We start from the raw sequence: 56913 nt of genomic DNA on the forward strand, positions 1-56913 counted from the left end.
TACGTTAGTCACTGCGCCTTCCAGCACCATGCCCGGCAGCAGATCGTTCATGGTTTCCACGCCTTCAGCAAACTGTGCCGTTTTGAATTCCGGACGCGGATCGCGGCCTGGCTTTTCCAGCTCTTTAAGAATATCGCTGACCGTCGGCACGCCAAAACGATCGTCGGTAAAGTCGACCGCTTTCAGGTTGCGCAGCTCATTCGGGTTACCCATCAGCTCACGTAGCGACTGGCGGGTTGCCTCCAGAATACGCTCTACCACCGGATAGGCTTCCGGATGCACCGTTGAGGCATCCAGTGGATTATCGCCCTGATTAATGCGCAGGAAGCCAGCACACTGTTCAAAGGCTTTTGGACCGAGACGGCTGACTTTCAGCAGCTGCTGACGGCTGCGGAAGCGACCGTTTTCATCACGCCAGTTCACAATATTTTGCGCCATCATGCGCGTCAGTCCGGCTACGCGCGTCAGCAGCGCTACGGAAGCGGTATTCAGATCGACACCAACGGCGTTTACGCAGTCTTCCACTACCGCATCCAGCTTTTTCGCCAGCTGGCTTTGGCTGACGTCATGCTGATACTGGCCAACGCCGATCGATTTCGGATCGATTTTCACCAGCTCTGCCAGCGGATCCTGCAGACGACGTGCGATAGAAACCGCGCCGCGCAGGGAAACATCAAGGTCGGGGAACTCCAGCGCCGCCAGCTCAGACGCTGAGTAAACCGATGCGCCCGCTTCGCTGACGATAACTTTTTGCGCCGTGACCTGGGGAAACTGTTTTTGCACTTCCAGGAAGAAGCGCTCGGTTTCACGTGACGCGGTGCCGTTGCCAATCGCCACCAGTTCAACCTGATGACGGGTACAGAGCGCCGCAACCGCCGCCGCCGCCTTCGCTGCCTGGCCGGTGTGCGGATAGATGGTGTCGGTGGCGACCAGCTTGCCGGTGGCATCCACCACGGCAACTTTTACCCCGGTGCGCAGGCCCGGATCGAGGCCCATTGTGGCACGCATGCCAGCCGGTGCCGCCATCAGCAGATCGTGCAGGTTGCGGGCAAAGACGTTAATCGCTTCTTCTTCCGCCCGCTCGCGCACGCTGCCCATCAGCTCGGTTTCCAGATGCAGCAGCACTTTAATGCGCCACGTCCAGCTCACCACGGCCTTACGCCAGCTGTCTGCCGGCGCGTTGTTCAGACGCAGGTTCAGATGCTCGCTGATAAGCTGTTCGCCGTAACTTTCACGCGGCGGCTCATCAAACTGCGGATCGGGATTGAGCGCCAGCTGCAGCACGCCTTCGTTGCGGCCACGGAACATCGCCAGCGCACGATGCGAAGGCACCGTCGCCAGCGCTTCGTGATGATCAAAATAGTCGCGGAATTTCGCGCCTTGTTCCTCTTTGCCTTCCACCACGCGTGACACCAGATGCGCGTTCTTCCACAAATAGTCGCGCACTTTCGCCAGCAGAGCGGCATCTTCCGCGAAACGCTCCATCAGGATATAGCGTGCGCCATCCAGCGCCGCCTTCACGTCGGCTACGCCTTTATCGGCATTTACAAAGCGGGCGGCCAGCTGCTCTGGCTCATGAGAAGGATCCTGCCACAGTGTGTCCGCCAGCGGTTCCAGCCCGGCTTCAATAGCGATCTGTCCACGGGTACGGCGTTTCGGCTTATAGGGAAGGTAAAGATCTTCGAGTTCGGTTTTGCTCAGCGTACCGTGAATTGCGGCGGCGAGTTCATCGCTGAGTTTGCCCTGTTCCGCAACGGATTTCAGGATCGCCTGGCGGCGATCTTCCAGCTCTCGCAGGTAACCGAGGCGGGTCTCCAGCTGTCGCAGCTGGGTATCATCAAGCCCGCCGGTGACTTCTTTACGATAACGTGCAATAAACGGCACGGTGTTCCCTTCGTCCAGCAGGCGGATTGCGGCATCAACTTGTTCAGCCCGCGCCTGAAGTTCACCTGCAATAATGCGGTTCAGTGAATCATTCATCATCGGTTCAACTATCTTGCTAACAGAGTTTGAGAAATAGCGGACAGTTATACGGACTGGAGGGCGAAATTACCAGCGATGCGGCGCGCTTTAGGCCATATTCCGAGCGCGTTTTACCACAGGTGGTTTTTGATGTTGTACCATTAGCGCCAAAGGGCGGCGTAAGGCTGCCGGACCATTAGTTTTAGCTGACAGGATGGGTGTGTGAAGACGCAACTGATTACCCGTGAAGGTTATAACAAGCTCAGGGCGGAACACGATTATCTGTGGAAAGAAAAGCGCCCGGAGATCACCAAAATTGTCTCCTGGGCGGCCAGTCTGGGCGATCGTTCCGAAAACGCAGACTACACCTATAACAAGCGCCTGCTGCGTCAGATCGATCGACGGGTGCGCTATCTGCGTAAATGTCTTGCCGAACTGAAAATTGTTGATTATTCACCACAGCAGGAGGGCAAGGTCTTTTTTGGCGCCTGGGTGGAGGTGGAAAACGAACAGGGTGAGGTAAAGAGCTTTCGTATTGTTGGCCCGGATGAAATCTACGGGGACGCGAAAAATTATATTTCTGTTGATTCGCCGATGGCGCGCGCGTTGATTAAAAAAGAAGTGGATGACGAAGTGAGCGTGAATACGCCGGAAGGGGAAAAAATCTGGTTTATTAACCGGATTGATTATCGGCAGGAACAAAATGACAGCGACGCCGTTTAACCTGCGCTGGAAAAAGAAGCGGAGAATAATGACTTTTTTAAGAAAGCCCGGGCAACGCTTATTCTCCGGTGGCGAAAGACAACAGCAACAAAGTTCTTATAATTTTTGACCTGAGGTAGTGCCTAACCAATTTTAATGTGGAATGGTGCTGGTTGTGGTGGTGGTTGCCGTGCTGGAGCCATCGCCGCCGCCTGCGGTAGCAAGGGCCAGGCCCAGTAGCGCGCCCACAACGGCAACGCCTTCCGCATCAGAAGCGCCTTTCGCTTCGGTGGTTGCCTGAGCCCCTGCGGCCACGCCGCCTGCGGGTTCGTTAGCCATTACGTATCCGCTGATAAACAGTGCCAGCGAGCAAATCAACATTATCTTGTTCATATTTATTCCCGGCTGATAAATAAACAACGTTTGTCGGGGAGAATATAGGTTTGCCAGGGCCGCGCTGAAAAGCGTTGTTTTCTAACGAATAAGATTAACTTGATTTATTACTGGATCGATCTTTCGTGCGCTGCGAATATTCCTGGCTTAGCGTAAAGAGAAAAAAATAAATGCCAGTTTTTTCTGCTAATAGTTGGACTCAGGGCGCAGTAATCTGACACTTAATAGCCTGTTAAAGCAGCATCACAATCAAACCGGCAAGATCCATTAAGCTAACCCGCTGTTTTGCCATGACAAAAGTTTACATTCACTATTCTGAGCCAGCGATGAGCAGAGTTTATGGACGTATTTCAGAAAAGACGGATCGGGCGATGACGGGCAATTGGGCAGGGTAAAAGCAAAATAAATGCGATATAAGCTGCTGTTTAATATGCTTTGTAACAATTTCGGCTAGAATATAAACCATTAATGGCTGTCACAGTTACGCTTCTTTTTTAACAATACCAGCTCGGGCAATAGCGCCTTTGGGAGTATCGAAATGCAAGAAAACTACAAAATTCTGGTCGTCGATGATGACATGCGCCTGCGCGCACTGCTGGAGCGTTATCTGACCGAACAGGGTTTTCAGGTGCGCAGCGTCGCTAACGCCGAGCAAATGGATCGCCTGTTAACCCGCGAATCCTTTCACCTGATGGTGCTCGACTTAATGTTGCCGGGCGAAGATGGCCTGTCGATTTGTCGTCGCTTGCGTAGCCAAAGTAATCCGATGCCGATCATTATGGTGACGGCAAAAGGCGAAGAGGTCGATCGTATTGTTGGGCTGGAGATCGGCGCGGATGACTACATTCCAAAACCGTTCAACCCGCGTGAGCTGCTGGCGCGTATTCGTGCCGTGCTGCGTCGTCAGGCGAATGAACTGCCGGGCGCACCTTCTCAGGAAGAAGCGGTTATCGCCTTCGGCAAGTTCAAGCTGAATCTCGGCACCCGTGAAATGTTCCGCGAAGATGAGCCGATGCCGTTAACCAGCGGCGAATTTGCCGTGCTGAAAGCGCTGGTGAGCCATCCGCGTGAGCCGCTGTCACGCGATAAGCTGATGAACCTTGCCCGTGGTCGCGAGTACAGCGCGATGGAACGCTCCATCGACGTGCAGATTTCACGCCTGCGCCGCATGGTGGAAGAAGATCCTGCGCATCCGCGCTATATCCAGACCGTTTGGGGCCTGGGCTACGTGTTTGTTCCGGACGGCACTAAAGCATGAGGCGGCTCCGCTTTTCTCCCCGCAGTTCCTTTGCGCGCACGCTGCTGCTGATTGTCACGCTACTGTTTGTCAGCCTGGTAACCACCTATCTGGTGGTGCTTAACTTTGCCATTCTTCCCAGCCTGCAGCAGTTTAACAAGGTGCTGGCGTATGAAGTGCGCATGTTAATGACCGATCGGCTGCAGTTAGAAGATGGCACGCAACTGGAAGTGCCGCCTGCGTTTCGGCGTGAAATTTACCGCGAGCTGGGAATTTCTCTTTATACCAACGCGGCGGCGGAGGAGAGCGGATTACGCTGGGCACAGCATTACCAGTTTTTAAGCGATCAGATGGCGCGCCAGCTCGGCGGGCCAACGGATGTACGGGTCGAAGTCAATAAAAACTCGCCTGTAGTGTGGCTGAAAACCTGGCTCTCACCCGATATTTGGGTACGCGTGCCGCTGACCGAAATTCATCAGGGCGACTTCTCGCCGCTGTTCCGCTATACGCTGGCGATTATGCTATTGGCGATAGGCGGCGCCTGGCTGTTTATCCGTATTCAGAACCGTCCGCTGGTGGATCTGGAGCATGCGGCGTTACAGGTAGGGAAAGGCATCATCCCGCCGCCGCTGCGGGAATATGGCGCATCGGAGGTGCGCTCGGTGACGCGCGCCTTTAACCAGATGGCATCAGGCGTTAAACAGCTGGCGGACGATCGTACGCTGTTGATGGCGGGCGTAAGTCACGATCTGCGTACGCCGCTGACGCGTATTCGCCTGGCCACGGAGATGATGAGCGAAGAAGATGGCTATCTGGCGGAATCGATTAATAAGGATATTGAAGAGTGCAATGCGATTATCGAACAGTTCATCGATTATCTGCGTACCGGGCAGGAGATGCAGACCGAACGCGCCGATCTGAACGTTGTGCTGAACGAAGTTGTTGCGGCGGAGAGCGGCTACGAGCGTGAAATTGAAGACGCCATCATGCCTGAAGAACTCATACTGGATATCAATCCGCTTTCTATCAAGCGAGCGGCGGCGAATATGGTGGTGAACGCGGCGCGCTACGGCAACGGCTGGATCAAGGTCAGCAGCGGCTATGAGCTACAGCGAGCCTGGTTCCAGGTGGAAGATGATGGGCCGGGCATTAAGCCGGAACAGTTAAAGCATCTGCTACAGCCTTTTGTTCGCGGCGACAGCGCCCGCAGCACCAGCGGCACCGGACTGGGGCTGGCGATTGTACAGCGTATTATCGATGCGCATCAGGGGTCGCTGGAGATGGGCGTCAGTGAGCGCGGCGGCCTTCGTATTCGCGCCTGGCTGCCCTTATCTGCATCGGCGTCACCAACCGGCGGCCCGGTGAGCCCGTTGCCATTGCCTAAGAGCGAATAGCTGAAAGCCTGCGTCAGAAAAATAAAAACCCCCGCCAAACGGCGGGGGTTTTCTTTACTGCGACAGGATTAAATTTGCGGTCCGGCTGACACCAGCGCGGCGCCCGCAGGCGTATCGGTATACTTCTCAAAATTAGTGATAAAGCGCTGCGCCAGATCCAGCGCGCGACTTTCCCACTGCGCCGGATCTTGCCAGGTATTGCGCGGGTCAAGAATATGCGGATCGATGCCTGGCACCGCGACCGGCATCTGTAGATTGAATACAGGCAGCGTCTGCGTCTCCGTCTGTGCCAGCTCGCCACTAAGAATCGCGTTGATGATCGCTCGCGTATCCTTCAGTGAGATACGCTTCCCGGTGCCGTTCCAGCCGGTATTGACCAGCCAGGCTTCCGCGCCCGCATCCTGCATACGCTTCACCAGCACTTCGGCATATTTTGTTGGATGCAGCGTTAAAAACGCCGCGCCAAAGCAGGCGGAAAAGGTTGGCGTCGGCTCGGTAATACCGCGCTCAGTGCCCGCCAGCTTGGCGGTAAAGCCCGACAGGAAGTGATACTGAGTTTGATCGGAAGAGAGACGCGAAACCGGCGGCAGCACACCAAACGCATCGGCAGTGAGGAAAATAACTTTTTTCGCATGACCCGCTTTCGATACCGGTTTAACGATATTATCGATATGGTAAATCGGATAGGAGACGCGCGTATTCTCCGTTTTGCTGGCGTCATCGAAATCGACAGACCCATCGCTGCGTACCACCACGTTTTCCAGCAGCGCATCGCGCCGGATGGCATGATAAATCTCCGGCTCCGCCTGCTCTGACAGCTTAATGGTTTTTGCGTAGCAGCCGCCTTCGAAGTTAAACACGCCGTCATCATCCCAGCCATGCTCATCATCGCCAATCAACTGACGTTTCGGATCGGTGGAAAGGGTGGTTTTCCCGGTGCCGGAAAGGCCAAAGAACACCGCGACGTCACCCTGCTCGCCAACGTTAGCCGAGCAGTGCATCGAGGCCACGCCTTTCAGCGGCAGCAGATAATTCATCACCGCAAACAGGCCTTTCTTCATCTCGCCGCCGTACCATGTGCCGCCGATGAGCTGCATCTTTTCGGTGAGATTAAAGGCGACAAAGTTTTCTGAATGCAGGCCCTGTTGCTGCCAGTTGGGGTTGGTGCATTTTGCGCCGTTCATCACGATAAAATCAGGCGTGAAGCTGGCCAGGCTAGCTTCATCAGGGCGAATAAACATGTTTTTGACGAAGTGTGCCTGCCAGGCGACTTCGGTAATAAAGCGCACGCTCAGGCGGGTATCAGGATTGGCACCGCACCAGGCGTCAACCACAAACAGGCGCTTACCGGAAAGCTGCTGTGTTACACAACTCTTTAGCGCTTGCCAGGTTTCCTGCGACAAAGGCTGATTATCATTTTTGCCTTTGCCCTGGTCGTTCCACCACAAGGTATCGCGCGTCGTGTCGTCACGCACAATATATTTATCTTTCGGCGAGCGGCCGGTAAAAATGCCGGTGTCCACGGCGATCGCCCCGGACTGCGTTAGCGTGCCGCGCTCATAACCGGTGAGGCCGGGCAGGGTTTCTTCCTTAAATAAAGTTTCATAATCGGGATTATGGATGACTTCAACCGTATCAGTGATGCCATAAGCGACGAGGTCCTGTGGCGTCAGGCCATTAGGGCGCATATTACTGTTCCTTTATCGGTTTGTACTGCAACAAATGTTGGGGTGACTTGCTGCCACTTGTCGTAAAACAGCACGAAGCGATTCACGCTGCTTTACAATTGCGGCAGTCTACTACTGTGAACAAGCAGCGGAAGGAGAGAGTGACAGAAATGAGAGACGAAACGTTTTTTTATAGAAATTCATCAAAATCTGATGAAAAGTTATGACTATTGCCGAAGGATTATGAAACATCATTTTAATTTTCTGGCGAAACGTGGCGTTTGTCCGCTGGGTTAAGCGCAATCTCCAACCGATCCGCCTGGCTAAGACTCTGCTGGCCGCGCCGTTGTAGTTTGTTAATGAAAAACGCGAGCCAGACTACCTCTTTTACTGATGAGCTTAAAAATTTCACCAAACCTGCTGCTATTTTTTTGAGAAAATTAAAATATGAAAAAATTACTGCTTGTTGTTTCATCTCGCTTAGTGCAGGGCATAGGCATAGGCATATGTGGTTTGTCCCTGCTTTATGCGGGTTGGTTTCTGTTTTTCTCATACAGCGATTACCGATATTTGCTTTCTGTCTTTTCCCTGCTGGGGCTTGTTATGGGTTACTACATCTTTAAATTTGCTGTGCGTAAAATCTATGATGAAAGCCCCGAGGATTGGTGATCTATTTGGCAGGGACTATTGATGCTGTTTCTGCTCTCCACCATAAGCCTTAATCCTCAAAATCGTTGGGATAAGCATCCTTAAGTTTTTGCTGCTCTACAAATTAATCAGACTAAATTTCATGCGGTAACCTTCTTTCAGGCCAACATCGATTTGCTCGGCGATAAAACTGGCACTAAGTGGGAAGGCTAACGTTTACTGTTAACAACAAAAATATTCTCAGACAGAAGGCTTCAGCATGCGTTGCCGCACCTTCTCCCTTTTGCCAGAAAGTGAGCTGGTGAATAAACACCAGAGTGATGTCATAATTTTTAGTCGTAATTAAACAAAGGTTAATTCCAACTCAGGCGTTTAAATGCTATTTAAAACCTTTCAATAAACTCTTAAAGCAACAGATTATAATGATTAAATTAATAGTTATTGTATTCCTCACTGCATTGGCAATCGCCGCCTTTATTCTGCACTGGAGACTGAACCGTAAAAGAAAGATTGATCCTCCCTATATGCGCCGCCGCTAGTAGTTTTTCATCAACGCCTACCTGGCGCAGTGGGGTTAATCAGTAAGGCGAGTCAATAAGAAGGGAAGGTGAAGAATGGACTTTAGCACAAAATAAAGGCGACCTGCGTCGCCTTTATAAATTTGCCGGATATCTTAATGAATCTGGGCGCTGCCGCTACCGGAATCATTACGAATCGCCGCAATATCTACCGCATCGTAAATGTAGTGGCTGCCGCAATAGTCACAGTGCATATCGATTTGACCATCTTCCTGCAGGATTTGATCCACTTCTTCCTGAGGCAGCGTTTTCAGCACTTCACCGCAGCGCTCGCGCGAGCAGGTACATTTGAAGCTGACATTCTGTGGTTCATAGATGGTCACCTCTTCCTGGTTATAGAGACGCCACAGCACCTCATTCGCCGGCAGGCCGATCAGCTCTTCGGTTTTGATGGTTTCCGTCAGCGTGGCCAGATGGTTGAAATCTTCTTTATCGGTATCCTGCGCCGGCAACACCTGCAGCAGAATACCCGCAGCGCCCGCCTGGCCTTCATGCTCGCCGGTACGGATAAACAGACGCGTCGGCAGCTGCTCAGAACGCATAAAGTAATCTTCCAGGCAGGCTGCCAGCGTATCGCCTTCCAGCCCAACGACGCCCTGATAGCGTTCGCCTTTTTCCGGCGAAATGGTGATCACCAGATAGCCGTTGCCCACCATCTCTTTCAGCGAGCTGCCAGGGGCGATCTCACCCTGAACGCGCGCAACGCCGCGCATTTCCTGACGGTTATTACCGTTAATCACCGCCAGCGTTAACGCACCGTCGCCCTGGAGCTGCACGGTGATATCGCCTTCAAACTTCAGCGTGGCGGTAAGCAGACTGGTTGCCACCAGCAGTTCGCCCAGCAGCTGTTGTACCGGCTGTGGGTAATCGTGGCCGGCGACAATTTCGCGCCATGTCGCGGACAGATTAACCAGTTCGCCACGGACCGCGTGGTTTTCGAACAGGTAACGATGCATTTGGTCTTGATGAGCCATAGTTTTTCTCTCGTATTGGCGGCGCGTTATTCGTCGCCAGAAAATTTGAATTTCATCAGGTCGCGGCGCTCTTTTTTATCAGGCCGTCGATCCGGATGCGGCATAGTCAGCGCGTTCAGCTTGCGCGCCTGCGCCACCTTTTCGCGCTTTTCCACGCTTTCTGCCGTTTCGCTGTACAGCAGCTGTGCTTCAGCGGCGGGGCGACGCTGATCGGTAACGGCACAGATGACCACCGTGCGCTCATCATTGCCCTGACGTAATTTCACTTCGGCATTCAGCTCAACCAGTTTGCTGGGTTTGCTGCGCTGGCCATTATAGTGAACCTTTCCGCCTTCGATCATTTCACGCGCCAGCGCGCGGGTTTTATAAAAGCGCGCGGCCCACAGCCACTTGTCGAGTCGGACGCCTTCTGCGGTTTTCTCTTTCATCACTGCTCCCGTCGGTTTACCGCGCTTAACGCGCCAGCGCGCCGAGAAGCGTTCGGTAATCGCTCACGCTCTGATGGTGGGCGAAGGTTTTGGTCGGCATACCGGAGTCGGGGTTGCTGACACCAAGACACCAGGCTATTCCCCAGCGCTTTGCCGCATCCAACACCGGCTCGCTGTCATCAATAAACAGCGTTCGCTGGTTTTCAAAACCGGTATGCTGCTGCACGGCCTGCCACAGGCGCTGATCTTCTTTCGGAAAGCCAAATGTATGGGTCGAAAGTAATAAATCAAGGTGCTGCCCAAGGCCGGTTTGCTTTAGCTTTACTTCCAGATTCCAGGGGTGCGCGTTGGTAAGCAGGATGGTGCGCTTGCCGCTGGCGCGTAACGCCTGCAACAAGGGAAGGGTATCATCGCGTAAACGCGCCCGGCTGCGCATTTCCCAGGTCATGGTACGGATATCCAGATCCAGTTCACGGCTCCAGTAATCCAGACAATACCAGTTTAGCGTATGCTGAACCGCCTGATACTTCGCCATGATTAACTGGCTGGCTTTCTCCAGCGAGATGCCGTGCTGTTGACTGATGCTCTCAGGCACCAGCGTCAGCCAGAAATAGCTGTCAAACGCCAGATCGAGCAGCGTACCGTCCATATCCAGCAGCACGGTATCAATATCGCGCCAGTTAATGTTGATTGCCATGCCACCCTCCAAAAGAAAGGCGACAGGGTAGCACAGTTGAAAGTGGCTCAGAACAGCGGACGCATATCCGGCATCGGCGACAGCGTATGGTTAAAGCACTTATCGTAATATTGCTGAATTTCCACGATGCGTTTGCGGTTGCGGTGGATGCGATTCAGCGCCAGCAGACCGTTAACCACTACGCTCAGGCTGAGAATAACCAGCAGCAGCGAAGTGCACAGATAGCGCCACAGCGTCAGCATATCCGGCTCGCTGTGCAGAGCGATATGCTGGGTGCCGTTGGCATCCGTATGGATACTGGTGATGATCCCGGCGGCGCTGAAAGGCGTATGCAGCAGCATGCCCGCCAGGCGCTGGAGTTCGTCCCACTGATCCGGCGCATTGAAGTCAAACAGCGAAACGGTGGGTTGAGGATGGCTAACCAGCTGACGTCCCTCATCGCTGACAATCAGGAATCCGCCAGGCGGAGGACTATTGAGCGCCTCGGCGGCGCGATGGGTTTCACGATAAAAAAAGGTTGAGGTCGCGGTATTCACCAGATTTTCCAGCGCCTCGGCGCTGACCGGACGCAACAGCACGTTCATGCCATCTAACGAACCTGTGGCGGCGCGGCTGACCAGCGTATCCCAGTCCTTTGCGTTGCCGAGGTTAACCAGGGCGTTTTTCAGTCGTACGCAGTCCTGCTGCTGGCTGCATAACTCCTGGGTTTTCAGCACCAGATCAGAAAAATCATCCAACAGGATCATGCCTGACTTTTGAATCGCCGTAGCAAGCTGCGGGTTAAGCTTGCTATCGATATTATTTTGCGGATGCAGCTGCTGATTGGTCAAATTCAACAGTGCAGACGCTTTATCAATGATTTCCGATTGCGGCAGCGGCAGGGGCGTCGCCATATTCCAGTAAATGGCTGAACAGTCGAACGGCATAAAAGCGTAACTGCGGTTGCTTTGATAGCTGGCAGGCACGGAACACATCCCGGTGCCGCTGACTTTCAGGCTGTCGCCCACATGCAGCGTTGCCTGCTCCAGCGCGGCCACCGAGTTAACTTCAATGCGTTCAGAGCCGGTCAGCCACGCCATGCTGAGCTTTAGCGGCATCGCCAGAGGCACCCAGCTAATCAGCAAGGCCAGCACCAACAGAGAGCCGCAGGCCAGCACCATATTCTTCTTCCAGCGCTGGATAGGGAAGTTGCGCACCTCATCCTGTAGCGACAGAAAACGCCCCTGGCGCACCACCTGACGGTTCAGATAGATATCCACCTCGGTGGTCTGGCCAAGATCGTGAGTAACATAAGGCTGCCAGTGCGGCGGATAAACCAGATCGATAATCCCAAGCGAGATGTTGTTGACCTGCCCCTGATTGGATTCGCTAAACAGCCCCCAGCGTTTCGGCGCGCCGCGCAGGCAATGAATTTCACGCAAATCCTTTTCGCTGGGCCGACGATACATAAACCACAGGCTAACCAGAATCATCACCACGCTGGCGCTGACCAGCCACGGCATAAGAAGCAACGGAGTTAACAGGCTAATAAAAAACAGCAGCAGACCGCAGCAGATCACCGCCGCTTCTCGGGTGCCGTCGCTGCGAGACAGGCAATGCTCTTCCGGCGTCTCTTTACGTACCTGAAGCAACTCAACGTTTTCGCTCTGCTCTTGCCGGATCGAGGCGTTAGTGGCGCTGGGATGCACCGCCGTTGGCAGCATGCTCTGCTCACCGGCATAGTTCACCAGCGAGTGACCGTTAAGGGAGATTACCAGCGGAATAGAGTGGGTTTTGATTAACTCCACGAAGTTTTCTTCGGCGATATACTGTTCCCACAGCGGAGGAAGATGCACCTCAAGCGCGTCAAGATAGTAACGCCATTTCTGCGGATCGTCGGTAGAAAGCCCATAGCGGGTGATGGCGCGGGTAACAGGATAAACTTTGTTGCTCTGCGAGCTAAGCGTCAGCATCTCCGGCGCGGCGCTGGCGCCGCCCGGCTGAATAACACGCTGCTTTTTTGCCAGCAGATCGAGATAGCGCTCTACGGCATCGCGCTCTTCACCCGTCAGAAGACGATGGGGCGGATTAATAAACGGCAGCGGTTTCGCCAACGGCGGACGATGCCGCATAGCGTACCAAAAACAGATACCTGCAATAATTGAGCAGGTAAGCATTACACCCAGAATAATGATAATTGTGCTCATGCTATGCTCATTCCAGCCAAACTGCTGCCGTCACTGTGATTGCTCGCTCCGGGCTAAGTTATAGGGAGTTCACTAATTTTGGCGGGATTGGGCAGTGGTGGCAACCAACCTGATAACTAAAATAGCGCACAAAATCATAAAATTAGAACTACTATACAGAATTCCTTGCCGGAATATTAGCTGGCGAGTGTCGAGGTGAATATCGGCATTATCCTATTTCCTTGTCACTTATTGACTTTGTCATAAAGTTTTTTCCCGAATATTGCAAACGATTGTTATAAAAAAGTAAATTAAATCATCTGATGATTGGATTCCCGTAAGGCCTGTCGCACAATGTCTCTTTGCCGCTTTTTGTTCAGGACAACGACGGGCAGGCGATGATCAACCGCGCTTTATCTGGGGCCCCCATGCCAAGAAAATTAGAGAAACCTAAAATTTTAAACGTTGAGCCTGTGGCCCACTCTCGCCTGTTTACCATTGAATCGGTAGATCTGGTGTTCAGTAACGGCGCGCAGCGCGTTTATGAACGTATGCGTCCTTCAGAGCGCGAAGCGGTGATGATCGTGCCAATCATCGATAATCATCTGTTGCTGATTCAGGAGTATGTGGTCGGGCTGGAAACCTATGAGTTGGGCTTTCCAAAAGGATTGATCGATGCTGGCGAAACGGTATTCGAGGCGGCTAATCGCGAGCTCAAAGAAGAAGCGGGCTTTGGCGCGCAGCAGATGGAAGCGCTTAGCAAGCTCACTATGGCTCCCTCTTACTTTTCCAGCAAAATGAATATTGTGGTGGCGGAAGGGCTCTATCCTGAAAAGCTGGAAGGGGATGAGCCGGAACCGCTGCCGGTGATCCGCTGGCCGCTGGAAAACATGATGTCGCTGTTAGAAGAACCTGATTTTAACGAGGCTCGCAATGTTAGCGCGCTGTTCCTGGTGCGGGAGTGGCTGGCTAAGCAGCAGCGAATTGATTACTGATCGGGGCGATCGTAGCGGAAAAGTAAAAGGGGCGAAAATCGCCCCTTTTGCTGTTAAAAGAGTTCTTGCGTTTCGCCGTTATCCATCAGCGTGGTTCCCACGTCTTGTACGGAATACTCGGTGGGCTGTGTCCCTTCAATAAAGTACTCCTGACGCGTATTGCCGCCGCCGTTAGCCAGCTTGCCGGTAGTGCGATCGATAGTGACAGTCACTATGCCCGGCGGAGGCGTTAGCGGCTGCTCCGGCACGCCATCCAGCGCGGCCTTCATAAAGTTATCCCACGCGGGCTGAGCACTCTTGGCACCGCCTTCGTAACCTGAAATCTGATCGTCAATCGCGCCGGACGCGCTCGAACGGCCCAGGTCGCGGCGATGATCGTCAAAGCCAATCCAGACAGTGGTCACTACGCCAGGACCATAACCAGAGAACCAGGCATCTTTCGAACTGTTGGTTGTACCGGTTTTGCCGCCAATGTCTTTCCGCTTCAGATCGCGGCCGGCACGCCAGCCGGTGCCCATCCAGCCCGGTTCGCCAAAGATATTCGAGTTCAGCGCGCTTTTAATCAAAAAGGAGAGCGGCGTATTAATCACATGCGGCGCATACTGCTGGGTGACTTCGGGCTTATCGGCCCCTACCTTTTGCAGCACTGGCTGCGGCACGCCTGGATTGTGGTTTTCCTGAGAGATCGCCACGTTTTCTACGCTTTCTTCACCCAGCGCCACCGATTTTTTCGTCTCACCGTAAATCACCGGCAGATTACATTCCGGGCAGGCGATGCGCGGCTGGTTTTCAAACAGCGTTTCGCCATTTTCATTTTCAATCTTCTTAATGAAATAAGGGTCAACCAGGAAGCCGCCGTTTGCCATAACCGCATAGCCGCGCGCCATTTGCAGCGGCGTAAAAGAGGCCGCGCCCAGCGCCAGCGATTCGGTGTGCACGATATTCTGCGCCGGGAAACCGAAACGTTGCAGATACTCTGCAGCATAATCGACGCCCATCGCTCGCATCGCACGAACCATGACGACGTTTTTCGACTGTCCCAGTCCCTGACGCAGGCGGATCGGGCCATCATAGGTCGCCGGTGAGTTTTTTGGCCGCCAGTCAGAGCCCGCTCCCGCGTCCCAGCGCGAAATCGGCACATCGTTAAGAATCGAAGCCAGCGTCAGGCCGCGATCCATGGCGGCGGTGTAGAGGAAAGGCTTGATATTCGAACCGACCTGCCGCAGCGACTGCGTTACGCGGTTAAATTTGCTCTGGTTGAAATCAAAACCGCCAACCAGCGCACGAACGGCGCCATCGTGCGGGTCGAGAGAGATCAGCGAAGAGTTAACGTCTGGCACCTGCGCCAGCCACCAGCTGTTTTCAACTTTGCGTACCCAGATCTGCTGGCCTGGCTGCAGCACTTGCGTCACGCTGCGCGGCGTCGGGCCCTGCAACGTATCGGACTTATAAGGACGCGCCCAGCGTACGCCTTCCATCGTCAGCGAAACGCTGCTGCCGTCACGCATCAGCGCCGTGGCTTCATTGCTGTTGGCGGTGGTCACCACGGCGGGCCACAGCGGGCCGTAAACCGGCAGCGCCTTCAGGGTTTTCAGAATGCGCGTATGATCCCAGGCTAACTCACCCACGCGCCACAAAACATTAGCCGGGCCACGATAGCCGTGACGCATATCGTAATCCAGCACGTTATTGCGCACCGCTTCCTGTGCCGCCAGCTGCAGCTTACGGGTCACGGTGGTGTAAACCTTAAAACCATCGCTATAAGCGTTCTCGCCGTAGCGCTTCAGCATCTCCTGGCGCACCATCTCCGTCAGATAAGGGGCGGAGAAAGCGATTTCCGGCACGTGATAGCTGGCTTCAAGCGGCTCGCTACGCGCTTCAATATACTGCTGCTGCGTAATGTAGTTCTGATCCAGCATGCGGGACAGCACGACGTTACGGCGCGCCTGAGCACGCGCAGGAGAATAGAGCGGGTTAAACGTGGAAGGCGCTTTCGGCAGCCCGGCGATCATCGCCATTTCGCTCAGCGTTAGCTGATCGATGCTTTTGCCGAAATAGACCTGAGCGGCAGCGCCAACGCCGTATGCGCGGTAGCCCAGATAAATTTTATTTAAATAAAGCTCAAGGATTTCATCTTTACTGAGCAGTTGCTCGATGCGAATAGCCAGAAACGCTTCCTTGATTTTACGCATCAGCGTGCGCTCAGGGCTGAGGAAGAAGTTTCGCGCCAGCTGCTGAGTGATAGTACTCGCCCCCTGAGAAGCGTGACCTGAAATCAGCGCCACGCTGGCGGCACGGAAGATGCCGATCGGATCAACGCCGTGATGTTCATAGAAGCGGCTATCTTCGGTGGCGATAAAGGCTTTCACCAGCTCAGGCGGCATCTGCGACAGCGTCAGAGGAATACGGCGCTTTTCGCCATACTGCGCGATCAGCTCGCCGTCGGCGCTGTAGACCTGCATTGGCGTCTGCAGACGAATATCCTTCAGCGTGTTCACATCCGGTAGCTGCGGTTCAATGTATTTGTACAACCCGTAAACCGAGCCGACGCCCAGCAAAATGCAACACACTGCAAGAATCAATAAATACTTTACGAACTTCACCTGAGATTTCCCATTTAATGTCGTTTGGGCAGTTTATAAACAATCGCGCGGTAGTATAAATGCAAGCCAGACGCTTTGATACGTCCTTTTATTTTTACGTGGATATGGAGATCGCGCGAACATGGCTTTTCAGAAATGGCAAGTAGGGCTGGATATTCAGAATGGTCAGCTCTGTGCTTTAGGTATTCAACGTCGCCGTAACGGTTGGCAGCTGCGTCACTGGTGGCAACATGCGCTGCCGCACGATACGTTATCTTATGGCGCGCTGCAATGCTCGCCGACGCTGCTTGCCGTTTTGCGCCGCTGGCGTAAACAGCTTCCCCGTAGCCTCTCATTACGCGTCGGCTTTCCGCCGCAGGCGGTCATGCAGCGCGCTCTGGCGGCCCCCTCACTGCAACTACGCGAACCTGAGCTGGGGCGCTATGCCGCGGCGGCGGCCGAACGGCTCTTTCCGCTTTCCGTCAATGAACTGGCGCTGGATTATCGGGTCGCCGCTCAGCCGCAGTCGCGTCTTTATCTGACCGCCGCGCGTCAGAGCGTGCTGCAGCAATGGCTGTCTACGCTGGCTCTGGCCGGGCTGATCCCTGATGTCATCGAACTCACCTGTGGAGCGCTGGCGCAGGTCGGCAAAGCCATGCAGCTCTCTGATGAGGCGGCGCTGATTCATCAGCTCAGCGACCACTGGTTATGGTATTTGCCGGGAGAGCGGGAAGCAGCCTCTGGCTGGGTGCCCGGCCTGTTATCAACCGATAGCGAGCAGCTCCGACAGCACCTGCCCGACGCGCATGACCTCTGGTTCAGCGCGAACATCTCCAGCGAACTGCTGACAGGGATGCAGCCTCTTCAGCCGCTAAGCCTGCTGCAGTTTATGCAGCCGCCGCTGCCCGCTAATGGCGGAATGTTCACGCTGGCGCTGGGGTTAGCGCTGCGCCCGGAGGAGGGCTGATGATTGCGGTTAACCTGCTGAACTGGCGTCAGAAGGTCAGAAAACGCCAGCTAAGGCGCTGGCTGGGGTTAAGCGGAGCGTTGTTGGTATTGGTTCATGTTGCGCTGCTGTGCTGGTGGCGAGGGCTGGCAGAGAATACGCAGCGGTGGCAAGCCCAGTTTACGCTGTGGCAGCAGGCAGCACGGCAGGCACAGCAGCTTGATCAGCGCTATAACGAAGCGCAAAAACAGCAGCAGGCATTGCGTAATCAGGCGGAGCTGCGTGAGCGGAAGCAGCAACGGCTGGCAGAGTGGCAGGCCTTTATGCTGCAGCTAGAGAGCGATATACCGGATAACGCCTGGCTTTCTTCATTAACCCATCAGCAGGGAACATTACGGCTGGATGGGTTAAGCCTGCGGCCAGAGGCAACGCAGCTGTTACATCATCGGCTCAGGAAATCGCGCTTTTTTCAGATCTGGCTGCCGGGAGCGTTAAAGAAGAGCGCTGAGGGGCCATATGGTTTTACGCTAACCACGGGAAAAGCGGAGGACGATAGCCATGAACCATGACATTGTGCTGCGCTGGCTGTTGATGCCGGCGAAATGGCGTTGGGTGAGCCTGATGGGTCTGTTGACCAGCGTAGTGCTGTTGGCTGTTTATTTGTGGATAGCACCAGCGCGCGCCTGGCAGCTGCGTTTGCAGGATAAAACGCAGCAACAGCAGCTGCACTATCAACGGCTGCTGACGCCGCTGTGGCAACAGCCTGCGCTGCAGAAGATAGAGATGCGAAACCAGCAGATGCTGGCAGAGATGGTTCGCCAGGGGCAGCCCTTTTCCCTCTATACCCTGCTAAAACACAGCGGCGGCGAACTGGCGAACTGGCATCCTGATCGGCGAACCAGCCAGCTTGAGCTTTGGCTGGACTGGTCTCAGCTAAAGCGGCTATTTGCTTATCTGGTGAGCTGTGAACCAGCTCCCATCCTGACCTCTTTTATTGTGCAGCGTAAGGCCGAGCGCCTGTACGCCACCTTCCATCTGGCGTTTGATAATGAAACACCTCTTGATTAGCGGGCTGTTTTTCGCCTGCCTGTCGCCAGCTATTGCGCGCGATCCCTTTGCTCAGTTACAGGCTCCCTGTGCTTTGTCAGTGATGTCATTAGATCGCTGGCAGCTCCAGGGCATGGTAGGGAAGGGAAACCGTTATCGGGGATGGCTGCGTTCAACGCGGGGCGAGCGGGTGGCAATTGCCAGCGACCAGCCTTCGCCTTTCATGGCATGGCAGATTGATGCCTTTACCCCATTTCGTTTAACGCTCAGCACGCCGCACAGTTGCGTGCCGCAGCAGGTCACGTTGCACATTACAGGGAAATATCATGACAAGGATCGGAGTCGCTCTGCTGCTGCTGAGCACCGTGGTACAGGCCAGTGACGAGCCGCTTTCACTGGCCTTTCAGGATGCGCCGGTTGAGCAAGTTTTACAGGCTTTGGCGGATTATCAGCAGTTTAATCTGTTGGTTGCGCCAGGCGTGGAGGGAAACATTACGCTGCGCCTGCAGGATGTCCCCTGGCGGCAGGCGTTATCGCTGGTGGCGCGTATGGCCAGGCTGGACATTACGCGGGAAGATTCGGTGCTGCTGGTTTTCCCGCAGGGCTGGGAGCAGAAAGAAGCACAGGAAAAAGTGCAGCAGCAGCCTTTACAGGATCTGGCATTAGCCTTGCAGCATGCGGATGTCGCAGCCGTCAGCGCCAGCCTGCAGGCCGAGCGCGGCAAATTAATGACGCCTCGCGGCAGCATCACCCTTGATGCGCGTGCGAATATGCTGCTGTTACGTGATACGCCAGCGGCGTTAAAAAATGTTGAGACCTGGGTTCAGGCGCTGGATGTGGCGCGGGAGCAGGTTGAGCTGACAGCCCATATCGTTAGCATCAGCGCAGAGCATTTGCATGAGCTGGGCGTCAGCTGGCAACTCTCTGGCGAAGAGGTGATCACCCAGGCGTTGCGTAACCCTGCAATCAATATCGGCCTTGCCGCTGCTTCGCCCTCGCTGGCGGCTGGCTTAACGCTGGCGCGGGTAGATGGGCGGCTGCTTGATTTGGAGCTTAGCGCGCTGGAGCAGGAGAACCAAATTGATATTATTGCCAGTCCGCATCTCATTACCTCACATCAGCAACCGGCCAGCATCAAGCAGGGCGCTGAAATACCCTATGAAGTTTCCAGCGGCAGCGACGGCGCAACCAGCATCGAATTTAAAGAGGCGGTGTTAGGGATGGAGGTGACGCCGACGGTGCAGCCCAACGGGCGTATTCGTCTGGCGTTGCACATCAGTCAAAACGTGCCCGGACGCAACATTAACAACGGCGAAAGAGAAATTCTGACTATTAATAAGCAAGAAATTAGCACTGAGGTTACGCTGAAAGATGGTCAGACGTTAACGCTGGGCGGCATATTTCAACAGGAATCAGCGCGTAATCGTGATAAAGTCCCTTTCCTGGGCGATATACCGTTGCTGGGTGCGCTTTTTCGTCATGAAGTTCAGAATGACAAGCGCCGGGAGCTGGTAATTTTTATCACCCCGCGCCTGGTGCATGAAGAGTAACCAGCAGCGTTTTTTTTCCCGACCGGGTATCATATGCGTTTGACGCAGGAGCGGAATTAGCTTACAAGGTTTAGCGATTTTGACTTATGGCAGCACAGACTTATGGTTTGTTGCCATGATACCGTGACAGGACGCTGCCTGAAGGGCGGCGGTTTTGACTCTTAGCGAACTGTGTGACGCGCAGACTGCGCGTTCTGAGCCGGGCAATTTATTCGGTTGCCAAACGACCTTGAGTGTTGAGATAATTTTTCATCTGACTCTCGCACTATCGCTCATGAGGTTTCAGTTCATGTCCCGCCAGCGGCTCGGCCGTTGCAGACGGGGTATCATCAACGCATTGTCTTAGTAATACCGAAAAAATGGCAGAGAAACGCAATATCTTTCTGGTTGGGCCTATGGGTGCCGGCAAAAGCACTATTGGTCGTCAGTTAGCTCAGCAACTCAATATGGAATTTTATGATTCCGATCAGGAAATTGAGCGACGTACCGGAGCGGATGTGGGCTGGGTTTTTGACGTTGAAGGCGAAGCAGGTTTTCGCGAACGTGAAGAGAAAATCATTAATGAACTCACAGAAAAACAGGGCATCGTGCTGGCTACCGGCGGTGGCTCTGTAAAATCCCGCGAAACCCGTAATCGTCTCTCCGCCCGTGGCGTTGTGGTCTATCTTGAAACCACTATTGAGAAGCAACTGGCGCGTACGCAGCGCGATAAAAAGCGTCCTTTATTACAGGTCGATGCACCGCCACGTGAAGTGCTGGAAGCGCTGGCGGATGAACGCAATCCCCTGTATGAAGAGATCGCTGATGTTACCATCCGCACTGATGATCAAAGTGCGAAAGTCGTCGCTAATCAAATCATTAATTTACTGGAAAAGAATTAATCCAACGCCTTAGGGCATAGCGAAAAGGTTATACAGCGTCATGGAGAGGATCACCGTTACCCTTGGGGAGCGCAGCTACCCGATCACCATCGCTGCCGGTCTGTTCAATGATGCGGCTGCCTTTTGGCCGCTGAAAGCAGGTGACCAGGCTATGTTGGTAACCAATGAGACGCTGGCTCCGCTTTACCTCGCGCCGCTGCGACAGCGGCTGGAGGTGGCGGGCGTTAAGGTGGATCAGGTTATCCTTCCCGATGGCGAACAGTATAAAACCCTGGTGGTAATGGATCAGGTCTTTACCGCTCTGCTGCAAAAGCCCCACGGGCGTGATACCACACTGGTCGCGCTGGGCGGCGGTGTGATTGGCGATCTGACCGGTTTCGCCGCCGCCAGCTATCAGCGCGGCGTACGCTTTATTCAGGTGCCAACCACGCTGTTATCGCAGGTGGACTCTTCCGTTGGCGGTAAAACCGCCGTCAATCATCCGCTGGGCAAAAATATGATAGGCGCATTCTATCAGCCTGCTTCAGTGGTTATCGATCTCGACTGCCTGCGTAGCCTGCCGCCTCGCGAGCTGGCATCCGGCATGGCTGAAGTGATCAAATATGGCATTATCCTTGACGGTAATTTTTTTAACTGGCTTGAGCAGAACCTGGATGCGCTGATGGCGCTGGATGGGGAGGCGCTGGCCTTTTGTATTCGCCGCTGCTGCGAGCTGAAAGCGGAGGTTGTTGCCGCTGATGAACGCGAAACCGGACTACGGGCGCTGTTAAATCTGGGCCATACCTATGGCCATGCGATTGAAGCGCAGATGGGCTACGGTAACTGGCTACACGGCGAGGCCGTAGCCGCCGGGATGGTGATGGCTGCACGTACTGCTGAAAGGCTGGGGCAGTTCAGCTCTGCCGATACTGACCGTATTATCGCGTTGCTTGTCCGTGCCGGCCTGCCGGTAACAGGGCCGCAGGAAATGACCGCGCAGGACTATTTGCCGCATATGATGCGGGATAAAAAAGTGCTGGCGGGAGAGCTGCGTCTGGTTTTGCCGCTGGCGATAGGCAAAGCCGAGGTGCGTAGCGGCGTGTCGCATGATATTGTGCTTGCCGCAATTGATGATTGCCGTAAGGCCTGATAGTGATGTCTGCCGCAAACGGGATGTTGGCGGCGTTTGCCGTAAGACGGGGAGGTTGAATGGATGAGTTTAAACCGGAAGACGAGTTAAAACCTGATACCAGCGATCGCCGTCCGACACGGCCTCGCAAAACGTCTTCTGCACCTAAAACGCCGGTATCGCGCCAGCGTATGATGATGGGCATCGGTGTGCTGGTCCTTTTGCTGCTGGTAATTGGCATTGGTTCAGCTTTAAACGGGCCTGATTCTAAAAAACCATCCGCTCCGGTGGAGAACGGCGCAGCCACCTCTGGCGGCAATGAAAAGAATATCGACCTTTCCGGCTCATCAGCCATGAGCGGTCAGAACGGTAGCGCGGCTGGCAGTAATGAGGCTGCATTAGACAATGGCACAGCAAACGAGGCGCCGCAGTCGGTTTCCGTTCCGCCAGTCTCTTCTACGCCAACGCAAGCCGCGCCGATTGAGACGCCGCAAAATCAGCAGCGCGTAGAGCTGCCGGGCGATCTTAATAATGCCTTGACCAATCAACAGGGGCAGGTTGATTCTGCAGCCCAGGATGCGATGAGCACCAGTTCGCTGCCGACTGCGCCCGCCACAGTGAGCGGAAACGGCGTCGATAGCAGCAATGCTCACGTTGCGCCGATCGTACCAGGCAGCAAGCCAGCGCCGACGCGCAAGCCGGTTGCCAGCCAGCCGCCAGTTAAACAGAGTCATCAGCCAGCGGCTAAGCAGAGCAGCAAGCCTGCCACTGGCCATGCGGCACCTGCTGCGCAACAAAGCGTGCCCGGCGGCAGCTATACGTTACAGCTGAGCAGCGCCTCGCGTTCAGATACGCTGAATGCCTGGGCGAAGAAACAGAACCTGAGCAACTACCATGTCTATCAGACCACACGCAACGGACAGCCGTGGTATGTGCTGGTAAGTGGTTCTTATGCTACGCCAGCGGATGCTAAGCGTGCTGTCGCCTCGCTGCCAGCGGAAGTCCAGGCGAAAAAGCCCTGGGTTAAGCCGGTTAGCCAGGTGAAAAAAGAGGCGGGACGCTAAGCCGTTCACCTCCATATTACTGTGATAATGTGCTCTGGCAGCGAATTATCACAGCCGTTGCAACGGCTTTAAAATGGCAACCTGGTTGCCATTTTTGTCGTAAGTCAGATTCATAAGCGCAGATATGCTGTCGCTATAGCCACAGCCAGATGAACAGAAGTAACCAAAACGACGGCATGAAAAAAAATCGCGCTTTCCTGAAATGGGCTGGCGGTAAATATCCTCTTCTGGAGGATATCCGCCGCCATTTGCCGCAAGGTGACTGCTTAGTCGAGCCTTTTGTCGGCGCCGGCTCCGTGTTCCTTAACACCGATTATCCGCGCTATGTGCTGGCCGATATCAATAACGATCTGATCGGCCTGTATAACATTGTAAAAGGGCGCACCGTCGAGTTTGTCAGCGATGCGCGCCAGCTCTTTACGCCACGCAACAATGAGGCGGATGCTTACTACGCGTACCGCAGCGAATTTAATGCCAGCGACGATGCTTATCGCCGGGCGCTGCTGTTTCTTTATCTGAATCGTCACGGTTACAACGGTCTGTGCCGCTATAACCTGCGCGGTGAATTTAACGTTCCTTTTGGGCGTTACCGTAAGCCCTATTTTCCGGAAGAAGAGCTCTACGGATTTGCCGAACGCGCGCAAAAAGCGGTTTTTGTTTGTGAATCGTACGATGTTACCCTGAGTAAGGCGCAGGCAGGATCGGTGGTTTACTGCGATCCGCCTTATGCGCCGCTTTCGACAACAGCGAACTTTACCGCCTATCATACCAACAGCTTTAGCCTGCGCGAGCAGCAACATCTGGCTGAGCTGGCGGTAAAACTGGCGCAGGAAAGCGCGATTCCAGTACTGATTTCTAACCACGATACCGAGCTGACCCGGCTGTGGTATCAGGATGCGGTGCTGCACGTGGTTAAAGCGCGCCGCTCGATCAGCAGAAGCATTAGCGGTCGTACTAAAGTGGACGAGCTACTGGCCCTTTTTTGCTAGGCAGTTTCGTCCGCGACCAGCGCAATCTGTCAGTATTTTTACTGGCGCATACAGTGGGAGATACGGATGAAACAATTTTTGCTGGCCCCTTCAATCCTCTCTGCAGACTTCGCCCGTCTGGGCGAAGACACAGCGAAAGCTATGGCAGCGGGAGGAGACGTGGTGCATTTCGACGTTATGGATAACCATTATGTTCCCAACCTGACCATGGGGCCGATGGTGTTAAAAGCCCTGCGCGATTATGGTATTACCGCGCCGATCGATGTTCATCTGATGGTGAAGCCGGTCGACAGCCTGATCCCTCAGTTTGCCGAAGCGGGCGCCAGCTTTATTACCTTCCACCCTGAAGCCAGCGAACATATCGACCGCAGCCTGCAGCTCATTAAAGAGCATGGTTGCAAAGCCGGTTTAGTCTTTAATCCTGCCACTCCACTGAGCTATCTCGATTATGTGATGGATAAACTGGATATCATCCTGTTGATGTCGGTCAATCCGGGCTTCGGCGGTCAGTCTTTCATTCCCGGTACGCTGGATAAACTGCGCGAGGCGCGTAAGCGCATTGACGATAGCGGTTACGATATTCGGCTTGAAGTCGATGGCGGCGTGAAAGTGGATAATATTGCCGAAATCGCTGCCGCTGGCGCGGATATGTTTGTTGCCGGGTCGGCCATCTTTGGTCAGCCAGACTATAAAAAAGTGATTGATGATATGCGTAATGAACTGGAGAAAAGTCGTCATGGCGCCTTTCACTAATATTCGCGCATTGGCCTTCGATCTTGACGGTACGCTGGTTGATAGCGTGCCGGGGCTGGCAGCGGCAGTGGATCGGGCGCTGATTGCTTTAAACTTGCCTGCGGCCGGTGTCCCGCGCGTTACCACCTGGATAGGAAACGGCGCCGATATTATGGTGCAGCGAGCGCTAAGCTGGGCGCTGCAGCGTCAGCCCGAAGCGAACGAACTGCGCGACGGCAGAGCGCTGTTTGATCGGTTTTATACCGAAACGGCGGAGTCGGGCACGACGCTCTTTCCGCACGTGGCGCAGACGCTGGAAAAGCTGAGCGCCACTGGGCTGCCGCTGGCGCTGGTGACCAACAAGCCGACACCTTTTATTGCGCCGCTGCTAAACGCGCTTGGTATCGAAAGCTACTTTTCGTTAGTGATCGGCGGCGATGACGTGGCGGCGAAAAAGCCGCATCCGGCGCCGCTGTTTTTAGTGTTAGGCAAGTTTGGTCTGCTGCCGCAGGAGTTGCTGTTTGTTGGCGATTCACGCAATGATATCCAGGCGGCGCAGGCGGCGGGTTGTCCCTGCGTGGGGATGTCATACGGCTATAACTATGGCGAGCCGATTGCCACCAGTGAACCAAACCTTGTTCTGGACGATTTCAACGACCTTTTGCCCGCATTGGGGCGGTAATTATCAGGATTTAAAAGCATGAGCAAACCCATCGTATTTAGCGGCGCACAGCCCTCCGGCGAACTGACCATTGGTAACTACATGGGTGCGATGCGTCAGTGGGTACAGATGCAGGACGATTATCACTGCATCTACTGTATTGTCGATTTGCACGCCATCACCGTACGTCAGGACCCGACCGCGCTGCGTAAAGCAACGCTGGATACGCTGGCGCTTTACCTTGCCTGCGGCATCGATCCCGAAAAAAGCACGATCTTCGTCCAGTCACATGTGCCAGAACATACTCAACTGAGCTGGGTGCTGAACTGTTACACCTATTTCGGCGAGCTGAGCCGCATGACCCAGTTCAAAGATAAATCTGCTCGCTACGCAGAGAACATCAACGCCGGGCTGTTTGATTATCCGGTACTGATGGCAGCGGATATTCTGCTGTATCAAACCAATCAGGTGCCGGTTGGCGAAGATCAAAAGCAGCATCTGGAGCTGAGCCGTGATATTGCCCAGCGCTTTAACGCGCTGTATGGCGACGTGTTTAAGGTGCCAGAGCCGTTTATTCCCAAATCAGGCGCGCGCGTGATGTCGCTGCTTGAGCCGACGAAAAAGATGTCCAAATCGGACGATAACCGCAATAACGTTATCGGCCTGTTGGAAGATCCGAAAGCAGTAGTGAAAAAGATCAAGCGTGCGGTTACCGACTCCGACGAGCCGCCGGTGGTGCGTTACGACGTGCAGAACAAAGCGGGCGTTTCTAACCTGCTGGATATTCTCTCCGCCATTTCAGGCAAAAGCATCAGCCAGCTTGAGCAGGAATTTGAAGGCAAGATGTATGGTCATCTCAAGGGCGAGGTAGCAGAGGCGGTTTCCGGCATGCTGACCGAGCTTCAGGTGCGCTATCAGCGTTATCGCGAAGATGAAGCTTTCCTTGAGCAGGTAATGCGTGATGGTGCGGCAAAAGCGCGCGCGCACGCGCAGGAAACGCTGAAAAAAGTTTATGAGGCGGTAGGCTTCGTCGCTCAGCCTTAAGCAAAAATCCCTGCCTGCGTTATCCCACCCCGGCGGGCAGGGCATCACTAAAAAATAGCGTCTTGCAAAGGGCTCTTTGCAAGACCGCTGACAGTTTATGTCATATCAGAAAGCGTGTTTGAACTCATGTTTGACTATGAAGAGAACCAGTTCAGGCTATCGCGTAGCGCAACCACCCGTCCAACGATAATCAGGCTGGGGCTGACCACCTGTGTCGCCAGCGTTTCCAGCTGGGCCAGCTCACCGCTGACCACACGCTGGCGCGTGCTGGTACCGTTTTCAACCAGCGCGACCGACATTGATGCAGCCATGCCGTGCGCCTGCAGCTGACGCTGAATCTCACCTGCCTGTGCCAGCCCCATATAAAACACCAGCGTTTGCTGTTCTGCCGCCAGGTTAGCCCAGTCGGGCTGGTAATCCTGCTTACGGTGGCCGGTAACAAAGCGCACGCTGTGAGCGTAATCGCGATGGGTTAATGGGATCCCGCTGTAAGCGGAGCAGCCAGAGGCGGCAGTAATACCCGGCACGACGGAAAAGGGGATATTACTGTCCTTTAACGCCTCCAGCTCTTCTCCGCCGCGTCCAAAGATAAAGGGATCGCCGCCTTTCAAGCGCACTACGCGTTTACCGCGCCGTGCCTGCTCCAGCAGGATCTGATTGATCTCTTCCTGCGGCACGCAGTGATGACCAGCGCGCTTACCGACAAAAATCTTCTCCGCATCGCGACGCGCCAGCTGCAGGACATCATCGGAAACCAGTCGATCGTAAACCACAATGTCCGCCTGCTGGATTTGCTGTAACCCTTTCAGCGTCAACAGGCCAGCATCGCCCGGACCGGCACCCACCAGCACCAGTTCGCCACGTTTATCCAGCGGCTGGCTAAAGAGTTCATCGGTTAATGCAGCCGCCCGTTCTGTATCATTATTGGCCAGCGATTGCGCCAGACGATCGCTGACGAACAGCTTTTCCCAGAAGCGACGGCGCTCAGCTCCGGTTGCATATTGCTGTTTAACCCGCTGACGCAGCGATCCTGCCAGCGCGGCCAACCGGCCTAAATGCTGCGGCAGCAACGCCTCCAGCTTTTCCCGCAGCAGGCGGGCCAGCACGGGCGCACGCCCGCCAGAGGAAACGGCAATCATTAGCGGAGAACGATCGATAATTGAAGGCATAATCACACTGGCCTGCGCGGGGGCATCCACAACGTTACAAAACAGACGACGCGCTTCTGCTGCCTCGCTCACCAGCCGATTAACCTGTTCATCGCTGGTTGCAGCGATAACCAGCCAGCACTCATCCAGCAGCTCGGCGGAAAAAGGCTGGGGCAACAGCGTGACTTCGCCAGTCTGCTGCCACTCATAAAATGGCGTACTGAAATCAAGCGCGCAAACCCGAAGCTGAGCGCCGGCATCCAGCAGCAGCCGCGCTTTACGTGCGGCAACATCGCCTGCGCCAACCAGCAGGCAGGTTCTGCCGCGCAGCTGACAAAATAGCGGTAGGTAATCCATGGTGTTCTCCCGGTTTGCCGGTTTTTATCGTGATTCGCAGGTGATGCGGCGCACAGGGTGCGCCGCGGGCAGGAACAAACTTATTTTAACCACGCTTGCGCTGAGCCCAAGCTTTAGCCGCAGGCGACCTCGACCAGGCCTTCACGCACGCGCACTGGCCAGCTGCGTACAGAGCGACTCGCGTCTTCCATGCAGAGCCCATCGCGCAGACGGAAACGCTGTTTTTTCAGCGGGCTGGCGACCCATAAATCCTGTTGATGCTCAGCTATGATGCCACGCGACAGCACGCTGGCTTCGGCGAAAGGATCGATATTGCTGATAGCGTACAGTTCTTCGTCCGCACGCGGGCGGAAAATCGCAATCTGTTCACCATCAACCAGAGCGCAGACGCCGGTAGCAGGCAGGATCGCTTCTAATTTACAGACGGTTTGCCAGCGGCTCATGCCTGTTCCTCCTCTTCAACCAGTTTAATCGCGATACGCTCGTGGGGACGCGCCGGACGATGCTGTCCACGTTCTTCAACAACCTGCACCAAAGGATCGCGCTGCGGGCTATTGATAAAGTGAGCGAAACGGTTTTGCGCTTCAGGCTGTTCAAGCGTGGTTTTCCATTCGCAAATAACGCGGCTGCGTAGCTGGGCCATATCGCTTTCCAGCTGTTCATTCAGGCCTAACTTGTCATCAATAACGATACTGCGTACATAGCCGATACCGCCTTCCAGACTTTCCAGCCAGGTTGAGGTGCGTTGCAGCTTATCCGCAGTGCGGATATAGAGCATCATAAAGCGGTCGAGGTAGCGTAACAGCGTTTCTTTATCGAGATCGGCTGCCAGCAGATCGGCATGACGCGGTTTCATCCCGCCGTTACCGCACACATAGAGATTCCAGCCTTTATCGGTAGCGATAATACCGACATCTTTGCCCTGGGCTTCGGCGCATTCACGCGTACAGCCGGAAACGCCGAACTTCATTTTGTGCGGGGTACGGATGCCTTTATAGCGGTTTTCCAGCTCAATCCCGAAGCCAAGGCTGTCGCCAACGCCATAGCGGCACCAGGTGCTGCCGATACAGGTTTTCGCCATACGCAATGCTTTCGCGTAGGCGTGGCCGGTTTCGAATCCGGCGTCAATCAGCTGACGCCAAATCGCAGGCAAATCATCTTTCTGTGCGCCGAACAGGCCGATACGCTGTGAACCGGTGATTTTGGTGTAAAGGTTATACTGACGTGCAATCTGCCCAATCACCATCAGCCCTTCAGGCGTGATCTCGCCGCCCTGCGAGCGCGGGATCACCGAATAGGTACCATCTTTCTGGATATTGCCGAGGAAGTTATCGTTACTGTCCTGCAGTGGCGCGTGCTGGGGTTGCAGCACATAGTCGTTCCAGCAAGAGGCAAGCAGAGAACCAACGGTGGGCTTACAGACCTCACAGCCGTACCCTTTACCATATTTTTTCAGCAGCTCATCGAAGCTTTTAATGCCTTCCACACGAATCAGGTGATACAGCTCCTGGCGCGACCAGGCAAAGTGTTCGCACAGATGATTGTTAACTTCAATGCCCTGACGGCTCAGTTCGGCATTCAGTACCTGGGTAACCAGTGGGATGCAGCCGCCGCAGCCGGTACCGGCACGCGTTTCCGCTTTGATAGCGGCAACGGTATGGCAACCTTTCGCCACGGCCTGAATGATATCGCCTTTCGAGACATCGAAGCAGGAGCAGATCTGCGCGCTGTCCGGTAGCGATTCCACGCCCAGCGCCGGTTTCTCGCTGCCGGCATGCGCAGGCAGAATCAGGCTGTCCGGATGCTCCGGCAGCGTGATTTGGTTAAGCACCAGTTGCTGCAGCTGACCATAGTCGCTGGTATCGCCAACCAGCACCGCACCCAGCAGATACTGATTATCCGGGCTGACCACCAGACGTTTGTAGACGCCGCTTTGCTCATTCAGGTAAACGTAGCTGCGTGCGCCCGGCGTACGGCCATGCGCATCGCCGATGCCGCCTACGTCAACGCCCAGCAGCTTCAATTTGGCGCTGAGATCCGCACCGCTGAACTGGTTTTCACGGCCTAACAGGTGATCGCTGGCGACCTGCGCCATTTTATAACCTGGTGCCACCAGACCGAAAATTTTCTCGTTCCAGGATGCGCATTCGCCGATGGCGTAAATATCCGGATCGGCGGTCTGGCAACAATCGTTAATCTGGACGCCGCCGCGTGGCCCTACCGGCAGTTCACTCTGGCGCGCCAGTTTATCCTGCGCACGAATGCCGGTAGAGAACACGATAAAATCGACATCCAGGCTGGTGCCGTCGGCAAACTCCAGGGTTTTGCCTGACGCATGATGAGCAATATTTTTAGTGTTTTTGCTGGTATGCACCCGCACGCCCATCTGTTCGATTTTTTGACGCAGCTGGCCGCCGCCTTGCACATCAAGCTGTTCAGCCATCAGCACTGGCGCAAATTCGATAACGTGGGTCTCAATACCAAGGTTTTTCAGCGCGCCGGCCGCTTCCAGACCCAGCAGACCACCGCCGATGACCGCACCGCTTTTACTGCGGCGCGCGCACTCTTCAATGGCGTTGAGATCTTCAATAGTGCGGTAGACAAAGCAGTCCGGGCCATCAGAGCCCTGAATCGGCGGGATCCACGGATAAGAACCGGTCGCCAGAATCAGCTTGTCATACTGAACGGCGCGGCCGCTGCTGGAGTGAATCACCTTTTCCTGACGGTTCAGGGTGATGGCGCGTTCACCAAGCAGCACGCGGACGCCATGTTTTTCATAGTAGCCTTCGCGAACCAGCGAGAGTTCGTCAGCGGTATGATGGGAAAAGTATGCGGAGAGATGGACGCGGTCATATGCCACACGAGGTTCTTCACAGAAGACAGTGATTTCGAACTGGCCAGGCTCGGCTTTATCGATCAGTTCTTCAATGAAGCGGTGGCCAACCATGCCATTACCAATGATGGCGAGTTTGACAGTGCTCATTTTTGCCTCAAAATTGATCTAATTGGCGCCACAATAACGCGATTATTAGCAAGCTTATTGATATGCATCAATTGAGGCGCAATATACCTCCAAGGTGGTATGTAGTTGAATTATGGGATTTTTCAGGAATGTTTGTAATATCTGTAACTTAGCGAAGCGTTGTCTACGTCGTTGGTCCTAATCCATGCTAGCCTGAATGTCCCCCTCTTTTCTTCAGGAGTCCGGTATGGCTTCCACTGAGCTGCAATGGATTAATCATCTGCGTCTGCCCCAGCGTGAAGGTCTGTGGCAAATTGAAATCGCTGGCGGGAAAATTGCCGCGATCAGGCCGCAGCCAGCGTTGGCCGATCGTAGCGCTAACGCCCTTGATGCGGAAGGCGGACTGGCTCTGCCGCCTTTTGTCGAGCCGCATATCCACCTTGATACCACGCAAACCGCCGGCGAGCCCGCCTGGAATCAATCCGGCACGCTGTTTGAAGGCATTGAGCGCTGGGCCGAGCGTAAGGCGCTACTGTCGCCGGAAGATGTGAAACAACGGGCCGCCCAAACGCTGAAATGGCAAATCGCCAACGGTATTCAGCATGTGCGTACGCATGTGGACGTTTCCGATCCCAGCCTGACGGCACTGAAAGCGATGCTGGCATTAAAGCAGGAGATGGCGGCGTGGATCGATATACAGATTGTCGCCTTTCCGCAGGAAGGCATTCTTTCTTATCCTGACGGCGCGAAGCTGCTGGAAGAGGCGCTGCAACTGGGTGCCGATGTAGCAGGCGCTATTCCGCATTTTGAATTTACTCGCGAGTATGGCGTTGAATCACTGCATATCGCCTTTGCGCTGGCACAGAAATATCAGCGCCAGGTCGATGTTCACTGCGATGAAATTGATGATGAGCAGTCGCGCTTTGTAGAAACCGTGGCGGCGCTGGCGCACCGGGAAAACATGGGCGCACGCGTTACCGCCAGCCATACAACGGCGATGCACTCTTATAACGGCGCTTACACTTCGCGTCTGTTTCGGCTGCTGGCGCTCTCCGGAATTAATTTTGTCGCCAACCCGCTGGTGAATATTCATCTGCAGGGGCGCTTTGATGATTATCCCAAACGACGCGGCGTGACACGGGTAAAAGAGTTGCTGGAGGCAGGCATTAATGTCTGTTTTGGCCATGATGATGTGTTTGATCCCTGGTATCCGCTTGGCACCGCCAGCATGTTGCAGGTGCTGCATATGGGGCTGCATGTTTGTCAGCTGATGGGCTATGAGCAAATAGAACAGGGACTCAATTTAATTACCCACAACAGTGCAAAAACTCTGCAGCTAACCGATTACGGCATCCAGGTCGGCAACAGCGCCAGCCTGATTATTTTGCCAGCGGAAAACGGCTTTGATGCGGTACGGCGTCAGGTGCCGGTGCGTTACTCAATCCGGCAGGGAAGAGTGATTGCCGCCACCGAACCGGCGCGTACGCAGATCTGGCTCAATGAGGCGGAAGAGGTGAGTTTTAAACGCAATTAAGGGGGCAGGCGGAACTCGCGTTTTACCACCAGACGACGCATGAACTCAAAGCGCGGGAGGTGCAGGCAGAAGAGTAAAGCGTCCCGCGCCGGCACCTTGAATTAAAGAGCGGAACATCCGTTCCGCCCGTAAAGATCAATGATCGGCGTGACCGAACTGACGATGCTTAGTGACAAAGCCCAGCAGCAGACACATTACAAACACCACGGCGTAAAGCCCGTTAGCGGTAAACAGCGCGGCATGTGCGCCGCCTTTTGCCACAATCGGGCCGGTGACCACAAAGGTCAGCATGGTGCCAACGGTGCCGCAGGTCAGAATAAAGTTCACCAGTTTCGGCGAGGAAACGCGGGTCTGCTGCGAGCCGAGCGTGATAATGGTGGTATAGATCGCGCTGGAGAAGAAGCCAAGAGCGATAATGATCCACTTCAGCATGTCAGGCTCGCTGCTGCTGACAAACCAGTACATCAGCAGCGTCGCCAGCGCAGCCAACACCATCAGAATGCGTTGCAAATCAAAGAAGCGCAGCACAAAGCTGAACACCCACATGCCGATCATATAGGAGGTCCAGAAGTTACCTACCAGCTGTCCGGCAGCGCTAATATCCATGCCCATGGTTTTAGTGGCGTATTCCGGCACCCATGAAATAAAGCCGAGCTGGCCGAGGATATAGCAGAGCGCGGCAATGGAAAGCAGCAGGACGCCCACGCCCCATTTCTCTTTAACTACCGGCTGTGCATTATGCTGTTTCTTGCCTAATACCGGGAACTCAACGCTCAGCGTCAGCACAAAGATCGCCAGGTAGATCACGCCGATGCAGACATAAACCCAGTACCAGGGCAGATGACGCGCCAGCAATATCCCGGCGATAACCGGGAAAATCGTACCGGCCATGCTAAAAAAGGAGTCGGTAAAAAGCAGGCGCGATCCGCGCTGACGTCCTTCATAAAGATGGGTGATCAGGAAGGTGCCGATCGACATCGTAATACCGCTGACCACGCCCAGTACAAACATGCACAGCGAGAAAACACTCAGGCTATGGCTGGTCATCAGGCCCAGCACCGCTAACACCATCAACACAAAACCAAAAATCAGCTGGCGTTTCAGCAGCACGATTTCCATCAGCCAGGCGTTTAGAAATACCGCCACCAGGATGCCGGTGTTGAGGAAAGTAAAGGTGTTGCTCATTTCAGAGACCGGAAGCTGGAAATAGTTAGCGATATCGCCTAAAACCATCCCGGTGACAATTACCAGTGCGCCGGTGAGCGCATAGGAAAAGAAACTGATCCACGTCAGTCCAATGCGGTTACGATTAGTCATAGTTGGAGAAACCTTGAGCCAAAGGGCCTGGCTGAAGCAGCGCAGGGGTTGTCGCCGGAAGTGTAAAGAAATTTCAGCCGCGATCAAACCAACGATGAAATCACATTCATTGATTTCATCAATAATGTGACTTAAATCACCCTTTATTTGTGTGACGTTAACGTTTGCTTATCAGGTTTGTTTACGTAAATAAAGGTAAAACGCTGGCTCTTGCCTGACATGCTCTTTACAATCAATTTCGTTTAGTTTTTGTGGCCTCAGTAAGGAATTATCATGGTGAAACGTACTTTGACAGCGGTCGCGGCACTTTTGGCGCTGTCCACTTTTTCTGCCCCAACTTTCGCTGCGCAGGGCGATACGCACATCCTCCTGACCACGTCAGCCGGTAATATTGAACTTGAACTGAATAATCAGAAAGCACCGGTCTCTGTTAAGAACTTTATTGATTACGTCAATAACGGTTTTTATAACAATACGACTTTTCATCGTGTGATCCCCGGCTTTATGATTCAGGGCGGCGGCTTCCTGACCGATATGCAGCAGAAGCCCACCAACGCGCCGATCAAAAACGAAGCGGATAACGGCCTGCGTAACACGCGCGGCACGATTGCTATGGCGCGTACCGCTGAAAAAGACAGCGCTACCAGCCAGTTCTTTATCAACGTTGCCGATAACGCTTTCCTGGATCATGGGCAGCGTGATTTTGGCTATGCCGTGTTTGGTAAAGTAGTAAAAGGCATGGATGTAGCCGACAAAATTTCTCAGGTACCGACCAAAAATATCGGGCCTTATCAAAATGTCCCCAGCAAGCCGGTTGTTATCCTTTCCGCAAAAGTCCTGCCCTGATTTCTCTGCCGTCGCGTCTGCGGCGGCACGCCAGCCTTCTGCAGAGCAGTAATTTGCTGCTTATACTTAGGTCACTTATTCTCTGACCGGAGGCGGTATGCCAACAAAACTGACCGAAAAGCAGAAAGCCACATTATGGCAACAGCGGCGCAACGCGAATTTTTTGGCCAGTAGTAAACTGGAAGGCTTATCTTTTGCGGAAGTGACGCTGGATGCTGAACAGGCCGCACAGCGCTTAGAGGCATTACGGAGGCAATATGGCGGCTAATGCAATGAACGGGCGCGATCCTTACTACTGGCAGAACGATGACGTACTGCGCAACCGGTTCAATTTACATGATACCGCCCAACTGCAAAAAGCGGAGGTCGCCTTTACTTCGCTGCGGGCGGCAACCATTGAGCTGGGGCCACGCAATCTGGGTTTTCCTTATCTGTGCGCTATCCACCGGACGCTGTTTCAGGATCTCTATGACTGGGCTGGAGAAATTCGCAAAATCGATCTCTATCTCGGCGATACGCCTTTCTGCCACTTTGAATATATTGAGAAAGAGGGTAACGCCCTGATGGAAGCGCTTGAGGAAGAGAATGGCCTGGCCGATCTTCCTTTTGAGCAGTTTGTGGCGCGGCTGGCGCACTATTACTGCGAAATCAATATGCTGCATCCCTTTCGCGACGGCAACGGCCGCGCGCAGCGCCTCTTCTTTGAACAGTTAATTATTCATGCAGGTTATGACATTGACTGGAGCAAGACTGAACGCGCAGCCTGGCTGCGGGCAAATGAAGAGAGCGTGAACGGCGATCTGCAGGGGCTGACCGATATCTTTAGTAACGTAGTGAGCGAGCCGAAGTAAGCGCGTAGAATAGCGGCGTTTTGGTCAGCCCGGAGTAAAAATGCTGCTGCTTATTGATAACTACGACTCTTTTACCTGGAACCTGTACCAGTACTTCTGCGAGCTGGGAGTGGAAGTACTGGTGCGCCGCAACGATGAAATTACGCTGGCGGAAATGCACGCGCTGCCGCTGACGCATCTGGTGATCTCTCCTGGTCCCTGCACGCCTGATGAATCAGGTATCTCTCTGGACGCTATCCGCACCTTTGCCGGGCGGCTGCCGCTGCTTGGCGTTTGCCTGGGCCATCAGGCGCTGGCGCAGGTTTTCGGCGCACGCGTGATCCGCGCGCGTCAGGTTATGCACGGTAAAACCTCCGCGATTGCTCATCAACAGGCTGGCGTATTTGCCGGATTGGCGCAGCCGCTGACGGTGACGCGCTATCACTCGTTGATTGTGGAAAAAGAGACGCTGCCAGCCTGTCTGGAGGTTACCGCATGGAGCCTGCGTGATGGCAAGCCGGATGAAATCATGGGATTGCGTCATAAGACGCTGGATGTTGAGGGCGTGCAGTTTCATCCGGAAAGCATCCTGAGCCAGCAGGGACATGCGTTGCTGGCTAATTTTTTGCGTAGACAGGCCGCTGTTTAATTGCATACGCTGCGATTCCGTTTGACTTATTATGCATATTTAATGATTATTTTTTCACTGGGTATCTGTGTGAAATTAAATGAGGTAGCGAATGGCAGCGGAAAAAATGGCGGTTACGCGGCAGACCTTTGATGAGGTTATATTGCCGGTTTATGCACCAGCACAGTTTGTGCCGGTAAAAGGCAAAGGCAGCCGGGTGTGGGATCAGCAGGGCAACGAATATATCGATTTTACCGCCGGTATCGCCGTAACCGCGCTGGGTCACTGCCATCCGGCGTTAGTAGAGGCGCTGAAAACTCAGGGCGAAATGCTGTGGCATACCAGCAACGTTTTCACTAATGAACCCGCGCTGCGTCTTGCCAGCAAGCTGATTAACGCGACTTTCGCCGAGCGCGTTTTCTTTGCGAACTCAGGAGCTGAAGCCAACGAGGCCGCCTTTAAACTGGCGCGCTACTATGCTTCCACGCGCCACAGCCCTTATAAAAGCAAAATCATCGCGTTCCATAACGCGTTTCATGGCCGCACGCTGTTTACCGTTTCCGTTGGTGGGCAGCCGAAATACTCTGATGGTTTTGGACCCAAACCGGCCGATATCGTCCACGTACCTTTTAACGATCTTGAGGCGGTGAAGGCCGTGATCGACGATCACACCTGCGCCATTGTGGTTGAGCCGATTCAGGGCGAAGGCGGCGTTATGCCTGCCACGCAGGAATTTATGCAGGGCCTGCGCCAGCTGTGCGATCAATATCAGGCGCTGCTGGTACTGGATGAGGTTCAGAGTGGGATGGGGCGCAGCGGTAAGCTGTTTGCCTATCAGCATTATGGCGTGCAGCCCGATATTCTGACCTCAGCGAAAGCGCTGGGCGGCGGCTTCCCCATTAGTGCAATGCTGACCACTAATGAGATCGCCTCGGCGATGGCGCCTGGCGTACACGGCACCACCTATGGCGGTAATCCGCTGGCCTGCGCAGTAGCGGAAGCGGCGCTGGATGTGATTAATACGCCTTCGGTGCTGGATGGCATTGAGCAACGTCGTCAGCGCTTTATTGAGGCACTGGAAGCCATCAATGCCAAACTGGATATCTTCAGCGAAATCCGTGGCAAAGGGTTGCTGATCGGGGCGGAGCTTCAGCCGCAGCATAAAGGCAAAGCGCGCGATATTCTTAACGCCGCCGCTGCGGAAGGCCTGATGATTTTAACGGCGGGCACCGATGTTCTGCGCTTTGCGCCTTCGCTGGTGATTCCGCTGGCGGATATTGGTGATGGCATGGCGCGTCTGGCCAGGGCTGCCGAAAAAGTATTAAAACCCGCATGATGCAGGGCGCGCCCGATGTCAGGGCGCGCTTATCCTTTACGCAGGCGGCGTACCAGCCATTTACCGTGGTGCGGCCGCTGGCTCCACGCCAGAGATGAGATAGTATGCATCACTGAAAGGTGCTCAAGGATACGCTTTACATGACGCTCCATAATGGTCATCGGCCCTTCCTGGTTCTCTGCATCTCCTTGCAGGATATTGGTATCCTGTCCCGGCCCGTCATATGCCAGCCGCTGCTGACAGCGCTGCAGCGCAATTTCACACGACTGCAGATAACTTTGCGCCAGCGCAGGCGTCAGCATGGTGTGCTCACGGGCCAGAATAGTCATCGCATTGATATGCTCAACGATAAACTGGCTGTGCGTGACCCAAAGTTTCATATCATTCAGATAGCGGGTATTAAACGCTGGCTCCTGCATCGCCTGGCTCAGGGAGTTAAACAGCGCATTATGCGCCTGATTAACGCGTACCCGCTGCCAGGCAAGCTTCTGCGGTGATGCCTCGCTCCCCAGCAGCATCCGTAAAGCATCCTGATACGCTTCCAGTGCATCATGCGCATTCTGTCGCAGCAGCCCGCTTTGCCACTGCGGCCACAGCCAGACCATGCCGCCAAAAGCGATGCAGCATCCCATCAGCGTATCCATCAGACGCGGCAACAGGAAATGCGCGCCGTTCAACGACAGCAGCTGTAATGAATAAACGGCGGTCACGGTAAAACCGATTGTCGCCCAGCCGTAATATTTACGGATAAACAGATAGCTGACTAAGGTAATGATCAGCATGATTAACAGCACCAGCGATTCCGGTACCGCAAGACGCAGGGCTGCAGCGGCGATAATCAGCCCAGCCAGCGTGCCAAGCGCGCGGTGCTGAATACGCACACGCGTTGCGCTGTAGCCATTCTGACTGACGAACATGATGGTCATTAAGATCCACCAGGGTTTCGGTACGTTGAACGCCAGCGCCAGCACGCTGCCGAATACCAGCATCACCGCAAAGCGAGCCGCGGTACGCAGAGCGGAAGATTTAAATGACAGATAGCTGCGCAGTGCGGAAAGCAGCGGCAGCCGGCGCTGGCGATCGGCCATAAGATCGCGACGATAAAGAGGGCGCTGGGTACGCAGCACGCGAGCGATGCGGCTGAAATGGTAATAGCAGAAGTGGCCGACCGGATTCTCCGGATGCCGACGCGCAATTTTCTCCAGTCCCAGCAGCGGCTTTTCCATGGTGAAACGTGCTGGCAGCCGGTGATAAAGCATATCGTCCGCCAGCTCGCGTAGCCGTGCGGCGATGGTTTGCGCGTTCCAGCGGATGACCGCTTCCGCATGGCTTTGCTCTACCAGCTTTTGCACCTCTTCCGGCTGATGCAGACTAACGGCAATATGCTCCTGCAGATCCAGCGCCACCTGAAAAGCGCGCGTCAGGCGTCGATGGTTATGATCGCGGTTGGCGGCCAGCATATGCATTTGCTGATAACAGGTGTTAATCAGATCAACCACCTTCTGCTGGCGCGCCAGCAGCGGAGGCAAGGCTTTTTCCGGATCGGTAAGCTGCGTCAGCAGGGTATATTTAGCTTCGCAGTAATCCGCCAGTTCGCGATAGAGCAGGCTGAGCGTTTCCCGCATCGGCTGCTCTTTCCACAGCCGGAACCAGAACCAGTTAAACAGCCCGTACCAGAATGTGCCGCCGATATAGAGCAACGGCGGCCCCCAGATCGGCATATTGCCCACCAGACCGAGCGTAAAAATAGCGGCAATCAAGGAAGCTGGCAGCAGACGTGCATGAAGCGGGCCGATTTCGCCGGTAACGCCCAGCAATAATGCCATGACAAACAGCGTCGCGGGCAGGGGCACCTGCTGTAGCGATAGCCACTGAAGAAGAAAACTGCTGAGTGCGAACAGCGAGCCGCCTGTGATCAGGCGTTTAAAGAAGCGGCGGTGTGGGGTATCGAGTCCGGCAATATTGCAGCAGGCGGGAACCAGCGAGAAGAGCAATCCTTTTTGCAAATCCCCCAGCAGCCAGCCAAAGGCCACCGGTAAACAGAGCACCAGCGTCTGACGCAGGGCATAGTTCACTTCGGGATGATAAATAATTCTCCGCCACATCGCTACATCACCAAAACAGACACGGCGTGATGCCAGGCACCACGCCGTGTCTTCAGCGTAGCTTAACGGGTGCCGTAAACGACAATCGTTTTACCGTGAGCGGAGATCAGGTTTTGATCTTCCAGCATTTTCAGAATACGGCCCACCGTCTCACGTGAGCAGCCGACGATCTGGCCGATCTCCTGACGGGTAATCTTGATTTGCATCCCGTCCGGGTGCGTCATCGCATCCGGCTGTTTAGCAAGGTTGAGCAACGTCTGTGCAATACGGCCGGTCACGTCAAGGAAAGCTAAATTGCCTACTTTCTCTGAAGTCACCTGCAGGCGACGAGCCATCTGGGAAGAGAGACGCATCAGAATGTCAGGATTAACCTGAATCAGCTGACGGAATTTTTTATACGAAATTTCAGCCACTTCACAGGCGGTTTTCGCGCGTACCCATGCACTGCGTTCCTGACCTTCTTCAAACAGGCCAAGCTCGCCAATGAAATCACCCTGATTAAGATAGGAAAGGATCATCTCTTTGCCTTCTTCATCTTTGATCAGTACCGCAACCGCACCTTTTACAATGTAATAGAGCGTCTCGGCCTTTTCACCCTGATGAATCAATGTGCTTTTTGATGGATATTTGTGAATATGGCAATGTGACAGGAACCATTCGAGTGTAGGGTCTGTTTGCGGTTTGCCGAGAACCATTCGCTATTATCCTCTGTTGTAATCGTGCCCTAAATACAGGGGGCAGTTTTCCCTGTCAGGCGTTGAAATCTTCAAGCGTTTCCTGCTGGAAATTTATACGGGCAACTGCGAGGCCTCAAGGCGTGCCGTCGTCCCGTTTTCGTTTCATAGAACGAAAATATTACAGCTTTGTTTGTAGCACAGCTTTATCTTACTGTCTCCTGTTGTCTCGCTTCAGCTTGTGCTGAATCGGACAATTGCCGTTTAGCTGATGAACGCCCCGGCTGACAATTTGCTTACTTATCAGGAGTCAGACAAGAGACAGTGGTAAGCCTCTTATTCAATTTTTTTGCCTTCTATCAGGCGTTTCACCAGCGGCAGCATAATCAACTCCATCGCCAGTCCCATTTTTCCGCCCGGCACCACCAGCGTATTAATATGTGAAATAAAGGAGCCCTGCAGCATGGCAAGCAGGTAGGGGAAATCGATATCTTCCAGCCCGCGAAAATGAATCACCACAAAGCTTTCATCCAGCGAAGGAATAGCGCGTGCGGCAAAAGGGTTTGAGGTGTCTATTGTGGGTACGCGCTGGAAGTTAAGATGGGTACGTGAGAACTGTGGCGTAATGTAGTTAATATAATCTTCCATTGAGCGCACCACGGAATCCATCACCGCTTCGCGAGAATGGCCGCGCTCGCTGGTATCGCGCACCAGCTTCTGAATCCACTCCAGGTTCACGATGGGCACCACGCCAACCAGCAAATCCACTTTTTCTGCCACGTTATGCTGCTGCGTCACCACGCCGCCGTGCAGTCCTTCATAAAACAACACATCCGTTGGCTCCGGCAATGGCTGCCACGGCGTAAAGGTACCAGGCACCTGATTCCACGGCACCGCCTCATCATAGGTATGCAGGTATTTACGCGACTGGCCACGGCCATTTTCGCCATATTCAACAAAGGTTTGCTCAAGCAGGCCAAAGTCGTTGGCTTCTGGTCCAAAGTAACTGATATGACGCCCCAAATCGCGGGCTTTGCGGATCGCCATATCCATTTCCGGGCGCGTATAGCGATGGAAACTGTCACCCTCCAGTTCAGCGGCATGCAGATTAAGCTGCTGAAAAATCTTACGAAAGGCAAGGCTGGTGGTGGTGGTTCCCGCTCCGCTGGAGCCGGTCACCGCGATGATCGGATGTCTGGCTGACATAAATACTCTCTGGATTAAATCGGGCGATGAGCATTGTTATCACGTTTCGGTCAGAGGTGTCATCATCGGGCAGGTCCGCCAGACCACGTTAATGTGACGAGCCGCACAGAGCTGACCGCATCACTATCCCTCGCGGAACTGACCGCGCGGCATAATATTGACCGTTTCATGCAGTTCCGACCAGACCAGCACGGCTTCGCCGCTTTTCAGCTGGCGACGGACATCTTCCACCTTTTCCGACAGGGAGCGCTCCTGCTCGCCATAATCCGTGCCTTCGCGCAGTACAAAACCTTCAATCAGGTTTTCCAGAGTTTCCGGGGAGAGATCTTGCCAGGGAATAATCACAGCTTAGTTATCCAGATAAGGTGATAGCCATTGAGGAATACGCTGCTCCAGCCACATTTGCGGACGACGTAACGTGCCGCCGACAAAACCGACATGGCCACCATATTCCGTTAGTTGATATTCAATGTTAGCAGGTAACCGCGCCATATCCGGGATCACCTCATCGGTCATAAAGGGATCGTCCTGCGCATGGATAATTAACAGCGGTTTACGTATGCCGGGCAGCAGCGGCATGGCGCTGGCCCGTCGGTAATAGTCACCGGCATCGGAAAAACCGTGGGCGCGGGCGGTGATGGCATCATCAAAGTCACGCAGGCGCTTTAGCGCGTTCAGCTGCAACAGATCTACCGGCAGCGTGCCGGGCCAGGCCTGTAGCTTGCGGCGGGCGTTGAGCTTGAGCTGGCTTAACAGATAACGCTGATAGACGCGGGAAAATCCCTGCTCAAGTTTGGCGCTGCACGGTTCCAGCATTAGCGGCGCCGAGACCGTAACGGCGGCATCCAGCGGACAATCATCGCCCTGTTGGCCCAGCAAACAGGCCAGCATGTTTCCGCCCAGCGACACGCCGACAGCCACGGTCGGCGCATGGCCCAGAGTGGTTCGCAGCCAGCGTAAAAAGTAGCTGGCGTCCCCGGTTTCGCCGGAGTGATAAATGCGCCCCATGCGGTTAGGCACGCCGCTGCAGCCGCGAAAGTGCATCACCACGCCCAGCCAGCCGCGCTGTTGCCACACCTGCAGCAGGCCGTGCGCATAAGGGCTATGGAAGCTTCCTTCCAGTCCGTGAAACAACACCGCACGCGGTTTATGCCGCGCCTGCATGGGATCTTCGCTCCAGGCAAGATCGATAAAATCGCCGTCCGGCAGATCCAGACGCTGCCAGTGAGGGCGTAAAGAGGCCCGACGGCGAAACAGACGCGGCAGCACCGTTTGCAGGTGGGGATTATGCAGTCCTTTCAAGGGAATAAAGGATTCCTGACTGTGATCAAAGCTCATCGTTTCACGCTTGTACGCATTCAGGCGCACTGTTAGTTTAAACGGGTTAACATTTTACCGGGTGAGGAGCACCCATTTTATGGAACTCAGTCTGTTTTTATCGATGCTTGGTTTTCTTTGGGTGGCGGCGATTACGCCGGGGCCAAATAATACGCTATTGACCACGGCTGGCGCCAATTTTGGTTTTCTGCGTTCGCTCCCTTTAATGGCAGGAATTATGCTCGGTATGCAGCTTATGCTGTTGCTGGTGGCGTTTGGCGTGGGCGGGCTGATTCTGGTTTACCCCTCTCTGCACCTGTTTTTGAAAATTGTGGGTAGTCTCTATCTGCTGTGGCTGGCATGGAAAATTGCAACGGCGGCCTATGAAAAGATTGAGATGGGTGAAGCGCCGCCTCGTCCTATGCCTTTATGGCAGGGAGGACTGCTGCAGTTGGTTAATCCCAAAGCCTGGTTAATGGCGCTGGGGGCCGTGGCCAGCTTTAGCCTGGCAGGTGAAGCCTATCGCAGTTCAGTTGTGGCTATCAGCATGGGTATGGCGTTGGTTAATCTGGTCGCTGGCATTCTTTGGCTTGGCTTTGGCACCCTGATAGGCCGTCTGCTGCGTAGCCGCCGCGCATGGAAAATTTTTAATTTGACGATGGGCGTGCTGACTGCCGCCTGCGTACTGTTGATATGGCACTGATTAGCTGGAGGCGCGTACCACCAGCTCACAGGGGAGCCGCTCATGAACCTGTGGCGTCAGCGGATCCTGAATGCGCTGTAACAGCAGCTGTACGCTGCGCGTGCCCAACTGATGCATTGGCTGTTCCAGCGTACTGAGTGGCGGCGACAGCATTGCGCTCCACGGCAGGCCGTCAAAGCCCAGCACGGCGATATCCTCAGGGATGGCGAGCTGGTACTGACGTGCGCAGTGTATCGCGCCTACTGCCAGCACATCAGATACGGTAAACACGGCGTCTGGCGGCTCTTTTGTTTCCAGCAGCCGTTTCATGGCCGCAAAGCCCGCCTCGCACTCTACTTCATTAGCATATTCAACGCCGGACCATGACAAACCCAGTTCGGCTAACGCCGATCGATATCCCAACTCACGCTGTTGCGCATAGAGATAGCGTGGATCGCCGTTGATCATCGCAATCCGTCGCCGTCCGCGCTGCGCCAGATGCTGCACTGCCGCCCGCGCGGCCTGTTGATTATCAATAGTGACCGATGAGCCAGCGACATCAGGATCGCCTTCGGCACATTGTACCCAGGGGGAATCGCCAATCATTCGGCGCAGTTCAGGCAGGTTGCTTGCCGCATCCATGGTAATAACGCCATCCACCACTTTGCCGCTCAGCAGCGTGAGATAAGCAGATTCGCGCTGGGTTTGTGAATCGGAATTGCACAGCAGAATATGGTAGCCGTGCGCCTCCGCTTCTGCCTCAATGCCGCGCACCACGCGTGAACAGAAAGGATTGATAATATTGGAAACCAGCACCAGTAACATATGGCTCTGAGAGGTGCGTAGCTGGCGCGCCAGCAGGTTAGGCTGGTATTGACAGGCGGCAATAGCAGCTAAAACGCGTTCACGGGTTGCAGGCCGAACGCCCTTATAACCGTTCAGCACACGTGAAACGGTCGCGGTCGATACACCAGCGAAACGGGCAACTTTCTCAATCGACATGGAAAACCCTCTGACAACTCACCAATGAATAGCCTGTAAAACATCGTTATACAGTGGCCGATTCAGGTCCATTTTTCATCAGAAAAATCAGACTTTTTTAATTTTCAGATAAAGATAGCGATATCTCTTCTAAGGCAATTTAGCGATTAAACATAATTTTTAATTACTTCATGTTGTATCCGCCTCTCAGTTACAACTGAGCCATCACGATGATAGCAACAGGCGGAACGTAAGATGGTGAGGATCACGCGGTTTTTAGCATGGGCAGCGACGTTATCGCTGCTGGCGACCCAGGCGCACGCCGTTGAGGTTACAGTGGCTTATCAGACCTCGGCGGAACCGGCGAAAGTTGCTCAGGCGGATAACACTTTCGCTCAGCAAAGCGGCGCGCAGGTTAACTGGCGTAAATTTGACAGTGGCTCCAGTGTAGTTCGTGCGCTGGCATCCGGGAATGTACAAATCGGCAATATCGGCTCCAGTCCGTTGGTGGTCGCCGCCAGTCAGAAGCTGCCGATTGAAGTTTTCCTGCTGGCTTCGCAGCCCGCCACCATTTTGGGGGATAAGACGTTTTATCGTCCCGCCTGAGCCGATCAGGGCAGGGAAAGCAGCGGGGCTGGCTGACCGGTTAGCCAGCCCTGTATATAATCAACGCCCAGCTCGGTTAACAGCGCTTTTTGCGCCTCGGTTTCCACATATTCCGCCACAACGGATACGCGTTTTTCCTGGGCGATGGCGCAGATCGATTTAATAATAATGCGATCGATATTGTCATCAAGGCTGTTTTTAACAAACAGGCCGTCAATTTTAATAATATCGGCGCTAAGATGTTTCACGCGCTCATAGTTGGCGAAACCGGTGCCGAAATCATCTATCGCAATACGAAAGCCTGCCTGACGCAGCGTGGCAATCGCATTATTGACCTGCAGATTATTGATCAATCCCTGCTGCTCGGTCACTTCGAAAATAACCGCTTCAGAGGAGACGGAAAAGCGCTGAAAAAGGGCAATGATCTCCTCTGCTACTCCCGGCTCGGTCAGCGTCATTGGCAACAGATTAATGGCCAGGCGCGGCGGCGGGTTATTCACGCGTTGACGCTGATGAATAAACGCCACGGTTTCCTTTACTACCAGGCGATCAAACTGGGCGCTAAGGCGAAACTCTGCAATCAGCGGAATAAACCGATCCGGCATAATAAGTTCGTCTGCCGAACGTAGCCGCGTCAGCACTTCGTAATAAAGGCAACCCTGTTTACAGGGGACAATCGGCTGTGCAAACAGCACGATATCCTGCCCGGTTAGCGCCTGTTTGATTTTTTGTAGCAGTAAAACCTGGTCGGAGACATGACCAAGCAAGCGTGAATTATCCTTATCCAGCAGCGCTACGCCGCCCAACATCAGGGCCTGTTCTGCCAGATAATTCAGCTGCCCTGCCAGACGGTAAAGATTACTGTTTTCCCTGGTGAATTTACCGGCGGCAAAAGCATAATCGATATCTATCAGCTGGTTGTGCCAGAAAATCTGTTGCTGCTTTAGGCGCGTGCGTAGCTGCGACAGACGCTCGCCGATGCCTTCACCCTGTAGCAGCACAATAACGCCGTCGCAGGTGATTTGGTAAACCCCTTCATTTTCCCGCAGCTGCGTGCCAATCTCATCAATGATGCAGCGTTTGGTATAGGTTTTCATCATCAGGCCATAATGGCAGCCAAGAAATTTCAGCTGATGCAGATAGAGATAGCAAAGGGTGCCCGATGGGTGCTGTTTAAGCTTTTTCTGTAGCGCTCGCAGATTAAGCCGCTGGACCACCGGATCGGTCACGGCAAGGTTAAGCGCAATGCGCTGCAGGCGACGACTTTTCCAGTATCCCGCCGCGATATAAAGCAGGCTGATGGTAAAAGCGATAAACGCTGAGGATAAAAAGGTGGCGGAAAAGATGGACTTTAACGGCAGCACATCAAGGTTAAAGTGCATCAGCAACAGACAGCAGAGCGCCCAGAGCCAGAGCACGCTCCGTGAGGTGAAGCGCATAATGCCGTAAGTGAAGATAACGAAAACCAGCGGGACCAGATAGCTGGAAATCAGCATATGGCGCACCGGAAAACACAGCAGCAGCATCAGCGCGGCCAGCAGGCAGCCCCACCAAAGCGCGCTCAGACAGTTTCCATACAGGGCATGCCTGGCCTGACGACAGAAAGTAAAGCCGCTGCGCGGCGCGGCCAGCATACGCAGCGGAAAGTAAAAAAGAATGGTAAATAGCGTCGCAGAGAGCATCAGGTTTTGCAGACTGAGTATGCTGAACATATCCAGCCTGCCGGTAAAATAGCTGCCGGGCATCTCTGGGATCACCGGCAGTTTTTGCCCAAGCGCTGCCAGCAGCAGCATCGTCAGGACAGGGGCCAGCGTATTCAGCAGGAGCAGCCGGACACCCAGTCCCTGGTTACCGAGGTTATAGCGCCAGCGGCGGCCAGACCAGCGGCGAATCAGCCAACAGCTAACAAACAATGGCGTTAAAAAAGCAAAGGCGAGCGCCGCCGCCAGCGAGAATAGCGAAAAGCAGAGCTGGAACGTAATAAAGAAAGCCAGATAAAGGGGAACCACGGCGGAGCGGCCGAAAATATAGATGGCGGCGATCGCTAAACCGTAGGGCAAATAGCAAAGGTAAACAGTGCGATCTGCAACCAGGTACAAAGGTGATAAAAAATGGGCAAGGGGCGTGAAAAAAATCAACAGCCCAAAAGCCGTCAGTTTTTTTTTCAGCAGATTTACGCAGCGCTCTGACACGGTTTACCCTGAGTTCAAAAAATAAGCAATTTATGCAGGGCGCAATAGTAAAAACATTGAACTCTGCGCACAAGGAAACAGAACGTAAAAAATTTGATAAACGTTGGTTGTTTATGAAGAAAATGATGCGGAAAAGGTACAACGCAGCCAGGTGAAGTTCAGCGAACCGTTTCTTTTTATTTGAAAAGCGCTTCGCCGCTTTGAATTGTTAACAGGCGCTGCTCGCCAGTCGAAAGCCCGGCCTTATTTTGCATTTAAAAACCTCAGCAAAATAAGGCCGTAGCAAGAGTTAATGAGTCAGCATGGCTTCCAGCTGTTCCTGAGCATCCAGCCAGGCCATTTCGCACTCTTCCAGCGCCGATTTCGCCGCGGCCTGCTGCTGTAACGCGGCGGTCAGATCGGTTTTACGACTCGCATCGTAAATAGCCGCATCGGCCAGCTTCGCCTCTGCAGCGGAGAGCTGAGCGTTAAACGTCTCCATCTCTTTTTCCAGCTTTTCGATCTGTTTACGCAGCGGTTGCGTTTGCGCGCGCAGCTCGGCTTCGCGACGCTTCTGATCTTTACGCGCCTGAGCACTGTTGCCGTTATCCTGTTTTGGCTCGCTCTCTTGCGTCTGCCGTTTTTGTAAATCGTTTAACCACTGCTGGTAATCATCCAGATCGCCGGCGAACACTTCCACTTTGCCGTCATGCACCAGATAAAGATCGTCAGTGGTGGAACGCAGCAAATGACGATCGTGCGAAACCACCACCAGCGCGCCCTCAAAATCGATCAGCGCTTCGGTTAATGCCTGCCGCATATCAAGATCGAGATGGTTGGTTGGTTCATCCAGCAGCAGCAGATTGGGACGCTGCCAGACGATTAGCGCCAGCACCAGACGCGCTTTTTCGCCGCCGGAGAAACGCTCAGTCGGTTCGCTGACTTTATCGCCCTGGAAGCCGAAGCCGCCCAGGTAATCGCGCAACTGCTGCTCCGGCAGTTTTGACGCCAGACGCGCCAGATGCTGTAGAGGAGACTCTCCGGCGCGTAAAAATTCCAGCTGATGCTGGGCGAAATAACCCAGCTGGACGCCTTTCGCCAGGCCGATCTCCCCTTTTTGCGGCGCGAGTTCGCCTGCCAGCAGTTTAATTAGCGTGGATTTCCCCGCACCGTTGCGGCCGAGCAGGCCAATACGCGAGCCGGGCACCAGATTCAGTTTGATCGAATCCAGCACAACGCGATCATCATAGCCAGCGGTGACCTTCTCCATATTCAGTATCGGATTAGGCAAGTTTTCCGGCGGGCGGAAGCTGAAACTAAAGGGATTATCCACATGTGCGGGGGAGAGAAACTCCATGCGCTCAAGCATTTTGATACGGCTCTGCGCCTGTTTCGCTTTACTGGCTTTGGCGCGGAAACGATCGATATAGCTTTGCAGATGCGCCACTTTACGCTGCTGATGCTCATACTGCGACTGCTGCTGAGAAAGCCTGGTGGCTCGCTGCTGCTCAAAAGAGCTGTAGTTGCCGGTATATTCAAACAGGGACTGCTGTTCGATATGCAGGATTTTATCCACCACCGGATCGAGAAAATCGCGATCGTGCGAAATCAGAAGCAGCGTGCCGTCGTAACTCTTCAGCCAGCGCTCCAGCCAGATAACCGCATCCAGGTCGAGGTGGTTGGTGGGTTCATCCAGCAGCAGCAGATCGGAACGGCATATCAACGCCTGCGCCAGATTGAGACGCATGCGCCAGCCGCCGGAAAAGTCGCTGACCGGGCGCTGCAGCTGTTGCTGGCTAAAGCCCAAACCGTGAAGCAGACTGGCGGCGCGCGCCTGTATGCTCCATGCCTGTATCGCATCCAGCTTGCCGTGCAGCAGCGCGATTGCGTTGCCGTCGTTTTTTTCATTGGCGCGCTGTAGCTCGGCTTCAAGCTGTCGATATTCACGATCGCCATCAATAACGTACTCAATGGCGGCCACCGACAGCGCTGGCGTTTCCTGGTTAACCCAGGCCAGCGACCAGGTGCCGGGAAAGGTGACGCTGCCCGCATCGGCGCTGAGCTCATTTTTTAACAGCGACAGCAGCGTCGATTTTCCACAGCCGTTTTTACCCACCAGCCCAACTTTTTGGCCAGGATTGATGGTGGCAGTAGCATTGTCCAGCAGCACGCGGGTACCGCGTCGGATCTGTAACGAAGAGAATACAATCATAAGCGCCGTGTTGTCAGAATATGTTAATTTATTGTCATCATAATCAGTCAGGAATCATAGATTCCGTTATGTCGTGCATGGTAGCGGAAATCCTGCATCATGACGACGATTTGGAGGAGAGAGATGGCGCAGCCGCCTAAGGTTTTGCTGCTGTATGCCCATCCGGAATCACAAGATTCGATAGCCAATCGGATCTTGCTGCAGCCGGCGCAGCAATTATCCCACGTTACCGTACACGACCTGTATGCACACTATCCCGATTTTTTTATCGATATTCATTTTGAACAGCAGTTGCTGCGGGAGCATCAGATCATTATTTTCCAGCATCCTCTTTATACCTGGAGCTGTCCGGCATTGCTGAAAGAGTGGCTGGATCGCGTGCTTTCGCGTGGCTTTGCCAGCGGCGTCGGCGGTGATGCGCTAAAGGGAAAATATTGGCGCAGCGTGATTACCACCGGCGAACCGGAGACGGCCTATCATCAGGATGGCCTTAATCGCTATCCCATGACGGAGATTATGCGGCCCTTTGAGCTGACGGCTCAGATGTGTCGTATGCACTGGTTATCGCCGATGGTTGTTTACTGGGCGCGTCGTCAACCGCCGGAAATCATGAAAAATTATGCCGAGGCCTATGGCAGCTGGCTTTCCTCTCCTTTGTCTGCTGGAGCATTATAAATGGAAGGGCATACTTTACTGTCGGCGGGCGTGGTCTATCTGTTCGCCGCCGTGGTCGCTGTCCCCATCGCCGCCCGGCTGGGAATTGGCGCGGTACTGGGCTATTTGCTGGCGGGTATTGCGATTGGTCCCTGGGGCCTGGGCTTTATCAGTGACGTTGACGAGATCCTGCACTTTTCGGAAATCGGCGTGGTATTCCTGATGTTCCTGATTGGCCTGGAGCTGAATCCTTCCAAGCTATGGGCGCTGCGCCGCTCGATTTTCGGCGTAGGTGCCGCTCAGGTTATCTTTAGCACTGCGGTGCTGGCCGGGCTGCTGCTGTTAACCGATTTTTCATGGCAGGCGGCAGTGGTTGGCGGGATCGGCCTGGCGATGTCTTCAACGGCGATGGCTTTACAGCTGATGCGCGATAAGGGAATGAATCGCAGCGAGGCGGGGCAACTGGGCTTTTCCGTACTGCTGTTTCAGGACCTGGCGGTGATCCCGGCGCTGGCGCTGGTGCCGCTGCTGGCTGGCACTGATAGCGGCCATACCGACTGGATGAAGGTAGGCATCAAGGTGCTGGCTTTTGCGGGCATGCTGATTGGCGGCAGGCTACTGCTGCGACCGATCTTCCGCTATATCGCCGCTTCCGGCGTACGCGAAGTTTTTACCGCTGCGGCGCTGCTGCTGGTGCTGAGTTCGGCACTGTTTATGGATGCGTTGGGGCTGTCGATGGCGCTGGGCACCTTTATTTCCGGCATTCTGCTGGCGGAAAGCGAATATCGCCATGAGCTGGAGATCGCCATTGAGCCATTTAAAGGTTTGCTGCTTGGGCTGTTTTTTATTTCCGTTGGCATGGCGCTGAATTTGGGCGTGCTCTATACGCATATTTTTACGGTGCTGCTCGGTGTGCTGGTGCTGGTGGCGGTCAAAACGCTGGTGCTTTATCTGCTGGCGCGGATTTATGGCCTGGGTAGCTCGGAGCGTTTGCAGTTCGCCAGCGTGCTGAGTCAGGGCGGTGAGTTCGCGTTTGTACTGTTTTCTGCCGCCTCGGCAGTGCGGCTGTTTCATGACGATCAACTGCCGCTGCTGCTGGTGACCGTTACCCTCTCTATGATGACCACGCCGTTACTGATGCGGGGCGTAGACCGCATTCTGGTGCGGCGCTTTAACGATGGGGATGAGCAAACGGAAAAACCCTGGGTAGATGACGATCAGCCGCAGGTGATTGTGGTGGGATTTGGTCGTTTCGGTCAGGTGATTGGACGTCTGCTGATGGCGAATAAAAAACGCATTACCGTGCTTGAGCGGGACACCAGCGCCGTGAGTCTGATGCGCAATTATGGTTATAAAGTATACTATGGAGATGCAACAGAACTGGAGCTGCTACGGGCCGCAGGCGCTGCCAGCGCGCAGTCGATCGTGATTACCTGTAACACGCCAGAAGACACCATGAATATTGTTCATCTCTGTCAGCAGCATTTCCCCCACCTGCATATTCTGGCGCGGGCGCGCGGGCGCGTTGAGGCCCATGAACTGCTGCAGGCGGGGGTGACGCAATTTTCCCGCGAGACGTTCTCCAGCGCACTGGAGCTGGGACGTAAAACATTGATGTCGTTGGGCATGCATCCGCATCAGGCGCACCGCGCGCAGGAGCACTTCCGGCGGCTGGATATGCGTATGCTACGCGAGCTGATGCCTGTCCATACGGATAATGCGCAAATCTCCCGTGCGCGTGAGGCGCGGCGCGAGCTTGAAGATATTTTCCAGCGCGAGATGCAGCAGGAGAAGCGCCAGCTGGACAGCTGGGATGAATTTGAATAACTGGCGCTGCTGAGCGCGTTGACCCAAAACTGCAGGAAAGAGAAATGCGTAAACGTTTTATTGCTGATGCAACCTGCCCGCACTGCCAACAGAAAGATACGTTGGCAATGTGGCGTGAAAATAATGTCGATGTGGTGGAGTGCGTGAAATGCGGTCATCAAATGCGCGAGGCGGATAAGCAGGTACGCGATCAGATCCGCAGTCAGGAGCAAGTCATCGGAATTTTTCATCCAGAGTAGCGGAACAGCGCAGCTTTTTTTAAGCTTACCCTTACAGCGGCACTGAATTCCGTTACAATCGGCATCGTTAACATTGCCTGAGCGTATTGCCTGTATGGCACGCAAAGGGTCAGCATCTGGATCTTTCTGGTTGGTGTTATTGCACGCAAAAATAGACCAATGAGTCGGGATCAAAGCTCTCAACGGTTAGGAGATATCATGAAAGTAGCAAAAGACCTGGTGGTCAGCCTGGCTTACCAGGTACGTACAGAAGACGGTGTGTTGGTCGACGAGTCTCCGGTGAGCGCGCCGTTGGACTATCTGCACGGTCATGGTTCCCTGATTTCTGGTCTGGAAAAGGCACTGGAAGATCATGAAGTCGGCGACAACTTTGACGTGCATATTGCCGCCAATGACGCTTACGGCCAGTATGATGACAACCTGGTTCAGCGTGTGCCTAAAGATGTGTTTATGGGCGTGGATGAACTGCAGGTTGGCATGCGCTTCCTGGCTGAAACCGATCAGGGTCCGGTACCGGTAGAAATCACCGAAGTGGAAGACGATCACGTTGTGGTTGATGGTAACCATATGCTGGCGGGTCAGGACCTGAACTTCCACGTAGAAGTGGTTGCTATCCGTGAAGCGACGCCGGAAGAACTGGCTCATGGTCATGTACACGGCGAACACGATCACCATCATGACCATGACCACGGTCATGAACATGGTAAAGGCGGCTGCGGTACTGGCGGCTGCGGCTGTCACTAATCGTACGTACAGCATGACAGGGGGCAGAGTGCGGTGCGCGCTCTGCCCTTATTATTTTTGCCTTAACGCTTTCCAGAACGGGGGCATTTTGCACAGCCCAATAGTACGGTTTCCTTTCAGTATATCCCTCGCATTAAACGCAAGAAAATGCGTCAGGCCGCATCGATCCTTCCATTTTATGCCCGCCGTTGGCCTCCTCTGAAAGAAAACCTACCACCGCTAACTAACAGAGCTGGCAGCAAGCAAGCTATGCAGCGACCCCGTAATAAGGTGCCGCAGCGTTAGTGACTGCGGGACAGTTAATAGTGCGGTGGCGGCGTTTCTTCCGATGGATGTGCGACCATTGAAGGTGCCGCAGCTTTAAGTTTATCTATCAGCAGCCGTATTTGCTCACGCATCTTCGCCATTTCCATTTCGTGCTGTACAACCGTTTGGTTCAGATCTTCAATGGTTTGCTCCTGAAAGGCGAGTTTACTTTCCAGCCGTTCCAACTGTTGTTCAAAGGTATATTGCTGCATAGCTGTTCCCCTGTTGCCCATGCCAGACATGTCGGCTTGCCTTGTGTAAGATAAAACCGCATATCCAACGTTAGATTGTCCGATTTTGCCCGCGATGGTTGAAAAAGCACAGTCTTATCGTCATATCCGTTGGAACTTCCCGACACAAAAAAGGGTCGGATGTACACTTAAGTTTGCCGGGCGGGCATGATAAGTTGTTCCGCACAGTTATAGTACAGACCTGATGGTCTGCAACGATTGCCGAGGTGAGAGGCTTCGGTTTTGGAGATAATGGATGAAATCACTGTTTAAAATTACGCTGTTAGCCGCCACGATGGCCGCCACGCTCAATGCACCAGTGGCATTGGCAGCAGACTCCGCACCGGCTGAACAAGCTGCGCCTCAGGCCCCTAAAAATGCGGCTTTCAATAACGAAGACCAGCAGTCCGCTTATGCACTGGGCGCATCGCTGGGCCGCTATATGGAAAATTCGCTGAAAGAACAGGAAAAACTGGGCATTCAGTTAGATAAAGCACAGCTGATTGCTGGCGTTCAGGACGCTTTCGCCGGTAAGAGCAAATTATCCGATCAGGAAATTGAACAAACCCTGCAGTCTTTTGAAGGCCGTGTGAAGGGTGCCGCTCAGGCGAAGATGGAAAAAGATGCGAAAGAAAACGCGGAGAAAGGGGATGCCTACACCGCGAAATTCGCTAAACAGAAGGGCGTGAAGAAAACCGACAGCGGCCTGCTCTATCTGGTAGAAAAAGCGGGTAGCGGCGACGCGCCGAAAGATAGCGATACCGTTGTGGTTAACTATAAAGGCACGCTGATTGACGGTACGGAGTTCGATAACTCTTACACGCGTGGCGAGCCGCTCTCTTTCCGTCTTGACGGCGTGATCCCGGGCTGGACCGAAGGCCTGAAGCACGTGAAGAAAGGCGGGAAAATCAAGTTGGTTATTCCACCGCAGCTCGCTTATGGTAAAAATGGCGTGCCGGGAATTCCGGCTAACTCCACGCTGGTGTTTGATGTTGAATTACTGGATATCAAACCGGCACCGAAAGCTGACGCGAAAGCGCAGGCTCCGGTCGCTGACGAGAAGAAAGCACAGTAATTCTGCAACCGCCGCGTTAACGCGGCGGTTTTATTTGTATGACTCGCACTCCCCGGCTGGACAAAAATCTGGCATAACCTGCAGACATTTGCCAGACTAGCGCTGCGCAAATTTGTATGATGAGTCTGCCCTGGCCGCGCTGAGACAGGCTCCAGCCAATTAGGGTAATGTCTTTCATGTCTAATCCATTCAATCCAGGCGATCTGACCGATATCGATTTACTGGAGCAACATCCGTTCGATCAAACGGACTACGATATCCTGAAATCTTACGAAGCCGTCGTTGATGGCCTTGCGATGCTGATTGGCTCTCATTGTGAAATCGTGCTGCACTCGCTGGAAGATTTGAAATGTTCCGCAGTGCGTATCGCCAATGGGGAACACACTGGCCGTAAAGTCGGCTCGCCGATTACCGATCTGGCGTTGCGTATGCTGCATGATATGACCGGGGCCGACAGTAATGTCTCCCGGGCCTATTTCACCCGCGCGAAAAGCGGGGTGTTGATGAAGTCGGTAACCATCGCTATCCGTAATCGGCAACAACGTGTGATCGGCCTGCTGTGCATCAACATGAATCTGGACGTTCCATTCTCACAGATTATGTCGACCTTTATGCCGCCGGAAACGCCGGATGTTGCTTCACAAGTTAACTTCGCCTCCTCAGTAGAGGATCTGGTGACGCAAACGCTGGAGTTCACCATTGAAGAAGTTAGCGCCGATCGCAACGTAGCAAACAATATGAAGAATCGTCAGATTGTTCTCAATCTGTACGAAAAAGGTATTTTTGATATTAAAGATGCGATTAACCAGGTCGCCGACCGTCTGAATATTTCCAAACATACGGTCTACCTCTATATCCGCCAGTTTAAAAGTGGCGATATGCAGGGGCAGGAACGTTAATGCATTACACGCTTTTGGTAACGGGACCCGCTTACGGCACGCAGCAAGCGAGCAGTGCGCTGCTTTTTGCACGTGCGTTGCTGAAAGCCGGTCATCAGCTGAACAGCATCTTTTTTTATCGGGAAGGCGTGCTCAACGGTAATCAGCTTACCGCTCCCGCTGGCGATGAATTTGATATCGTACGCGCCTGGCAGGCATTGCAGCAACAGGGCGTGACGCTGAACATCTGTGTGGCGGCAGCATTAAGGCGCGGTGTAACCGATGAGCAGGAGGCTGCTGGGTTGGGATTAGCCGCGGTGAATCTTCAGCCTGGGTTTACGCTGGCAGGGCTTGGCGCATTAGCTGAAGCGATGCTCACCAGCGACAGGGTGGTACAGTTCTGATGAAATCTGTCGCTTTTGTTTTTACCCGTGCGCCTCACGGCAACAGCAGCGGAAGAGAAGGGCTGGATGCGGCGCTGGCCACTGCGGCTCTGTGTGAACAGGTTTCACTCTTTTTTATCGGTGATGGCGTGCTACAGCTAAGCGAACATCAACAGCCGGAAAAAGTGCTGGCGCGTAATTATATCGCCACGTTTGGCGTACTGCCGCTGTATGACGTTGAGGAATGTTATATTTGCGCGGACTCGCTTGCGGAGCGCGGGCTCACGTCGGAGAGCCCACGCGTGCTGCCTGCTGAGGTCCTTGATAGCGCGGCGCTACGTGCGCGTCTGTCGCAGGCTGACCATATCCTGACCTTTTAAGGAGCGCTAATGCTGCATACGCTGATGAGTTCCCCCTGGCAGTGTGATTATAATTTATTGCTGCGCATGCTACGGGCAGATGATGATCTATTATTGATGCAGGATGGCGTGCTGGCCGGTCTGCAAAATAATTGTCTGCTACCGCAGCTGTTGCAAGCACCAGCGCGGCTTTGGGCGCTGAAAGAGGATGTTGAGGCGCGTGGATTGGCCGCGCAAATTTCATCCAAAATTACCGTTATCGACTATAATGATTTCGTCATGCTGACGGTAAAACAGCAACAACAAATGCCCTGGTGAACATAAGACGCCTGGTTATTTCTTGACACCTTTTCTGCTCAGCCCTAAAATTCTGCGTCCTCGTATTAATACGAGGCGATTTATTACGTGTTTACGAAGCAAAAGCTAAATCCAGGAGCTATTTAATGGCAACAGTTAATCAGCTGGTTCGCAAACCGCGCGTACGCAAAGTTGCTAAAAGCAACGTGCCGGCGCTGGAAGCTTGCCCGCAAAAACGTGGTGTTTGTACCCGTGTGTACACCACTACCCCGAAAAAACCGAACTCCGCACTGCGTAAAGTATGCCGTGTTCGTTTAACCAACGGTTTCGAAGTGACTTCCTACATCGGTGGTGAAGGCCACAACCTGCAGGAACACTCCGTAATCCTGATTCGTGGCGGTCGTGTTAAAGACCTGCCAGGTGTGCGTTACCACACCGTTCGTGGCGCGCTTGACTGCTCTGGTGTTAAAGACCGTAAGCAGGCTCGCTCCAAGTATGGCGTGAAGAAGCCAAAGGCTTAATGGTTCTCCGTTAAGTAAGGCCAAACGTTTTAAATTAAATGTCA

The 56913-nt window shown here is 54.1% G+C and carries 55 protein-coding genes and 1 pseudogene (1 of these 56 cut by a window edge); 35 read left to right on the top strand and 21 right to left on the bottom strand.

The genetic code is table 11. The annotated features are described in order from the left end of the window. Positions 1-1983, bottom strand: partial view of a Tex family protein gene (locus ACQE32_RS12445; RefSeq protein ID WP_426974027.1) — the 5' portion only. 342 nt of this gene lie to the left of the window's left edge; the window shows 1983 of its 2325 coding nt (coding positions 1-1983); it begins with the start codon at positions 1981-1983; its stop codon lies beyond the left edge, outside the window. A gap of 201 nt (positions 1984-2184) precedes the next feature. Between ACQE32_RS12445 and greB the strand changes: the two genes are divergently transcribed. Further along, the gene (greB, locus tag ACQE32_RS12450; protein WP_426974028.1) at positions 2185-2685 is read left to right on the top strand and encodes a transcription elongation factor GreB; all 501 of its coding nucleotides are present in this window, start codon (positions 2185-2187) and stop codon (positions 2683-2685) included. Positions 2686-2817: 132 nt separating this feature from the next. Here the strand turns inward: greB and yjbE are convergent, their stop codons facing one another. Further along, positions 2818-3057, bottom strand: a complete 240-nt coding sequence (yjbE, locus tag ACQE32_RS12455) for an exopolysaccharide production protein YjbE (RefSeq protein ID WP_426974029.1) — start codon at positions 3055-3057, stop codon at positions 2818-2820. A 538-nt stretch (positions 3058-3595) separates the two neighbouring features. Here yjbE and ompR point away from each other — a divergent pair. Together ompR and envZ are read left to right on the top strand one after the other, a co-directional pair. Beyond that, a complete protein-coding gene (gene ompR, locus ACQE32_RS12460; protein ID WP_038629697.1) occupies positions 3596-4315 on the top strand; it encodes a two-component system response regulator OmpR in 720 nt (239 codons plus the stop codon). Continuing rightward, positions 4312-5688, top strand: coding sequence for a two-component system sensor histidine kinase EnvZ (gene envZ, locus ACQE32_RS12465; RefSeq protein WP_250651514.1), 1377 nt, complete (start codon positions 4312-4314; stop codon positions 5686-5688). The genes ompR and envZ overlap by 4 nt, the downstream gene beginning before the upstream one ends. Before the next feature lie 68 nt (positions 5689-5756). Here the strand turns inward: envZ and pckA are convergent, their stop codons facing one another. Further along, positions 5757-7376 carry a phosphoenolpyruvate carboxykinase (ATP) gene (pckA, locus tag ACQE32_RS12470; RefSeq protein ID WP_426974030.1) on the bottom strand — a complete coding sequence of 540 codons (1620 nt, stop codon included), beginning with the start codon at positions 7374-7376 and terminating at the stop codon, positions 5757-5759. Between the two features lie 426 nt (positions 7377-7802). Here pckA and ACQE32_RS12475 point away from each other — a divergent pair, with 426 nt between their 5' ends. Next, the gene (locus tag ACQE32_RS12475; RefSeq protein ID WP_250651517.1) at positions 7803-8024 is read left to right on the top strand and encodes a hypothetical protein; all 222 of its coding nucleotides are present in this window, start codon (positions 7803-7805) and stop codon (positions 8022-8024) included. A gap of 652 nt (positions 8025-8676) precedes the next feature. Here the strand turns inward: ACQE32_RS12475 and hslO are convergent. From hslO to ACQE32_RS12495, 4 genes are read right to left on the bottom strand one after another with little or no spacing between them, the layout of a single operon-like run. Further along, the gene (gene hslO, locus ACQE32_RS12480) at positions 8677-9555 is read right to left on the bottom strand and encodes an Hsp33 family molecular chaperone HslO (RefSeq protein WP_426974031.1); all 879 of its coding nucleotides are present in this window, start codon (positions 9553-9555) and stop codon (positions 8677-8679) included. A 26-nt stretch (positions 9556-9581) separates the two neighbouring features. Beyond that, complete coding sequence (gene hslR, locus ACQE32_RS12485; protein ID WP_250651519.1) at positions 9582-9983, bottom strand: ribosome-associated heat shock protein Hsp15; 402 nt, start codon at positions 9981-9983, stop codon at positions 9582-9584. 25 nt (positions 9984-10008) lie between these two features. After that, entirely contained in the window at positions 10009-10680 is a 672-nt protein-coding gene (gene yrfG, locus ACQE32_RS12490) for a GMP/IMP nucleotidase (protein ID WP_427021870.1), read from the bottom strand. A gap of 47 nt (positions 10681-10727) precedes the next feature. Next, the gene (locus ACQE32_RS12495; RefSeq protein WP_426981235.1) at positions 10728-12866 is read right to left on the bottom strand and encodes an intracellular growth attenuator family protein; all 2139 of its coding nucleotides are present in this window, start codon (positions 12864-12866) and stop codon (positions 10728-10730) included. Positions 12867-13273: 407 nt separating this feature from the next. Between ACQE32_RS12495 and nudE the strand changes: the two genes are divergently transcribed. Continuing rightward, positions 13274-13840, top strand: coding sequence for an ADP compounds hydrolase NudE (gene nudE / locus ACQE32_RS12500; RefSeq protein WP_426981233.1), 567 nt, complete (start codon positions 13274-13276; stop codon positions 13838-13840). 53 nt (positions 13841-13893) lie between these two features. Here nudE and mrcA read toward each other — a convergent pair whose 3' ends face one another. After that, complete coding sequence (mrcA, locus tag ACQE32_RS12505; RefSeq protein ID WP_426974035.1) at positions 13894-16443, bottom strand: peptidoglycan glycosyltransferase/peptidoglycan DD-transpeptidase MrcA; 2550 nt, start codon at positions 16441-16443, stop codon at positions 13894-13896. 121 nt (positions 16444-16564) lie between these two features. On the opposite strand from mrcA, the gene pilM reads away from it, so the two are divergent. The 12 genes from pilM to trpS all read left to right on the top strand — a co-directional run bounded on the left by pilM (position 16565) and on the right by trpS (position 26444). After that, positions 16565-17389, top strand: a complete 825-nt coding sequence (gene pilM / locus ACQE32_RS12510) for a pilus assembly protein PilM (protein ID WP_426974036.1) — start codon at positions 16565-16567, stop codon at positions 17387-17389. Beyond that, on the top strand, positions 17389-17937 hold the full coding sequence (locus tag ACQE32_RS12515; protein ID WP_427021871.1) for a PilN domain-containing protein: 549 nt from the start codon (positions 17389-17391) through the stop codon (positions 17935-17937). The genes pilM and ACQE32_RS12515 overlap by 1 nt, the downstream gene beginning before the upstream one ends. Further along, positions 17927-18436, top strand: coding sequence for a hypothetical protein (locus ACQE32_RS12520; protein WP_427021872.1), 510 nt, complete (start codon positions 17927-17929; stop codon positions 18434-18436). The genes ACQE32_RS12515 and ACQE32_RS12520 overlap by 11 nt, the downstream gene beginning before the upstream one ends. Further along, a complete protein-coding gene (locus ACQE32_RS12525) occupies positions 18417-18797 on the top strand; it encodes a HofP DNA utilization family protein (protein ID WP_427021873.1) in 381 nt (126 codons plus the stop codon). The genes ACQE32_RS12520 and ACQE32_RS12525 overlap by 20 nt, the downstream gene beginning before the upstream one ends. Continuing rightward, a complete protein-coding gene (gene hofQ / locus ACQE32_RS12530) occupies positions 18742-19965 on the top strand; it encodes a DNA uptake porin HofQ (protein WP_426974040.1) in 1224 nt (407 codons plus the stop codon). The genes ACQE32_RS12525 and hofQ overlap by 56 nt, the downstream gene beginning before the upstream one ends. Before the next feature lie 359 nt (positions 19966-20324). After that, the gene (aroK, locus tag ACQE32_RS12535) at positions 20325-20846 is read left to right on the top strand and encodes a shikimate kinase AroK (RefSeq protein WP_085068555.1); all 522 of its coding nucleotides are present in this window, start codon (positions 20325-20327) and stop codon (positions 20844-20846) included. Positions 20847-20886: 40 nt separating this feature from the next. Continuing rightward, positions 20887-21975: a 3-dehydroquinate synthase gene (gene aroB, locus ACQE32_RS12540; RefSeq protein WP_427021874.1), complete on the top strand. Its 1089-nt coding sequence runs from the start codon at positions 20887-20889 to the stop codon at positions 21973-21975. A 59-nt stretch (positions 21976-22034) separates the two neighbouring features. After that, positions 22035-23018: an SPOR domain-containing protein gene (locus ACQE32_RS12545; RefSeq protein ID WP_427021875.1), complete on the top strand. Its 984-nt coding sequence runs from the start codon at positions 22035-22037 to the stop codon at positions 23016-23018. Positions 23019-23194: 176 nt separating this feature from the next. Then, entirely contained in the window at positions 23195-24007 is an 813-nt protein-coding gene (gene dam / locus ACQE32_RS12550) for an adenine-specific DNA-methyltransferase (protein WP_250651528.1), read from the top strand. A 66-nt stretch (positions 24008-24073) separates the two neighbouring features. Continuing rightward, complete coding sequence (rpe, locus tag ACQE32_RS12555) at positions 24074-24760, top strand: ribulose-phosphate 3-epimerase (protein ID WP_426974043.1); 687 nt, start codon at positions 24074-24076, stop codon at positions 24758-24760. Then, on the top strand, positions 24744-25421 hold the full coding sequence (locus ACQE32_RS12560; protein ID WP_426974044.1) for a phosphoglycolate phosphatase: 678 nt from the start codon (positions 24744-24746) through the stop codon (positions 25419-25421). The genes rpe and ACQE32_RS12560 overlap by 17 nt, the downstream gene beginning before the upstream one ends. Before the next feature lie 18 nt (positions 25422-25439). Further along, entirely contained in the window at positions 25440-26444 is a 1005-nt protein-coding gene (trpS, locus tag ACQE32_RS12565) for a tryptophan--tRNA ligase (RefSeq protein ID WP_085068543.1), read from the top strand. Between the two features lie 134 nt (positions 26445-26578). Here the strand turns inward: trpS and cysG are convergent, their stop codons facing one another. From cysG to nirB, 3 genes are all read right to left on the bottom strand, one after another. After that, entirely contained in the window at positions 26579-27949 is a 1371-nt protein-coding gene (gene cysG / locus ACQE32_RS12570) for a siroheme synthase CysG (RefSeq protein WP_427021876.1), read from the bottom strand. Between the two features lie 113 nt (positions 27950-28062). Further along, positions 28063-28392 carry a nitrite reductase small subunit NirD gene (gene nirD / locus ACQE32_RS12575; RefSeq protein ID WP_427021877.1) on the bottom strand — a complete coding sequence of 110 codons (330 nt, stop codon included), beginning with the start codon at positions 28390-28392 and terminating at the stop codon, positions 28063-28065. Then, positions 28389-30932: a nitrite reductase large subunit NirB gene (gene nirB, locus ACQE32_RS12580; protein WP_427021878.1), complete on the bottom strand. Its 2544-nt coding sequence runs from the start codon at positions 30930-30932 to the stop codon at positions 28389-28391. The genes nirD and nirB overlap by 4 nt, the downstream gene beginning before the upstream one ends. Before the next feature lie 226 nt (positions 30933-31158). Here nirB and ACQE32_RS12585 point away from each other — a divergent pair, with 226 nt between their 5' ends. After that, positions 31159-32445, top strand: coding sequence for a cytosine deaminase (locus ACQE32_RS12585; RefSeq protein ID WP_427021879.1), 1287 nt, complete (start codon positions 31159-31161; stop codon positions 32443-32445). Positions 32446-32580: 135 nt separating this feature from the next. Here the strand turns inward: ACQE32_RS12585 and tsgA are convergent, their stop codons facing one another. Beyond that, positions 32581-33762: an MFS transporter TsgA gene (gene tsgA, locus ACQE32_RS12590; RefSeq protein WP_426974048.1), complete on the bottom strand. Its 1182-nt coding sequence runs from the start codon at positions 33760-33762 to the stop codon at positions 32581-32583. 273 nt (positions 33763-34035) lie between these two features. On the opposite strand from tsgA, the gene ppiA reads away from it, so the two are divergent. From ppiA to argD, 5 genes are all read left to right on the top strand, one after another. Then, entirely contained in the window at positions 34036-34608 is a 573-nt protein-coding gene (gene ppiA / locus ACQE32_RS12595) for a peptidylprolyl isomerase A (protein WP_426974049.1), read from the top strand. Between the two features lie 97 nt (positions 34609-34705). After that, positions 34706-34876: a YhfG family protein gene (locus ACQE32_RS12600; RefSeq protein WP_085068529.1), complete on the top strand. Its 171-nt coding sequence runs from the start codon at positions 34706-34708 to the stop codon at positions 34874-34876. Further along, positions 34866-35459, top strand: coding sequence for a putative adenosine monophosphate-protein transferase Fic (locus ACQE32_RS12605; RefSeq protein WP_426981217.1), 594 nt, complete (start codon positions 34866-34868; stop codon positions 35457-35459). Before ACQE32_RS12600 ends, ACQE32_RS12605 begins: the two co-directional genes overlap by 11 nt. 40 nt (positions 35460-35499) lie before the next feature. Continuing rightward, a complete protein-coding gene (locus ACQE32_RS12610) occupies positions 35500-36087 on the top strand; it encodes an aminodeoxychorismate synthase component II (RefSeq protein WP_426974051.1) in 588 nt (195 codons plus the stop codon). A gap of 91 nt (positions 36088-36178) precedes the next feature. Then, positions 36179-37402, top strand: a complete 1224-nt coding sequence (gene argD, locus ACQE32_RS12615; RefSeq protein WP_250651536.1) for a bifunctional acetylornithine/succinyldiaminopimelate transaminase — start codon at positions 36179-36181, stop codon at positions 37400-37402. 29 nt (positions 37403-37431) lie between these two features. On the opposite strand, the gene ACQE32_RS12620 is transcribed toward argD, so the two are convergent. The 5 genes from ACQE32_RS12620 to ACQE32_RS12640 all read right to left on the bottom strand — a co-directional run bounded on the left by ACQE32_RS12620 (position 37432) and on the right by ACQE32_RS12640 (position 42725). Further along, on the bottom strand, positions 37432-39507 hold the full coding sequence (locus ACQE32_RS12620; RefSeq protein ID WP_427021880.1) for a YccS/YhfK family putative transporter: 2076 nt from the start codon (positions 39505-39507) through the stop codon (positions 37432-37434). A 62-nt stretch (positions 39508-39569) separates the two neighbouring features. Continuing rightward, the gene (gene crp, locus ACQE32_RS12625) at positions 39570-40202 is read right to left on the bottom strand and encodes a cAMP-activated global transcriptional regulator CRP (RefSeq protein ID WP_017803012.1); all 633 of its coding nucleotides are present in this window, start codon (positions 40200-40202) and stop codon (positions 39570-39572) included. Between the two features lie 315 nt (positions 40203-40517). Then, positions 40518-41387, bottom strand: a complete 870-nt coding sequence (locus ACQE32_RS12630; RefSeq protein ID WP_085068519.1) for a phosphoribulokinase — start codon at positions 41385-41387, stop codon at positions 40518-40520. Positions 41388-41510: 123 nt separating this feature from the next. Beyond that, on the bottom strand, positions 41511-41732 hold the full coding sequence (locus tag ACQE32_RS12635; protein WP_426974054.1) for a YheU family protein: 222 nt from the start codon (positions 41730-41732) through the stop codon (positions 41511-41513). 3 nt (positions 41733-41735) lie between these two features. Continuing rightward, complete coding sequence (locus ACQE32_RS12640) at positions 41736-42725, bottom strand: hydrolase (RefSeq protein ID WP_427021881.1); 990 nt, start codon at positions 42723-42725, stop codon at positions 41736-41738. A gap of 79 nt (positions 42726-42804) precedes the next feature. Between ACQE32_RS12640 and ACQE32_RS12645 the strand changes: the two genes are divergently transcribed. Then, positions 42805-43407 (top strand): LysE family translocator, encoded by a 603-nt coding sequence (locus ACQE32_RS12645; protein WP_426981212.1) that lies wholly within the window; start codon positions 42805-42807, stop codon positions 43405-43407. Here ACQE32_RS12645 and ACQE32_RS12650 read toward each other — a convergent pair whose 3' ends face one another. After that, positions 43408-44388: a LacI family DNA-binding transcriptional regulator gene (locus tag ACQE32_RS12650; RefSeq protein WP_426974055.1), complete on the bottom strand. Its 981-nt coding sequence runs from the start codon at positions 44386-44388 to the stop codon at positions 43408-43410. 234 nt (positions 44389-44622) lie between these two features. Here ACQE32_RS12650 and ACQE32_RS12655 point away from each other — a divergent pair. Then, positions 44623-44928 (top strand): annotated as a pseudogene (locus ACQE32_RS12655) (glycine betaine ABC transporter substrate-binding protein); the annotation flags it as partial. Positions 44929-44978: 50 nt separating this feature from the next. On the opposite strand, the gene ACQE32_RS12660 reads toward ACQE32_RS12655, so the two are convergent. Together ACQE32_RS12660 and ACQE32_RS12665 are read right to left on the bottom strand one after the other, a co-directional pair. After that, on the bottom strand, positions 44979-47165 hold the full coding sequence (locus ACQE32_RS12660; RefSeq protein WP_427021882.1) for an EAL domain-containing protein: 2187 nt from the start codon (positions 47163-47165) through the stop codon (positions 44979-44981). Positions 47166-47454: 289 nt separating this feature from the next. Continuing rightward, positions 47455-49356, bottom strand: coding sequence for an ABC transporter ATP-binding protein (locus ACQE32_RS12665; protein ID WP_426974061.1), 1902 nt, complete (start codon positions 49354-49356; stop codon positions 47455-47457). A 123-nt stretch (positions 49357-49479) separates the two neighbouring features. On the opposite strand from ACQE32_RS12665, the gene kefG reads away from it, so the two are divergent. The 4 genes from kefG to slyD all read left to right on the top strand — a co-directional run bounded on the left by kefG (position 49480) and on the right by slyD (position 52820). Beyond that, complete coding sequence (gene kefG, locus ACQE32_RS12670) at positions 49480-50031, top strand: glutathione-regulated potassium-efflux system ancillary protein KefG (protein ID WP_426974062.1); 552 nt, start codon at positions 49480-49482, stop codon at positions 50029-50031. Continuing rightward, positions 50032-51837 carry a glutathione-regulated potassium-efflux system protein KefB gene (kefB, locus tag ACQE32_RS12675; RefSeq protein ID WP_427021883.1) on the top strand — a complete coding sequence of 602 codons (1806 nt, stop codon included), beginning with the start codon at positions 50032-50034 and terminating at the stop codon, positions 51835-51837. Positions 51838-51881: 44 nt separating this feature from the next. After that, complete coding sequence (locus tag ACQE32_RS12680) at positions 51882-52076, top strand: YheV family putative zinc ribbon protein (protein ID WP_085068503.1); 195 nt, start codon at positions 51882-51884, stop codon at positions 52074-52076. Positions 52077-52274: 198 nt separating this feature from the next. Beyond that, positions 52275-52820 (top strand): peptidylprolyl isomerase, encoded by a 546-nt coding sequence (gene slyD / locus ACQE32_RS12685; RefSeq protein WP_426974064.1) that lies wholly within the window; start codon positions 52275-52277, stop codon positions 52818-52820. 299 nt (positions 52821-53119) lie between these two features. On the opposite strand, the gene ACQE32_RS12690 is transcribed toward slyD, so the two are convergent. Then, positions 53120-53338: a protein SlyX gene (locus ACQE32_RS12690; protein WP_085068499.1), complete on the bottom strand. Its 219-nt coding sequence runs from the start codon at positions 53336-53338 to the stop codon at positions 53120-53122. 274 nt (positions 53339-53612) lie between these two features. Here ACQE32_RS12690 and fkpA point away from each other — a divergent pair, with 274 nt between their 5' ends. From fkpA to rpsL, 6 genes are all read left to right on the top strand, one after another. Beyond that, positions 53613-54431 (top strand): FKBP-type peptidyl-prolyl cis-trans isomerase, encoded by an 819-nt coding sequence (gene fkpA / locus ACQE32_RS12695; RefSeq protein WP_426974065.1) that lies wholly within the window; start codon positions 53613-53615, stop codon positions 54429-54431. A 176-nt stretch (positions 54432-54607) separates the two neighbouring features. Continuing rightward, a complete protein-coding gene (locus ACQE32_RS12700; protein WP_085068494.1) occupies positions 54608-55330 on the top strand; it encodes a helix-turn-helix transcriptional regulator in 723 nt (240 codons plus the stop codon). Beyond that, positions 55330-55713, top strand: a complete 384-nt coding sequence (tusD, locus tag ACQE32_RS12705) for a sulfurtransferase complex subunit TusD (RefSeq protein WP_426974066.1) — start codon at positions 55330-55332, stop codon at positions 55711-55713. Before ACQE32_RS12700 ends, tusD begins: the two co-directional genes overlap by 1 nt. Beyond that, positions 55713-56072 carry a sulfurtransferase complex subunit TusC gene (tusC, locus tag ACQE32_RS12710; protein WP_426974067.1) on the top strand — a complete coding sequence of 120 codons (360 nt, stop codon included), beginning with the start codon at positions 55713-55715 and terminating at the stop codon, positions 56070-56072. The genes tusD and tusC overlap by 1 nt, the downstream gene beginning before the upstream one ends. 9 nt (positions 56073-56081) lie before the next feature. Beyond that, on the top strand, positions 56082-56369 hold the full coding sequence (gene tusB, locus ACQE32_RS12715; RefSeq protein WP_426974068.1) for a sulfurtransferase complex subunit TusB: 288 nt from the start codon (positions 56082-56084) through the stop codon (positions 56367-56369). Between the two features lie 125 nt (positions 56370-56494). Next, positions 56495-56869, top strand: coding sequence for a 30S ribosomal protein S12 (gene rpsL / locus ACQE32_RS12720; protein WP_003852912.1), 375 nt, complete (start codon positions 56495-56497; stop codon positions 56867-56869). Positions 56870-56913 lie beyond the last annotated feature (44 nt).

Origin of the sequence: Pantoea sp. FN0302, assembly GCF_050113775.1 — a bacterium.
GTDB classification, from domain to species: domain Bacteria; phylum Pseudomonadota; class Gammaproteobacteria; order Enterobacterales; family Enterobacteriaceae; genus Mixta; species Mixta alhagi.

Bases quoted from the DNA above. Each gene is read 5' to 3' on its own strand.
- rpsL (WP_003852912.1), top strand. From the start codon at position 56,495: ATGGCAACAGTTAATCAGCTGGTTCGCAAACCGCGCGTACGCAAAGTT.
- ACQE32_RS12560 (WP_426974044.1), top strand. From the start codon at position 24,744: ATGGCGCCTTTCACTAATATTCGCGCATTGGCCTTCGATCTTGACGGT.
- dam (WP_250651528.1), top strand. From the start codon at position 23,195: ATGAAAAAAAATCGCGCTTTCCTGAAATGGGCTGGCGGTAAATATCCT.
- ACQE32_RS12620 (WP_427021880.1), bottom strand. From the start codon at position 39,507: ATGTGGCGGAGAATTATTTATCATCCCGAAGTGAACTATGCCCTGCGT.
- ACQE32_RS12630 (WP_085068519.1), bottom strand. From the start codon at position 41,387: ATGTCAGCCAGACATCCGATCATCGCGGTGACCGGCTCCAGCGGAGCG.
- argD (WP_250651536.1), top strand. From the start codon at position 36,179: ATGGCAGCGGAAAAAATGGCGGTTACGCGGCAGACCTTTGATGAGGTT.
- nirB (WP_427021878.1), bottom strand. From the start codon at position 30,932: ATGAGCACTGTCAAACTCGCCATCATTGGTAATGGCATGGTTGGCCAC.
- hslR (WP_250651519.1), bottom strand. From the start codon at position 9,983: ATGAAAGAGAAAACCGCAGAAGGCGTCCGACTCGACAAGTGGCTGTGG.
- rpe (WP_426974043.1), top strand. From the start codon at position 24,074: ATGAAACAATTTTTGCTGGCCCCTTCAATCCTCTCTGCAGACTTCGCC.
- ACQE32_RS12610 (WP_426974051.1), top strand. From the start codon at position 35,500: ATGCTGCTGCTTATTGATAACTACGACTCTTTTACCTGGAACCTGTAC.
- kefB (WP_427021883.1), top strand. From the start codon at position 50,032: ATGGAAGGGCATACTTTACTGTCGGCGGGCGTGGTCTATCTGTTCGCC.
- ACQE32_RS12650 (WP_426974055.1), bottom strand. From the start codon at position 44,388: ATGTCGATTGAGAAAGTTGCCCGTTTCGCTGGTGTATCGACCGCGACC.
- tsgA (WP_426974048.1), bottom strand. From the start codon at position 33,762: ATGACTAATCGTAACCGCATTGGACTGACGTGGATCAGTTTCTTTTCC.
- ACQE32_RS12495 (WP_426981235.1), bottom strand. From the start codon at position 12,866: ATGAGCACAATTATCATTATTCTGGGTGTAATGCTTACCTGCTCAATT.
- ACQE32_RS12515 (WP_427021871.1), top strand. From the start codon at position 17,389: ATGATTGCGGTTAACCTGCTGAACTGGCGTCAGAAGGTCAGAAAACGC.
- yrfG (WP_427021870.1), bottom strand. From the start codon at position 10,680: ATGGCAATCAACATTAACTGGCGCGATATTGATACCGTGCTGCTGGAT.
- ACQE32_RS12605 (WP_426981217.1), top strand. From the start codon at position 34,866: ATGGCGGCTAATGCAATGAACGGGCGCGATCCTTACTACTGGCAGAAC.
- ACQE32_RS12475 (WP_250651517.1), top strand. From the start codon at position 7,803: ATGAAAAAATTACTGCTTGTTGTTTCATCTCGCTTAGTGCAGGGCATA.
- fkpA (WP_426974065.1), top strand. From the start codon at position 53,613: ATGAAATCACTGTTTAAAATTACGCTGTTAGCCGCCACGATGGCCGCC.
- ACQE32_RS12545 (WP_427021875.1), top strand. From the start codon at position 22,035: ATGGATGAGTTTAAACCGGAAGACGAGTTAAAACCTGATACCAGCGAT.
- tusB (WP_426974068.1), top strand. From the start codon at position 56,082: ATGCTGCATACGCTGATGAGTTCCCCCTGGCAGTGTGATTATAATTTA.
- ppiA (WP_426974049.1), top strand. From the start codon at position 34,036: ATGGTGAAACGTACTTTGACAGCGGTCGCGGCACTTTTGGCGCTGTCC.
- crp (WP_017803012.1), bottom strand. From the start codon at position 40,202: ATGGTTCTCGGCAAACCGCAAACAGACCCTACACTCGAATGGTTCCTG.
- ACQE32_RS12690 (WP_085068499.1), bottom strand. From the start codon at position 53,338: ATGCAGCAATATACCTTTGAACAACAGTTGGAACGGCTGGAAAGTAAA.
- envZ (WP_250651514.1), top strand. From the start codon at position 4,312: ATGAGGCGGCTCCGCTTTTCTCCCCGCAGTTCCTTTGCGCGCACGCTG.
- tusC (WP_426974067.1), top strand. From the start codon at position 55,713: ATGAAATCTGTCGCTTTTGTTTTTACCCGTGCGCCTCACGGCAACAGC.
- hofQ (WP_426974040.1), top strand. From the start codon at position 18,742: ATGACAAGGATCGGAGTCGCTCTGCTGCTGCTGAGCACCGTGGTACAG.
- nudE (WP_426981233.1), top strand. From the start codon at position 13,274: ATGCCAAGAAAATTAGAGAAACCTAAAATTTTAAACGTTGAGCCTGTG.
- pilM (WP_426974036.1), top strand. From the start codon at position 16,565: ATGGCTTTTCAGAAATGGCAAGTAGGGCTGGATATTCAGAATGGTCAG.
- trpS (WP_085068543.1), top strand. From the start codon at position 25,440: ATGAGCAAACCCATCGTATTTAGCGGCGCACAGCCCTCCGGCGAACTG.
- ACQE32_RS12600 (WP_085068529.1), top strand. From the start codon at position 34,706: ATGCCAACAAAACTGACCGAAAAGCAGAAAGCCACATTATGGCAACAG.
- nirD (WP_427021877.1), bottom strand. From the start codon at position 28,392: ATGAGCCGCTGGCAAACCGTCTGTAAATTAGAAGCGATCCTGCCTGCT.
- cysG (WP_427021876.1), bottom strand. From the start codon at position 27,949: ATGGATTACCTACCGCTATTTTGTCAGCTGCGCGGCAGAACCTGCCTG.
- kefG (WP_426974062.1), top strand. From the start codon at position 49,480: ATGGCGCAGCCGCCTAAGGTTTTGCTGCTGTATGCCCATCCGGAATCA.
- aroK (WP_085068555.1), top strand. From the start codon at position 20,325: ATGGCAGAGAAACGCAATATCTTTCTGGTTGGGCCTATGGGTGCCGGC.
- ACQE32_RS12640 (WP_427021881.1), bottom strand. From the start codon at position 42,725: ATGAGCTTTGATCACAGTCAGGAATCCTTTATTCCCTTGAAAGGACTG.
- ACQE32_RS12585 (WP_427021879.1), top strand. From the start codon at position 31,159: ATGGCTTCCACTGAGCTGCAATGGATTAATCATCTGCGTCTGCCCCAG.
- ACQE32_RS12520 (WP_427021872.1), top strand. From the start codon at position 17,927: ATGAACCATGACATTGTGCTGCGCTGGCTGTTGATGCCGGCGAAATGG.
- ompR (WP_038629697.1), top strand. From the start codon at position 3,596: ATGCAAGAAAACTACAAAATTCTGGTCGTCGATGATGACATGCGCCTG.
- tusD (WP_426974066.1), top strand. From the start codon at position 55,330: ATGCATTACACGCTTTTGGTAACGGGACCCGCTTACGGCACGCAGCAA.
- pckA (WP_426974030.1), bottom strand. From the start codon at position 7,376: ATGCGCCCTAATGGCCTGACGCCACAGGACCTCGTCGCTTATGGCATC.
- ACQE32_RS12700 (WP_085068494.1), top strand. From the start codon at position 54,608: ATGTCTAATCCATTCAATCCAGGCGATCTGACCGATATCGATTTACTG.
- ACQE32_RS12665 (WP_426974061.1), bottom strand. From the start codon at position 49,356: ATGATTGTATTCTCTTCGTTACAGATCCGACGCGGTACCCGCGTGCTG.
- ACQE32_RS12645 (WP_426981212.1), top strand. From the start codon at position 42,805: ATGGAACTCAGTCTGTTTTTATCGATGCTTGGTTTTCTTTGGGTGGCG.
- ACQE32_RS12680 (WP_085068503.1), top strand. From the start codon at position 51,882: ATGCGTAAACGTTTTATTGCTGATGCAACCTGCCCGCACTGCCAACAG.
- hslO (WP_426974031.1), bottom strand. From the start codon at position 9,555: ATGGCTCATCAAGACCAAATGCATCGTTACCTGTTCGAAAACCACGCG.
- slyD (WP_426974064.1), top strand. From the start codon at position 52,275: ATGAAAGTAGCAAAAGACCTGGTGGTCAGCCTGGCTTACCAGGTACGT.
- ACQE32_RS12525 (WP_427021873.1), top strand. From the start codon at position 18,417: ATGAAACACCTCTTGATTAGCGGGCTGTTTTTCGCCTGCCTGTCGCCA.
- yjbE (WP_426974029.1), bottom strand. From the start codon at position 3,057: ATGAACAAGATAATGTTGATTTGCTCGCTGGCACTGTTTATCAGCGGA.
- aroB (WP_427021874.1), top strand. From the start codon at position 20,887: ATGGAGAGGATCACCGTTACCCTTGGGGAGCGCAGCTACCCGATCACC.